The 57,671-nt window shown below is 42.3% G+C and carries 51 protein-coding genes (2 of these 51 only partly in view); 27 read left to right on the top strand and 24 right to left on the bottom strand.

Features of this window, described 5'->3' with window-relative positions; all coding sequences use genetic code 11:
- From BUB08_RS14045 to BUB08_RS14005, 9 genes are all read left to right on the top strand, one after another.
- Nucleotides 1–546 carry the 3' portion of an anthranilate synthase component II gene (locus tag BUB08_RS14045; RefSeq protein ID WP_073002629.1) on the top strand. Its footprint begins 51 nt before the window's first position, so the window shows 546 of its 597 coding nt (coding positions 52–597); the start codon falls outside the window, past its left edge; the stop codon is at nucleotides 544–546.
- Nucleotides 547–572: 26 nt separating this feature from the next.
- The gene (trpD, locus tag BUB08_RS14040; protein WP_073002509.1) at nucleotides 573–1,559 is read left to right on the top strand and encodes an anthranilate phosphoribosyltransferase; all 987 of its coding nucleotides are present in this window, start codon (nucleotides 573–575) and stop codon (nucleotides 1,557–1,559) included.
- 33 nt (nucleotides 1,560–1,592) lie between these two features.
- Entirely contained in the window at nucleotides 1,593–2,381 is a 789-nt protein-coding gene (trpC, locus tag BUB08_RS14035; protein WP_073002628.1) for an indole-3-glycerol phosphate synthase TrpC, read from the top strand.
- Nucleotides 2,382–2,439: 58 nt separating this feature from the next.
- The gene (locus tag BUB08_RS14030; RefSeq protein ID WP_217651623.1) at nucleotides 2,440–3,081 is read left to right on the top strand and encodes a phosphoribosylanthranilate isomerase; all 642 of its coding nucleotides are present in this window, start codon (nucleotides 2,440–2,442) and stop codon (nucleotides 3,079–3,081) included.
- Nucleotides 3,082–3,108: 27 nt separating this feature from the next.
- The gene (gene trpB, locus BUB08_RS14025; protein WP_073002508.1) at nucleotides 3,109–4,290 is read left to right on the top strand and encodes a tryptophan synthase subunit beta; all 1,182 of its coding nucleotides are present in this window, start codon (nucleotides 3,109–3,111) and stop codon (nucleotides 4,288–4,290) included.
- 88 nt (nucleotides 4,291–4,378) lie between these two features.
- On the top strand, nucleotides 4,379–5,155 hold the full coding sequence (gene trpA, locus BUB08_RS14020) for a tryptophan synthase subunit alpha (protein WP_073002626.1): 777 nt from the start codon (nucleotides 4,379–4,381) through the stop codon (nucleotides 5,153–5,155).
- Between the two features lie 211 nt (nucleotides 5,156–5,366).
- Nucleotides 5,367–5,558, top strand: a complete 192-nt coding sequence (locus tag BUB08_RS14015; RefSeq protein ID WP_073002507.1) for a hypothetical protein — start codon at nucleotides 5,367–5,369, stop codon at nucleotides 5,556–5,558.
- A gap of 457 nt (nucleotides 5,559–6,015) precedes the next feature.
- Nucleotides 6,016–9,114 carry a SusC/RagA family TonB-linked outer membrane protein gene (locus BUB08_RS14010; RefSeq protein WP_083570774.1) on the top strand — a complete coding sequence of 1,033 codons (3,099 nt, stop codon included), beginning with the start codon at nucleotides 6,016–6,018 and terminating at the stop codon, nucleotides 9,112–9,114.
- A 10-nt stretch (nucleotides 9,115–9,124) separates the two neighbouring features.
- On the top strand, nucleotides 9,125–10,564 hold the full coding sequence (locus tag BUB08_RS14005) for a RagB/SusD family nutrient uptake outer membrane protein (RefSeq protein WP_073002624.1): 1,440 nt from the start codon (nucleotides 9,125–9,127) through the stop codon (nucleotides 10,562–10,564).
- A gap of 40 nt (nucleotides 10,565–10,604) precedes the next feature.
- Here BUB08_RS14005 and BUB08_RS14000 read toward each other — a convergent pair whose 3' ends face one another.
- Complete coding sequence (locus BUB08_RS14000; protein ID WP_139249717.1) at nucleotides 10,605–11,198, bottom strand: peptidylprolyl isomerase; 594 nt, start codon at nucleotides 11,196–11,198, stop codon at nucleotides 10,605–10,607.
- Nucleotides 11,199–11,307: 109 nt separating this feature from the next.
- Between BUB08_RS14000 and BUB08_RS13995 the strand changes: the two genes are divergently transcribed.
- Nucleotides 11,308–12,165 (top strand): damage-control phosphatase ARMT1 family protein, encoded by an 858-nt coding sequence (locus BUB08_RS13995; RefSeq protein WP_073002506.1) that lies wholly within the window; start codon nucleotides 11,308–11,310, stop codon nucleotides 12,163–12,165.
- On the opposite strand, the gene porX is transcribed toward BUB08_RS13995, so the two are convergent.
- From porX to BUB08_RS13980, 3 genes are all read right to left on the bottom strand, one after another.
- The gene (porX, locus tag BUB08_RS13990; protein ID WP_073002622.1) at nucleotides 12,155–13,711 is read right to left on the bottom strand and encodes a T9SS response regulator signal transducer PorX; all 1,557 of its coding nucleotides are present in this window, start codon (nucleotides 13,709–13,711) and stop codon (nucleotides 12,155–12,157) included. The genes BUB08_RS13995 and porX overlap by 11 nt on opposite strands.
- 86 nt (nucleotides 13,712–13,797) lie before the next feature.
- Complete coding sequence (gene porW / locus BUB08_RS13985) at nucleotides 13,798–17,475, bottom strand: type IX secretion system periplasmic lipoprotein PorW/SprE (RefSeq protein ID WP_139249716.1); 3,678 nt, start codon at nucleotides 17,473–17,475, stop codon at nucleotides 13,798–13,800.
- 157 nt (nucleotides 17,476–17,632) lie between these two features.
- Nucleotides 17,633–18,748, bottom strand: coding sequence for an Mrp/NBP35 family ATP-binding protein (locus BUB08_RS13980; RefSeq protein ID WP_073002504.1), 1,116 nt, complete (start codon nucleotides 18,746–18,748; stop codon nucleotides 17,633–17,635).
- A gap of 176 nt (nucleotides 18,749–18,924) precedes the next feature.
- On the opposite strand from BUB08_RS13980, the gene BUB08_RS13975 reads away from it, so the two are divergent.
- The 3 genes from BUB08_RS13975 to BUB08_RS13965 all read left to right on the top strand — a co-directional run bounded on the left by BUB08_RS13975 (nucleotide 18,925) and on the right by BUB08_RS13965 (nucleotide 20,883).
- Nucleotides 18,925–19,308, top strand: a complete 384-nt coding sequence (locus tag BUB08_RS13975; protein WP_073002503.1) for a YkvA family protein — start codon at nucleotides 18,925–18,927, stop codon at nucleotides 19,306–19,308.
- A gap of 55 nt (nucleotides 19,309–19,363) precedes the next feature.
- The gene (locus BUB08_RS13970; protein ID WP_073002502.1) at nucleotides 19,364–20,104 is read left to right on the top strand and encodes a sulfite exporter TauE/SafE family protein; all 741 of its coding nucleotides are present in this window, start codon (nucleotides 19,364–19,366) and stop codon (nucleotides 20,102–20,104) included.
- A 74-nt stretch (nucleotides 20,105–20,178) separates the two neighbouring features.
- Complete coding sequence (locus tag BUB08_RS13965; protein WP_073002501.1) at nucleotides 20,179–20,883, top strand: class I SAM-dependent methyltransferase; 705 nt, start codon at nucleotides 20,179–20,181, stop codon at nucleotides 20,881–20,883.
- A 4-nt stretch (nucleotides 20,884–20,887) separates the two neighbouring features.
- Here BUB08_RS13965 and atpG read toward each other — a convergent pair whose 3' ends face one another.
- From atpG to BUB08_RS13905, 12 genes are all read right to left on the bottom strand, one after another.
- The gene (gene atpG, locus BUB08_RS13960; protein WP_073002500.1) at nucleotides 20,888–21,766 is read right to left on the bottom strand and encodes an ATP synthase F1 subunit gamma; all 879 of its coding nucleotides are present in this window, start codon (nucleotides 21,764–21,766) and stop codon (nucleotides 20,888–20,890) included.
- 6 nt (nucleotides 21,767–21,772) lie between these two features.
- The gene (gene atpA, locus BUB08_RS13955; RefSeq protein ID WP_073002499.1) at nucleotides 21,773–23,362 is read right to left on the bottom strand and encodes a F0F1 ATP synthase subunit alpha; all 1,590 of its coding nucleotides are present in this window, start codon (nucleotides 23,360–23,362) and stop codon (nucleotides 21,773–21,775) included.
- 21 nt (nucleotides 23,363–23,383) lie between these two features.
- Nucleotides 23,384–23,929: an ATP synthase F1 subunit delta gene (gene atpH, locus BUB08_RS13950; protein ID WP_073002498.1), complete on the bottom strand. Its 546-nt coding sequence runs from the start codon at nucleotides 23,927–23,929 to the stop codon at nucleotides 23,384–23,386.
- Nucleotides 23,930–23,933: 4 nt separating this feature from the next.
- Nucleotides 23,934–24,428, bottom strand: a complete 495-nt coding sequence (gene atpF / locus BUB08_RS13945) for a F0F1 ATP synthase subunit B (protein ID WP_073002621.1) — start codon at nucleotides 24,426–24,428, stop codon at nucleotides 23,934–23,936.
- A gap of 90 nt (nucleotides 24,429–24,518) precedes the next feature.
- On the bottom strand, nucleotides 24,519–24,791 hold the full coding sequence (gene atpE, locus BUB08_RS13940; RefSeq protein ID WP_245820206.1) for an ATP synthase F0 subunit C: 273 nt from the start codon (nucleotides 24,789–24,791) through the stop codon (nucleotides 24,519–24,521).
- Between the two features lie 24 nt (nucleotides 24,792–24,815).
- The gene (gene atpB, locus BUB08_RS13935) at nucleotides 24,816–25,940 is read right to left on the bottom strand and encodes a F0F1 ATP synthase subunit A (protein ID WP_073002496.1); all 1,125 of its coding nucleotides are present in this window, start codon (nucleotides 25,938–25,940) and stop codon (nucleotides 24,816–24,818) included.
- Between the two features lie 125 nt (nucleotides 25,941–26,065).
- Nucleotides 26,066–26,464 (bottom strand): hypothetical protein, encoded by a 399-nt coding sequence (locus BUB08_RS13930; protein WP_073002495.1) that lies wholly within the window; start codon nucleotides 26,462–26,464, stop codon nucleotides 26,066–26,068.
- Entirely contained in the window at nucleotides 26,461–26,682 is a 222-nt protein-coding gene (locus BUB08_RS13925) for an AtpZ/AtpI family protein (protein WP_073002494.1), read from the bottom strand. The genes BUB08_RS13930 and BUB08_RS13925 overlap by 4 nt, the downstream gene beginning before the upstream one ends.
- Nucleotides 26,651–27,046: a bactofilin family protein gene (locus BUB08_RS13920; RefSeq protein ID WP_083570781.1), complete on the bottom strand. Its 396-nt coding sequence runs from the start codon at nucleotides 27,044–27,046 to the stop codon at nucleotides 26,651–26,653. Before BUB08_RS13920 ends, BUB08_RS13925 begins: the two co-directional genes overlap by 32 nt.
- A 262-nt stretch (nucleotides 27,047–27,308) precedes the next feature.
- The gene (locus BUB08_RS13915; RefSeq protein ID WP_073002492.1) at nucleotides 27,309–28,310 is read right to left on the bottom strand and encodes a beta-ketoacyl-ACP synthase III; all 1,002 of its coding nucleotides are present in this window, start codon (nucleotides 28,308–28,310) and stop codon (nucleotides 27,309–27,311) included.
- A 185-nt stretch (nucleotides 28,311–28,495) separates the two neighbouring features.
- Nucleotides 28,496–28,681, bottom strand: coding sequence for a 50S ribosomal protein L32 (gene rpmF, locus BUB08_RS13910; protein ID WP_073002491.1), 186 nt, complete (start codon nucleotides 28,679–28,681; stop codon nucleotides 28,496–28,498).
- 12 nt (nucleotides 28,682–28,693) lie between these two features.
- Entirely contained in the window at nucleotides 28,694–29,239 is a 546-nt protein-coding gene (locus BUB08_RS13905; RefSeq protein ID WP_139249715.1) for a YceD family protein, read from the bottom strand.
- A 343-nt stretch (nucleotides 29,240–29,582) separates the two neighbouring features.
- Here BUB08_RS13905 and BUB08_RS13900 point away from each other — a divergent pair, with 343 nt between their 5' ends.
- Complete coding sequence (locus BUB08_RS13900) at nucleotides 29,583–30,770, top strand: glycine C-acetyltransferase (protein ID WP_073002489.1); 1,188 nt, start codon at nucleotides 29,583–29,585, stop codon at nucleotides 30,768–30,770.
- Between the two features lie 173 nt (nucleotides 30,771–30,943).
- On the opposite strand, the gene BUB08_RS13895 is transcribed toward BUB08_RS13900, so the two are convergent.
- Nucleotides 30,944–31,135, bottom strand: a complete 192-nt coding sequence (locus tag BUB08_RS13895) for a YgaP family membrane protein (RefSeq protein ID WP_073002488.1) — start codon at nucleotides 31,133–31,135, stop codon at nucleotides 30,944–30,946.
- Between the two features lie 189 nt (nucleotides 31,136–31,324).
- Complete coding sequence (locus BUB08_RS13890; protein WP_073002620.1) at nucleotides 31,325–32,518, bottom strand: phosphoglycerate kinase; 1,194 nt, start codon at nucleotides 32,516–32,518, stop codon at nucleotides 31,325–31,327.
- A gap of 159 nt (nucleotides 32,519–32,677) precedes the next feature.
- On the opposite strand from BUB08_RS13890, the gene BUB08_RS13885 reads away from it, so the two are divergent.
- The 5 genes from BUB08_RS13885 to BUB08_RS13865 all read left to right on the top strand — a co-directional run bounded on the left by BUB08_RS13885 (nucleotide 32,678) and on the right by BUB08_RS13865 (nucleotide 36,660).
- Nucleotides 32,678–33,802 carry a DNA polymerase III subunit gene (locus BUB08_RS13885; protein ID WP_073002487.1) on the top strand — a complete coding sequence of 375 codons (1,125 nt, stop codon included), beginning with the start codon at nucleotides 32,678–32,680 and terminating at the stop codon, nucleotides 33,800–33,802.
- A gap of 128 nt (nucleotides 33,803–33,930) precedes the next feature.
- Nucleotides 33,931–35,094, top strand: coding sequence for a PSP1 domain-containing protein (locus BUB08_RS13880; protein WP_073002619.1), 1,164 nt, complete (start codon nucleotides 33,931–33,933; stop codon nucleotides 35,092–35,094).
- Nucleotides 35,091–35,579, top strand: a complete 489-nt coding sequence (locus BUB08_RS13875) for a gliding motility lipoprotein GldH (protein WP_073002486.1) — start codon at nucleotides 35,091–35,093, stop codon at nucleotides 35,577–35,579. Before BUB08_RS13880 ends, BUB08_RS13875 begins: the two co-directional genes overlap by 4 nt.
- Before the next feature lie 19 nt (nucleotides 35,580–35,598).
- Complete coding sequence (trmB, locus tag BUB08_RS13870; protein ID WP_245820205.1) at nucleotides 35,599–36,306, top strand: tRNA (guanosine(46)-N7)-methyltransferase TrmB; 708 nt, start codon at nucleotides 35,599–35,601, stop codon at nucleotides 36,304–36,306.
- Between the two features lie 21 nt (nucleotides 36,307–36,327).
- On the top strand, nucleotides 36,328–36,660 hold the full coding sequence (locus tag BUB08_RS13865) for an MGMT family protein (RefSeq protein WP_073002484.1): 333 nt from the start codon (nucleotides 36,328–36,330) through the stop codon (nucleotides 36,658–36,660).
- 3 nt (nucleotides 36,661–36,663) lie between these two features.
- Here BUB08_RS13865 and rfbB read toward each other — a convergent pair whose 3' ends face one another.
- Together rfbB and galE are read right to left on the bottom strand one after the other, a co-directional pair.
- Nucleotides 36,664–37,713, bottom strand: a complete 1,050-nt coding sequence (gene rfbB / locus BUB08_RS13860; protein ID WP_073002483.1) for a dTDP-glucose 4,6-dehydratase — start codon at nucleotides 37,711–37,713, stop codon at nucleotides 36,664–36,666.
- A gap of 271 nt (nucleotides 37,714–37,984) precedes the next feature.
- Nucleotides 37,985–39,013, bottom strand: coding sequence for a UDP-glucose 4-epimerase GalE (galE, locus tag BUB08_RS13850; protein ID WP_073002618.1), 1,029 nt, complete (start codon nucleotides 39,011–39,013; stop codon nucleotides 37,985–37,987).
- Between the two features lie 139 nt (nucleotides 39,014–39,152).
- Between galE and BUB08_RS13845 the strand changes: the two genes are divergently transcribed.
- Together BUB08_RS13845 and BUB08_RS13840 are read left to right on the top strand one after the other, a co-directional pair.
- Nucleotides 39,153–40,163 carry an HU domain-containing protein gene (locus BUB08_RS13845; protein ID WP_073002481.1) on the top strand — a complete coding sequence of 337 codons (1,011 nt, stop codon included), beginning with the start codon at nucleotides 39,153–39,155 and terminating at the stop codon, nucleotides 40,161–40,163.
- A 34-nt stretch (nucleotides 40,164–40,197) separates the two neighbouring features.
- Nucleotides 40,198–41,115: a sugar phosphate isomerase/epimerase family protein gene (locus BUB08_RS13840; RefSeq protein WP_073002480.1), complete on the top strand. Its 918-nt coding sequence runs from the start codon at nucleotides 40,198–40,200 to the stop codon at nucleotides 41,113–41,115.
- 5 nt (nucleotides 41,116–41,120) lie between these two features.
- Here BUB08_RS13840 and BUB08_RS13835 read toward each other — a convergent pair whose 3' ends face one another.
- The 3 genes from BUB08_RS13835 to BUB08_RS13825 are packed head-to-tail and all read right to left on the bottom strand — an operon-like array spanning nucleotide 41,121 to nucleotide 43,523.
- The gene (locus BUB08_RS13835) at nucleotides 41,121–41,672 is read right to left on the bottom strand and encodes a nitroreductase family protein (RefSeq protein WP_073002479.1); all 552 of its coding nucleotides are present in this window, start codon (nucleotides 41,670–41,672) and stop codon (nucleotides 41,121–41,123) included.
- Nucleotide 41,673: 1 nt separating this feature from the next.
- The gene (gene radA / locus BUB08_RS13830; protein ID WP_073002478.1) at nucleotides 41,674–43,032 is read right to left on the bottom strand and encodes a DNA repair protein RadA; all 1,359 of its coding nucleotides are present in this window, start codon (nucleotides 43,030–43,032) and stop codon (nucleotides 41,674–41,676) included.
- Nucleotides 43,032–43,523, bottom strand: a complete 492-nt coding sequence (locus tag BUB08_RS13825; RefSeq protein ID WP_073002477.1) for an adenylyltransferase/cytidyltransferase family protein — start codon at nucleotides 43,521–43,523, stop codon at nucleotides 43,032–43,034. The genes radA and BUB08_RS13825 overlap by 1 nt, the downstream gene beginning before the upstream one ends.
- Nucleotides 43,524–43,627: 104 nt before the next feature.
- Here BUB08_RS13825 and BUB08_RS13820 point away from each other — a divergent pair, with 104 nt between their 5' ends.
- Entirely contained in the window at nucleotides 43,628–44,179 is a 552-nt protein-coding gene (locus BUB08_RS13820; RefSeq protein WP_073002476.1) for a CvpA family protein, read from the top strand.
- Between the two features lie 44 nt (nucleotides 44,180–44,223).
- On the opposite strand, the gene BUB08_RS13815 is transcribed toward BUB08_RS13820, so the two are convergent.
- Nucleotides 44,224–48,258, bottom strand: coding sequence for a hybrid sensor histidine kinase/response regulator transcription factor (locus tag BUB08_RS13815; protein ID WP_073002475.1), 4,035 nt, complete (start codon nucleotides 48,256–48,258; stop codon nucleotides 44,224–44,226).
- Nucleotides 48,259–48,541: 283 nt separating this feature from the next.
- Here BUB08_RS13815 and BUB08_RS13810 point away from each other — a divergent pair, with 283 nt between their 5' ends.
- From BUB08_RS13810 to BUB08_RS13790, 5 genes are all read left to right on the top strand, one after another.
- The gene (locus tag BUB08_RS13810) at nucleotides 48,542–50,158 is read left to right on the top strand and encodes a hypothetical protein (protein WP_073002474.1); all 1,617 of its coding nucleotides are present in this window, start codon (nucleotides 48,542–48,544) and stop codon (nucleotides 50,156–50,158) included.
- Between the two features lie 70 nt (nucleotides 50,159–50,228).
- Nucleotides 50,229–53,393 carry a SusC/RagA family TonB-linked outer membrane protein gene (locus tag BUB08_RS13805; RefSeq protein ID WP_073002473.1) on the top strand — a complete coding sequence of 1,055 codons (3,165 nt, stop codon included), beginning with the start codon at nucleotides 50,229–50,231 and terminating at the stop codon, nucleotides 53,391–53,393.
- Nucleotides 53,394–53,431: 38 nt separating this feature from the next.
- The gene (locus BUB08_RS13800) at nucleotides 53,432–55,156 is read left to right on the top strand and encodes a RagB/SusD family nutrient uptake outer membrane protein (RefSeq protein WP_073002472.1); all 1,725 of its coding nucleotides are present in this window, start codon (nucleotides 53,432–53,434) and stop codon (nucleotides 55,154–55,156) included.
- Between the two features lie 215 nt (nucleotides 55,157–55,371).
- A complete protein-coding gene (locus BUB08_RS13795; protein WP_083570772.1) occupies nucleotides 55,372–56,346 on the top strand; it encodes a T9SS type A sorting domain-containing protein in 975 nt (324 codons plus the stop codon).
- A gap of 126 nt (nucleotides 56,347–56,472) precedes the next feature.
- On the top strand, nucleotides 56,473–57,671 hold the 5' portion of the coding sequence (locus BUB08_RS13790; protein ID WP_073002470.1) for a heparinase II/III domain-containing protein. Its footprint extends 1,348 nt past the window's final position; 1,199 of the gene's 2,547 nt are visible here — the first part of the coding sequence; its start codon is at nucleotides 56,473–56,475; its stop codon lies off the right edge, out of view.

Raw genomic sequence — 57,671 nt, 5'->3', positions numbered from 1 at the left:
CATGCCATAAAAAAGGTTTCCGGGTTGCCGGTAGATGTTTTCAGAAACGATGAAATTGCCCTGGAAGAAATTGAAAAGTACGATAAAATTGTACTTTCTCCGGGGCCGGGTTTGCCCGAAGAGGCCGGACTTCTTCTGGATATTATAAAAGAATATGCACCGAAAAAAAGCATGCTGGGAGTTTGTCTGGGACACCAGGCCATTGGCGAAGCTTTTGGCGGATCTTTGCACAACATGAATCGTGTAATCCACGGCATGGCTACTCCGGTGAAACTTACGGAAAACCGGTCTGTGCTTTTTTGCGGATTGCCCGAAACCTTTGATGTGGGACGTTACCACTCATGGATTGTAGAAAAGGACAATCTTCCAGCATGCTTTGAAGTGACCAGCGTTGATGAAGACGGAATGATTATGTCGATGAAGCATAAAGAGTTTGATGTGGAAAGCGTGCAGTTTCATCCCGAATCGGTGCTGACTCCGCTGGGAGAGAAAATGATTGAAAACTGGCTGGGGTTGAAAGATGTCGTATCTCAGGGACCGGAATAAAAACAATTAATTTAAAGCAGTTAACAATGAAAACCATTTTAGAATATTTATTTGACGGAAATACCCTCTCCCGTACAGAAGCCAAACAAAGCCTGCTGGAGGTTGGAAAAGGAATGCACAGCGAAGTGGAGTTTGCCTCGTTTCTAACCGTTTTTAAAATGCGCCAGATTACTTCCGACGAGTTGGCCGGTTTCCGTGAGGCAATGACTGAATTGTGCCTGGTTACCGACCTGTCGGACTACGAAGCCATTGATGTGGTGGGTACCGGTGGCGACGGGAAAAACACCTTTAATATTTCTACACTGGCCTGTTTTATTATTGCCGGCGCCGGTGTAAATGTGGCCAAACACGGTAATTATGCTGTCTCTTCCACCAGCGGTTCTTCCAATTTGTTGGAACTGATGGGGTATAAATTCAGTAACGACCCGGCAAAGTTGAAAAACGATATGGACAAGGGAAATTTTTGTTTCATGCACGCGCCGCTTTTCCATCCGGCCATGAAACACATTGCTCCGGTGCGCCGGGCATTAAAAGTGCAAACGTTTTTCAATATGCTTGGCCCGATGATTAATCCTTCTTCGCCCAAATACCAGGTGCTCGGGGTAAACAACAACGAAAATTTCAACCACTATAAAAATGTGTACGAAACCCTGAACATAAATTATACGGTTATTAACAGCAACGATGGTTACGATGAGGTTTCCCTTACTGATTCGACCCGTTTTGCCGGTAAAGAAAAAGAAGGTTATTTTGCGCCTTCTGATTTTGGGTTCGAAAAAATACATCCCAAAAGCATTTACGGAGGAGATTCAATAGATGAAGCTGCAAAAATTTTTATGGATATTCTAAAAGGAAATGGTTCTGAAGAACAGAACAACGTGGTGGTTGCAAATGCAGCAGTCGGATTAAACCTGGTTTTTCCTGAAAAGAATTTGCTGGAATGTGTTTACATGGCCGGCGAATCGCTGAAAAGTGGCAAGGCGCTGCAAAAATTAAATGCAGTAATCGAATAGTTATTGAACCGGCTCGTAGTTAAAAAAGAAAACATGAACATTCTCGAAGAAATAGTTAAAACGAAGGAAGTTGAAGTTGCCCGGCGGAAGGAAGTCGTTTCGGTAATGCAGCTCGAAAAATATCCTGGTTTTCAGCGCACATGCAATTCTCTGAAAGCAGCGCTGCAAAAAGAAGGGTCTTCCGGAATTATTGCTGAGTTCAAACAAAAGTCGCCGTCAAAAGGCGAAATCAATTTTGAGGCAAAAGTGGAAGAGGTTACCAAAGATTACGCAAACGCCGGAGCAGCCGGACTGTCTGTACTAACCGACCACGATTATTTTGGCGGAGCACTGGCCAATCTTGCCAAAGCGCGTGCGGCAAATCCCGAAATTCCTATTCTCCGAAAAGATTTTATGATTGATGAATACCAGGTGGTGGAAGCGAAAGCATTTGGGACTGACGTAATTTTGCTCATTGCTGCCTGTCTGGGGAAAAAGCAGGCGAAAGTTCTGGCAAAAAAAGCCAAAACACTGGGGATGGAAGTGCTAATGGAAGTTCATAATGTAGAAGAGTTGGAGCTCGTAAATGAGTTTATCGATTTGGTAGGCGTGAATAATCGCAACCTGAAAACTTTTGAAGTGGATGTGGAAACATCGGTGCGGTTGGCCGGCCTTATTTCCGAGAGAGTGGTGAAAATTTCGGAAAGCGGTTTGTCCGGTGTAAAAGAAATTCAGTATTTGCGCCAGAACGGATTCCAGGGTTTTTTAATTGGCGAAACATTTATGAAAACAGAAAATCCGGGTAAAGCGTGCAGAACATTTATCGGAAATTTGAAAGGCTAAGTTCACTACCGGGTGTTTGCAGGTGCGCTAAAAAACAAGGAAGTAAAAAAGATAAGTAATGACAAAAGCATTGAAAATAAAAGTTTGCGGAATGAAAAATACTGCCAATCGCGAGGCGGTAGAAAAGTTGCCTGTAGATTTTTTGGGATTTATTTTTTATCCCAAATCGCAGCGGTTTGTGGGTGAAGTAACCGAGCCCAGGCTTTTTGATTCCTCGAAAAAAAAGGTCGCCGTTTTTGTGGATGAAAATGCTTTTGAGATTCTGGGTCTGGCCAAAAATCTGGGTTTCAATTATGTGCAGTTGCATGGAAAAGAAAATCCGAAAACGTGTAGCCTCTTGAGAAAGCAGGGGCTGAAAGTAATAAAGGCGTTTAATTTGGACGAGCGATTTAATTTTTCTGCGTTGAACAGCTACGAAAAAAGTGTCGACTATTTTTTATTCGATACAAAAACCGGGGTGCCCGGTGGTTCCGGGGAAAAATTTAATTGGGAAATCCTGAAAAATTATTCGGGAGAAACGCCTTTCTTTTTAAGTGGTGGTATAAAACCGGAAGATGCTGAAACTATAGTAAGTATTGATCTTCCGCAACTTTTCGGAGTCGATTTGAACAGTGGTTTTGAAGATGCTCCGGGATTAAAGAATATTGAAAATTTGAAGAATTTTATTTCGCAATTGCAAAGGAGGATTGACATCCGCTGAGGCGTTGCGTGTTATCGAAACAGAGTTATGAAATACGATGTAAACGAAAAAGGATATTACGGCGAATTTGGCGGAGCCTGGATTCCTGAAATGATGTATGCCAACATTGATGAGCTTCGTCGCCGTTACCTGGAGATTATTGAGTCTCCGGAATTCAAAAACGAATTTGAACAGTTACTGAAAAACTATGTGGGACGGCCATCGCCGTTGTATTTTGCCGGTCGTTTGTCTGAGCATTACGGAACCCGGATATTTTTGAAGCGTGAAGATCTAAATCATACCGGTTCACACAAATTAAACAACACGGTGGGGCAAATTTTGCTGGCTCAGAAATTGGGGAAAACCCGAATTATTGCCGAAACCGGAGCCGGCCAGCACGGAGTAGCCACAGCAACTGTTTGTGCGCTAAAAGGTTTAAAGTGCGTAGTTTACATGGGGGCGCTTGATGTAAAACGCCAGGCTCCCAACGTAAAAAAAATGAAAATGCTGGGTGCCGAGGTTGTTCCTGTTCACAGCGGCAACAAAACGCTGAAAGATGCGACCAACGAGGCCATGCGCGACTGGATCAATAATCCGGAAGACACGCACTACATTATTGGCTCAGTGGTTGGGCCGCATCCTTATCCCGACATGGTGGCGCGTTTTCAGTCGGTAATCAGTAAAGAGATGAAAAGCCAGCTTCTTGAGCAGACCGGAAGCGAATTTCCTACCCGAATTCTGGCGTGTGTGGGCGGAGGAAGCAATGCTGCTGGTGCATTTTACCATTATTTAGACGATGAGCAGGTTGAACTGATTGGAGTGGAAGCTGCCGGAAAAGGTGTTGAAACCAGCGAAACAGCCGCAACATTGCAGGTGGGCTTGCCGGGCGTTTTGCATTCCAGTAAAACGATGCTAATGCAGAACAGCGACGGGCAGATAACAGAACCATACTCCATTTCTGCAGGTCTCGATTATCCCGGAATAGGGCCGTTGCACTCGTATTTGTTTAAGTGCGGAAGGGCAAAATACCTGGCTGCAACCGACGAAGAAGTGTTAAAGGCAGCGTTGTTGCTTACCCAAAAAGAAGGGATTATTCCGGCTCTGGAATCTGCACACGCGTTGGCCGCGCTCGAGAAATTGAAATTGAAACCCGACGATGTGAATGTGATCAATCTTTCGGGAAGTGGTAACAAAGACATGGAAACGTATTTAGACTACTTTGGGTATTAAAAACAAAAATCCGGAAAGCGCGCATATCAAGGAGAATGACCAATTGAGAAGGAGTAATATTTGTGCTTTCGGGAAAAAGAACAACAAAATGAAAAACAGGATAAACCAACTCTTCGAATCAAAAAAGAAGAACATTTTTTCGGTCTATTTTACAGCCGGGTTTCCTCAGCTGAATAGTACCACAGACATTATTCATGAATTGGAAAAAAATGGGGCAGACCTTATTGAAATCGGGATTCCGTTTTCCGATCCTACTGCCGATGGCCCTACCATTCAGCGAAGCAGCGAAGCGGCATTAAAAAACGGCATGTCATTAAAATTGCTGTTCGAGCAATTAAAAGACATTCGAAAGACGGTTAAAATTCCGCTGATTTTAATGGGATATTTCAATCCGGTGATGCAATTTGGTGTAGCAGCGTTTTGCGAAAAATGCAGAGAAATCGGAATTGACGGCGCTATTTTGCCCGATTTGCCGCTGGAAGAATATGAATTGCATTTTAAAAAGGATTTCGAGCAAAATCAGTTGCATAATATTTTGCTGATTACACCGCAAACACCTGAAGAGCGCATTCGGAAGATTGATGCAGCGTCGGGTGGTTTTATTTATATGGTTTCGTCGGCCTCAACCACGGGAACGGGGAAAAAGGTGGAGGATTTCCGTCAGGATTACTTTGAGCGTGTTGAGCAAATGAACCTTAAAAATCCGCGTCTGATTGGCTTTGGAATTTCCGACCGTGCAACTTTTTCAAATGCATGTAAATTTGCAAGTGGGGCAATTATCGGAAGCGCTTTTGTGAAGGCTCTGGAACCGGATTCCGGCCTTAAAACATCTGTTGCTGATTTTGCAAAAAGCATTGTTTTGTAAGGTTATTTTCGGGCAAGTGTTAAAAGACCCGATTGATGTTATTAAACAGATTTCCTGAATTGTACGGGTAACCGGCAATGGCACAAACATATATAAAAAGACAAAAAGGTATGTTGTTGTTAATGATTGTTAAAGCATATTTTATAACATACCGAAACTCGATTTTAGCTGTTATATTAATGTCGATTTATAAAACTAAAACATTTTGGCCATGCTCGATTATGCTAAAGTTATTTTACCCAAAGTGAGTTTCAGTAAACAGCTGTTCAGAAAAGAACTGGCAAAGTGTATTCAGTGGGTTGAACCTTCCGAGGTTCAGGAACTGCACGATTGGTGTTATCAAAATTTTAAAGATAAGTATCCCGAAATACTGGAAGAATTATTTTCCAGTGTAGCGGCGTAAAAAACCACAGGGGTGTTTCGTAAGATTCACCCCTTTTTTCTGCCAAAAAATAGAATTGGTCAGCAAGCTGTTCCTTTTTAGTCACCAACAGCACAACTCTTTATTCGCTAACTGTTTTAACGCAATTCCTGCAGTTCGTTGTGTTTATCTTTCCCTTTATTGATTTTTTTCGCCCCGTATTTTTATAAAACATAAGTTTGGATTAGTTGCCAAATTTAGAACAAGTTAAAGATTGTATCACACTTGGTGTTTTTGAGATAAAATCGGGGAATTCAAAATAAAGGGACAAAAGATAAAGCACAGCAATTTATTCATAGAAATAGTTAAACAGCACCTAAATTGCCGAGTGTTTGATTACCGAAGGGTAAATGATAAAAGCTCCTGTTTCCCCGACAGGGGCTTTTTATTTGGGTTGAGGATTTATTCCTGAATAAAATAACACAAAAAAATCAAATTTATGAAGAAACTACTTTTACTCAGCTTGTTTTTGTGTACTTCCGTTTTTTTTGCGAATGCACAAACAAAGCAAATTACCGGGACGGTGACCTCCAAAAGCGATGGCTCGCCAATCCCCGGCGTTTCGGTAGTGGTAAGTGGTACTTCCACGGGTACTATTACTGATGTTGACGGGAACTTTTCGCTACGGGTTCCTGAAAATGAAACCCTTCTTTTTTCGTTTGTTGGCATGAAAACCGTTGAAGTGCCAATTACAGAATCAGCGCTCTACAATGTTGCTATGGAGCAGGATGTTATTGGAATGGATGAAGTGCTGGTTGTTGCTTACGGTACTTCAAAACGGTCTTCTTTCACCGGTTCTGCTCAGAAAGTGGGCGCGGAAGAACTGGTCGGCACATCTACGTCCGAATCTATCGACAAGATGCTGTCCGGAAAAGTTTCGGGGGTTCGGGTGAGTTCCACAACCGGAGCTCCCGGTGCATCCGGCGAAGTTCAGATCAGGGGCGTTGGCTCAATCAATGCTTCAACTACTCCGTTGTACGTCATCGACGGTGTTCCCATGGAAATTGGAATGTACGGATACACGGGCTTTTCAACAGATTTGCTTTCAACGCTTAATCCCGAAGACGTGGAAAGCATGACCATTCTGAAAGACGCTGCGGCTGCTTCACTTTATGGCTCCCGGGCGGCAAATGGTGTGGTGCTTATTACCACCAAAAAGGGGAAAAGTGGCAAAACCCAATTCAAGTTTAAAGCCACTTACGGCACCTCCGAAACAGCCATGAAAAATGTTTACCAGCCCATGAGTGCTGAACAGTACGTCGATTATGTAAACGATGCATTAATTGGCGCCTACCTTTTCTGGTACGAACCCGGCCTTTATCCCGACGACCCGGGGTATCAGGATGCCGAAGTACTGGAACGCGCCCTTCAGTATGTTCAGGAAGATCCCGATGAAGGAAAGTGGGGAATAACATCGCCTTCGGCAAATACCAACTGGCGCGATGTGGTTTATAAAAAAGGGAACACAATGGATTACCAGTTTTCTGCTTCCGGAGGTAACGACAAAACAACGTTTTATACCGGGGTGGGGTACAATAAAATTGAAGGTATTGTTATTGGAAGTGATTTCGAAAGATATTCTGGCCGGATAAACCTCGACCATAAAGCGACAGATTGGTTGAATTTCAGTTTAAAACAGATGCTGTCTCACACCAGCCAAAATGGGTATGGCGACCAAACTGACCAGGTGCAGGGGATAAATCATATGGCTCCGTTAGGTATGATTTTTTCGATGAACCCCACTCAGCCTGTTTATAACGAAGACGGAACGCCCAACCAAGATGCAGGAATGGGTAATGTGAAAAACCCGCTGACTGCTTTAATCGGAACCGGCGAAAGAACAGACCAGACATACATTCTTGAGCGTTACCGTAGTCTGACCAATGCAAGTGTGAGGATGCAGTTAATCCCCGAATTCGCAATTCGTTCCAACTTTGGAGTTGATTATTCCGATTCGAAGACCAGAGTCTGGTGGGCGCCGGAAAGTGTGGACGGAGAAGCATACAATGGTCTCGGCGACCATCTTACTTACACAACAGTTGTGAAAAATGCATCTTTCATTGGCGATTTCAATAAATCATTCGGCAAACACAATATTCAGGTTTTTGGCGGATACGAAGCAGAAGGGCTGACGTACAGAACCCTTCAGGCAAATGCGGAAAATTATTCCACCTACAAACTTCCCGAACTGGCTAACGGCCAGGCATTAGCCGTAGATAGTGAAGTTGCTTCATCAAATCTGATGTCGTTTATCGGGAATATGAATTACAATTTTGCCGATAAATATTATGCCTCTGCGAGCATTCGTTCCGACGGATCGTCGCGGCTTGGAGCAAATAACCGCTGGGGAAATTTCTGGTCGGCTTCTGCTGCCTGGAGAATCACGCAGGAGGAATTTATGGGAGAATCGAGCTGGTTGAACGATTTAAAAATCAGGGCTTCGTTTGGAACCAACGGTACCCTGCCAGTTGATTACTTTGCTCATTCAGGATTGTACACATTCAGTAGCGGATATGGTTCGGAAAGCGCCATTTACACCATTCAGCCCGACAACCCGGATTTGAGCTGGGAAAAATCAGACAACTTCAATGTGGGGCTGGATTTACGCGTGTTCGACAAGCTGACTGCTTCCGTTGAATACTACCACAAAAAAACCAGGGATCTGTTGATGTTAGTTCCGTTAACCTACCTTACCGGGTTTGAAACTTCGTGGCAAAACCTTGGAGAGCTGACAAACAAAGGCCTCGAGTTTGAGGTTCATTCCAACAATATTGTTACTTCGGATTTTAGGTGGACAACAGATTTTAACCTGACAACAATTAGTTCTGTTATCGACAAACTGCCCGCCGGAAAAGATGTGCTGAAAGGCGATGGCGGAATGTACCTGCTTCGCGAAGGTGAAGCAATAAACACATTTTATTTGCCTACTTACGCCGGTGTTGACCCGGATAACGGGATGCCTCTGTTTTATCTCGATCCGGAAAATTCCGATGAGTTGACCTATCTTCGCGAACTTGCAAAGCCGGAGATTCAGGGGAAACCAACGCCTGATTTAATTGGCGGCATGACCAACACTTTTGTTTGGAAAGGTCTTGAACTGTCGTTTTTGCTGACCTACCAGATGGGCGGAAGCCTGTTTGATTATCCCGGGTATTTTTTTCACCACGACGGGGTGCGGCTTGGAAGTATGAACCTGGCCAAAGACGTGGAAAACAACTGGTGGAAAAAGCCCGGCGATATCGTTGATAATCCGCGCCCTGTGGCATGGACATCTGACAGACCCGACCGCTGGTCTTCGCGGCACGTGCTTTCTACCGATCACATTAGGCTAAAAGATATTTATTTGGGGTACTCTTTGCCCAAAAGCGTTGTTTCCAAAATGCACATGAGCAACCTGAAAGTGTTTGTTAACGGCAACAACATCTGGACTCTGGCCAAGGAAGATACCATTGAGCCTGAAGTTACGCTTAACGGGTACCGCACAGTGGATACCCCGATTACCAAAAATTTCCTTTTCGGAATTAATGTTGAATTTTAAAACATACACCATGCTGAAAAAAACAATTTATTCGATAATAGTGGCAGGTGCCCTTCTTTTGCAGGGATGCGAAGGTTTTCTTGAAGAGACTCCTTCCGGCTCGCTGCCCGCAGACGAAGCTATTACAAGCGTAACTGATTTAAATAATGCTGTAAATGGCGTGTATACAGGGATGATCGATTTCGACCTGGGGTTGGGAGACTTCACCGAACCGTATTCATATTACGGAGGCGATTTTATTGCGTACGCCGATTTAAAGGGAGGCGATTTGGATTACACCTCGTCCAACAATCATATTTCTCCCATGGCGCGGTTTGAACACAGCCCGGAATCCAATTACTCTGAACAATTCTGGCAAATGCCATATACTTTGACAGGGAGGGTGAATGATATTTTTTCGGTTATCGATGGAATTGAAGTGGAAGACGATGAACAGGAGCAGTTTAATGACCTGAAAGGGCAGCTTTATGCTTTGCGTGCCCTGTTTCATTTTGATGCAGCCAGGCTGTTTGCAAAACTTCCGACGCTCGCCGACATGGATGCCGCCAATTCCGGTATTCCGCTTTCCAAAGAAAAATACCATGTGGATTTTGAACCTACCCGCTCAACGCTGAGAGAAACCTATGATTTTATAAAAGAAGATCTGAATGCCGCGCTGGGGCTGCTTTCCGAAGAGACAAACCTGGGGCATATCAATTACTGGGCAGCCAAAGGGTTGCTGGCCAGGGTGCATCTCTATCTCGGAGAAAACAATGAAGCGCTGGCAGCTGCGCAGGAGGTAATCGACGATTCGCCTTACTCGCTTTATGCGATTGATGAATACCTGAACGTTTGGGGAGTTGAAGGGGCTGCAGAATTAATGTTTGAAGTGCTGACCAACGCAGCGCACAATTCGCAGCGCAATTCCATCGGGTATTATACGCACTCCGGCGGTTACGGAGAATGCGCTTTTTCCACCCAGGGATACGAACTTTTAACTGCAGATGCAAACGACATTCGGAGCCAGTTGATAGAGTGGGAGGAGGATGAAACTGATACCAAAGGATATTACACTCAGAAATATCCCGGAAGAAACGGCAGTTTGTACCAGAACAATCCCGCCGTAATTCGCCTTTCGGAAGTGTACCTAATTGCTGCCGAAGCAAGTGTGAAGGGAGGAACCGCTTCCCAGGGCAAAAGTGCAGAATGGTACATCAACCAGTTGCGCCAAAACCGTATTTCGGGTTATTCTGATGTTGCTACGGTAACTTTGGATGATGTGCTGACCGAGCGCCGTAAAGAGTTGGTAGCCGAAGGGCACCGCTGCTGGGACGCGTGGCGAAACGGGAAAAGCATTTATTCGCCCCGCATGAACCGCGAAATTGATGGCAATTACGGAAGAGCCATTTTGCCGATTCCCAAACGCGAACGTGATATTTCTCCCGGACTGACACAGAATCCGGACTACTAATCAATTCAATATAAACAACAAGAAAGAGTGGCCTCAGAAGTCACTCTTTTTTTATGCTTGCAGTGAATTGAACCGGGTTGTCCAGATATTGATCTTTATTTGGAAGTTGTTGAATTTTTCGGACTACATCCATGCCCTGTATTACTTTCCCAAATGCAGCAAACCCATGCTCGTCGGGATTTCTTTTCCCGCTGTAATCAAGCTCCGGCTGATTTCCGATGCAAATAAAAAATTCAGTGGAAGCAGTGCCCGGTTCGTTTCTTGCCATTGAAATAACACCGTCCAAATGCTTCAATCCGGTTTCCTCAGTGGTTTCGTGCCTAATAACCGGGTGTTTATTGATTTCCTCATCCGAATAAAGTCCTCCCTGAATGACTTCGATTTTGACGCTGCTGCCTGGTTGGTTGTCAAGGCGAACGGTGCGGTAAAAAAATGATTTGTTGTAGCTTCCTTCAGTAACATGCTTTAGAAAGTTTGCGGCTGTTACCGGAGCATGCACTGTGTCAACTTCGATTAAAATTTTGCCCAAAGAAGTTTGAATTTCTACTTGCGGGAGCATTTGACTTTTTGCCGAAGTAAAAAACGAAAATAAGGGAAGAAGGATTAAAAGCAGGCGGACTATTTTTGCTGGCATGGCTGAAACTTTTTAGCTAATGTAAAGCTTTTTTTTCCTTTTCCTGTTTTTTGTAAAACGAACCATCGTTCTCTTCACGAAATGTTCTTTAGTTCGTATTTTTGCACCTATGAGTTACGAATGTTTGATTTGTCAGATTAAGTCGCTGCAGCAACGGCTCGACAAATATGAGATTCCTGAAGAAAAAAGGGACAGAATAGTAAGTGATGTACTGAAGAAAATTGCTGCTATTGATTTAGAAAAAAGTTATTCGCCGGAAAATACACGAAACATTCTGGCCAAGTTAAAAGAGCATTCAACGGTTGAAGATCCATACAGAGAAGAAAAAGAGAATGCCAATCATCAACTGCTAAGTCGTTATAACGAGTTTAGGGAGCTGGTTAATAAATCGTCCGACAGGTTTGACACGGCGTTGCGGTTGGCTGTTGCAGGCAATATAATAGACTTTGGGCCGGGTAATCATTTCGATTTGGAAGAAACCATTAAAAAAGCGTTGACATCTGACATCGCCGTTAATGACTCCAAAGAACTTCGCGAAGAAATAAAAAAGGCAAAAACAATATTGTACCTGGCAGACAATTGTGGCGAAGTGGTGCTCGATAAACTTTTTCTCGAAACCATTGCACATCCGAATGTTTGGTACGCCGTTCGCAATGAGCCGGTGCTGAATGATGTTACAGAAAAGGAAGCCCGCGCGGTTGGAATTGACCAGTTTGCCAAGATTATTCCAAACGGTTACGATGCTCCTTCTACGCTGCTTCATAAGGTAAGCAGTCAGTTTTTGGAATTGTATAATAATGCTGACCTGATTATCTCAAAAGGCATGGGCAATTTTGAAGGGCTGATGCATGAAAATAACCCCCGGCTGTTTTTTTTGTTTATGGTAAAATGCCCGGTAATCAGTCGAAAAGTAGGCGCTGCAAAAGGAGAGTTGGTTGTAAAACGAAGTAAAAAACTTACCCTTTAGGAACTAGTGTAATCAGCGGTACAATCATCTCTTCCAGCGAAATTCCTCCGTGCTGGAATGTGTCTTTGTAATAATTTGCGTAATAATTGTAATTGTTGGGGTACGCAAAAAAGTCGCTTCCATGCGTAAAAATATAGCTGGTACTTACATTGCGCGAAGGCAGATAAGCCAGTCGCGGGTCGCGCACTTCAAACACGTTTTTCGACTTGTAATTTAAGTTTTTGCCCAATTTGTACCGCAGGTTGGTATTGGTCTCGCGGTCGCCAATTACTTTCACCGGATTATCTACTCTGATGGTACCGTGGTCGGTAGTCACAACCAGGTTGATGTTGTTGCCGGCCAGGTTTTTAATAAGTTCGCGCAGCGAGGAGTGGTTGAACCAACTCAGCGTTAACGACCGATATGCTTTTTCATCTTTTGCCAACTCGCGAATCATTTCCATTTCGGTGCGCGCGTGGGAGATCATGTCCACAAAGTTGAAAACCATTACCGAAAGATCGTTCTCCGCAATGCTTTTCAGGCTTTCAGAAATTTGGCTGTCGCGGCGGATTCCCGAAACCTTTTCGAAGTAGAGTTTTTCTTTGCGCCGGTGTCTTTCCAGTTGTTTGCGCAGCAGTTCTTCTTCGTGGCGGTTTTTATTTCCTTCGTTGTCGTCGTCGTCCCATAAATCGGGGTACACTTTTTCTATTTCGGCGGGCATCAGTCCGGCAAAAATTGCATTTCGTGCGTACATGGTAGCGGTGGGGAGAATGCTCATATAAAGCTCGTCGGAATCAACCCTGAAATATTCTTCGAAAACCGGGCTGATGGTGCGCCACTGGTCAAACCGCAGGTTGTCGATAACCAGCACAAAAACCTTTTTGCCCGCATCCAGCAGCGGAAATATTTTGTGGTGAAAAATATCATACGAAAGCAACGGGCGCTCCCCGTAATCTTTGTTCAGCCATTCGAGGTAGTTCTCTTTAATGAACTTAAAAAATGCTTTGTTGGCGTCATTTTTTTGCATAGCCAACACCTCATCCATGGCGCCGTCTTCGGATGTGCTCAGTTCTATTTCCCAGAAAACCAGTTTTTTGTAAATGTCAAACCACTCCTGGTAATTAAGCCGGTCGTTAATACGCATTCCAATTTGGGAAAACTGGGTTTGGTAAGCCGAAGTTGTTTGTTGCGTCACCAATCGTTTCTGGTCGATATTTTTTTTGAGGGTAAGCAGAATTTGTTTTGGGTTTACCGGTTTGATGAGGTAATCGGCGATTTTCGAACCAATGGCCTCATCCATAATATTTTCCTCTTCGCTTTTGGTAATCATTACCACCGGAACATTTGGCGAAACGGTTTTTATTTCGTTCAGCGTTTCCAGGCCGGTCATCCCCGGCATATTTTCATCCAGAAAAATAATGTCGAAAAAGCTTTTTTTAACCATTTCAATGGCATCCAGGCCATTGTTGGCTGTTTCTACTTCGTAATCTTTACTTTCCAGGAAGATAATGTGAGCTCTCAGTACATCAATTTCGTCGTCAACCCAAAGTATTCTTGGTTTCCTCATAATCTGTTTCTTAATTGTTTTCGTTGGTTCTAAAGTTACAAACAAAAAAAGTGAAGGGAAAAATGCTTAACAAACTTTAACCCCGGTTAATTGGCCAGGTAAACGAGTTTGTAGAAATCCATGTAGTCGTTAATGTTTTTCTCCTTCAGGAAAATTTCGAAGTTTTCGGTTGAGATCAGGAAGTTGCGGTAGTTGGCCGAGCCCAGCGGAGTATACAAATCGCGGTTTTGCACCACTGTCCGTGAGTAGCGGGTGGCAGCCTCTTTGTCGGACAGACCCGAAATGACAATTGCAACACGATATTCGTCAATGGGAACTTCTTTAATGCCCATGGAAGGATTGTTTCCGGCTTTATTGAACTGTTCCAGTCCGTTTACAAATTGGGTTTTATCTACGCCCTGCGACGGGATGACGAAAACAAAATAGTGCGGCTTTTCAATTTCAGTACTGTAAGGTCCGGTATAAGTTTCCGGGGTTTCTTTCTGAACTTCCGGCTCGGTTTGTTTAACTTCCGGTTGTGCTGCCTGCTGGGTTTGTGTTGCAGGTTTTTGTTGTGTTGTACTTCGCTGAATATAGTTGCTTCGAAAGAAATCGATGTAGTCGTCTACTTTATTTTCGGCAATAAGCTTTTCAATATTTTCTTCGGTTATCAGGAAATTGCGGTAGGTTACCTGTCCGAGTGGTTCGAACAAACTTCTGGTAATTACCACTTTGCGGAAGTACGACATGGCTTCATTTAGCGACGGAATGTTTTGAACTGTTATCAACTGGTATTCCCCGGCCTGTTTTACCTGTGTCGACAGGTTCCAGGCTCTGAATTCGTCGCGGTTAAACTGGGTAAAACCACTTAAAGCTGGCCGTAGCGACATGCGGGTGTCTTTTACTGCCAGCACAAAAATTTGTGTCGTGTCAATGTTCTGGTTGAACATGTCGCTTGCTCCGGTTTCCACAACCCTGAACTCTCCGCGGTCGCGTAACATCTGCTCTTCTTCCCGTGCACGTGCCATCAACTCTTCCGGAGAAAATTCGGGCTCTTCGTCACTAAAGTCAGATTTGATGTAGCGGCTGTAATTTTTCACGAAAAACTTCAGGTAGTCGGCCAGCGATTGTTCTGAAAGTACCTGCCGGTAATTGGTTGATGAAATAACGAAGTTTACATAATCAAGCCCCGCAAGTGTTTGGAATACGGGGGCACTTCTAATAATTGCCCGGTGATAAATAACTCCGTCTTCTTTGTTGTTCAGTGCGCGCACCACAACCAGGTTTGTTTTTTCGTTCAATGCCTCGGTTTCAATATCGAAATCGATTTTGGTGTAATGGTCAATATTGTAATTGGCAATGTCGAACTTAAGCCGGTTTAAATCTATTTTTTCACCGAGTGGATATGCAATAACAAAGTAGTGAAGCAAATCTTCGTCGTAAGTATATTTTCCGCCAAACTCATCGTCTTCCATGCGTTGAGCCAGCAGCAATTCTTCATTCTGAATTTCTTCGTTAATATACCCCATGTCCACCAGCTTTTGATAATCGGCAAGTGTGCTGTCCTGAATCAGTGTCAGAATTTCGGTGGCAAGCGGAGTGGGTTCTGCTTTGGGCCATGTTTCAATATAGCTTTTCAGCAGGCTTTCAAAACCGTGAATATCGGTTTGTGTACCCTGCGCCACAGTTTGCATAAAATCAATTTTGGGGATAACAACGCTGTCCGGCTTCATTGTTTTCATTGAATTGGCCAGCGTGATTACGTTTCGGTAATTACCCGAGCGGTAGTTTTTAAATGTTTCCTCGTAAATGCGGTTCAAACTGTCTGTGCGGGCTTCCAGCTCAATAAAGAAGTTGGGATTCAGCAGGTACTGTGCATATTTGCTGTCGGGGAATTTTGAAATAATAAGATTTCTGTAGTAGTTCGATTTTTGTTTGTCTCCCATTAGTTCGTACAAATCGTATAAATCGTAGTAAGCCGACAGTTGGTAGATGTTGTTGGGATACCTTCTCTGTAATTCTTCAAGAGCTTCTGCTGAGCGCTGGTAATTTGAAAATTCTGACTTGTAAATTTTTCCGGCGTTGTATAATGCATCCCTTATTTTATCGTGCGAAACGGCCATTAACGAATCGGTCAACGGCAGGTCTTGTGTGTAAAACTCTTTTTGCATGGGGTCTTCCACGCGCTGAACAATCAGGGAAGAATCTACTCCAGCCAGCTCATCCATTTCGTCCATCGAAACGGTGTTTTTATTGGAACGCCTCCAGTTGTCTTCCAGCTTTCGTTCTCCCCAGCGTTGTTTAAAGGTAACTTGTCCGTAGGCCACTGTTTGCGGGTTATAAAAGTACCAGCCCGCGCCTTGCTGTCCACTTCCCATACCCATTCTGTAACGGTTTGAGCGGTAGTATCCCTGGTCGCGTTGTCCTTGCATTGCCAGATTTTCCAGGTTGCGCTGATGTTCCTGTTCTTCGCGCATCATACGGGCAATTAATGCTTCCCGTTCGGCGTCGGGCAGTAATGCAATACGTTGCAGGCTGTCTTCCCGCTCAACGGTAACTATGTTTTCCACCAGGTTTGACAAACTGCGGTACTGGTTAGAAAGCTTTGTATAGTTGGGATACGTTTCGTCGATAATAATCATTGCACTGTCGTAGTACGCCTGTGCTTCGCGGTATTTTTTGTCTTCGAAATAAAGGTCGGCCAGCGTAATTGCCGAGTGAGCGCGCTGAAACTGATTATTGTAACTGCTTGCTACCGAATTGCGGTAATTCTCGATGGCAGTTTCGCGTGCTCCTTCCCCAAAGAAAATATTTCCCAGCGCATAATATATCTGATCCCGGAATTCGACGTTCTTTTTGTCGCGCAGCATTTTTCGCAACTCTTTTTTCGTCTTTTCTGCATCGCCTTCTCCGGAGAAAACTCCAGCTGCATTTATTTTTGCATTGAAAGCCATGCGGTAATCCGGGTTTAGGCGGGTTACTTTCCGGTACGCCTCGGCAGCCAGCATTGGTTTGTCTGTTTCTTCGTACAACTGGGCTGCGATGTACTGTAGCCTGGCCTTTTGCTTTTTCCACAAAGTTTTGCTTATGGCGATATCAATAAACTTGATGGCCTCTGCGTATTCTTTTTGTTTGATATAATAGTCGGCAGTTGCCACTGCCAGGTCACGCTCCAGTTTTCGGGGAAAATCCCTGTTGTTCTGAACAGATTGAATTACTTCCGAAGCCTCGGCAAACCTTTGTAATTCAGAGTAACTGCGAATAAGCCATATTTGTGCCTCATACCTGGCATCTCCATCGGGATATTTCCGTTGAATAAAAGAAAGATTGTTGATGGCAGCCATAAAATTGTGCTGGAAGAAATAGGCTTTTCCTATTAAAAGGTAGCTGTCGTCAATCCACGGATTAAATTCTTCCTTGCTGGCAAACTCTTGGTAGCGGCGGGTTCTGCGCCTTTTTCGCTTTGGCTTTTGAGTAATTGAATGCAGCTCAATAAGTTTTGAAGCTTTCAACACTGCATTGTCCATGTCGGCTTTTGCCAGGTTGGCGGCAGATGGGTCGCTTTCTTTATAAATGGGGAGCAACCGTGTGAAATCATCTTCAATGCTGGTCTCAATTCGTTCTACCCCCGCTTTAAAACTTTCATTCCCGTTGAAATACACGTTGTATTGCGACGTCACATTATGGAATGTACGTGTGGCAAAGGTATTCTTTTCGGTTGAACACCTTTGATAAAGCGGCATCAGGAGTAATAGCCCTATGGTATGTAGTAAAAATCGCTTCAAATACAGTTATTAAGTGGCTTTAGGAATAAACTGAGATTTTGCCATATTATTGTAATTCTTTTTTCAAATTTATTCCGTTGCCAAAGGCACAAAAATAATAATTTTTACAGCCCTGCCGCTGCAAAAGAAGGTTATGTGACTGAAAAGGTTATTGCTGCTATTTTCGGGTAATTTTTACCTTTTTAGTAGGTGCCTTTGCAATGTTGCGGATATGCACCTGTTGTGCAATGCTTTTGGCAACATCTGCGAATGCAATACCGGTAATCGAGTCAGTTTCTGTGGCAACCGGAGTTCCGTGGTCACCTCCTTCTCTAATGCTTTGTACAATAGGTATTTGTCCTAGCAGTTTCAGCCCGATTTTTTCACACAGCTTTTTACCTCCGTCTTTTCCGAAAATGTAGTATTTATTGTCGGGAAGCTCGGCGGGAGTAAACCATGCCATGTTTTCAACAAGGCCAAGCACCGGAACATCGATTGATTTGCTCTGGAACATGCTGGTGCCGCGAACGACGTCGGCCAGGGCAACATCCTGCGGGGTGGTTACAATTACAGCTCCCGTAACCGGAATGGTTTGTACCAAAGTCAGGTGAATATCGCTGGTTCCGGGGGGAAGGTCGATAAGCATATAATCCAGTTCGCCCCAGTTCCCATCCATAATAAGTTGTTTCAGCGCATTCGAAGCCATGGGGCCACGCCAGATAATAGCACTTTCGGTATCAACAAAAAACCCGATGGACAAAAATTTTACGCCGTATTTTTCAACCGGATTAATCATGTCCCGTCCGTCAATTTTTTCGCCGGACGGACGAACATCTTCTGCCCCGAACATTTTGGGAATAGATGGCCCGAAAATATCAGCATCGATTAATCCGACTTTAGCTCCGGTGTTGGCAAGTGCAACTGCCAGGTTAACTGCAACCGTTGATTTTCCTACACCGCCTTTACCCGATGCCACGGCAATAATATTTTTTACTCCGGGTAAAACGGGACGTTCCATGTCGTGCAGAAACTTAACCGTAATGTTGTCCTCTATTTCAACCTGTTCGCCTAAATACTCTTTTATTGCTTTTTCACATGCCAGCACCAGCGGTTCAATATTTGGGTCGTCGCTTTTCTGAAATACCAGCGAAAAACTAACACGCTGACCGGCAATTCTTATTTCCTGAACCATGTCCAGCGAAACCACATCTTCGTTGCTCCCGGGGTATGTAACTGTCCGCAATGCATCGGTGACGTTTTTAGGCACAATTAATTTGCGAGGAATATCATTCATGATAGTGTTTTTAAAATTGGACTACAAAATTAAAAAATATCTTAAGGTATTTTAAGGGATTTGGAAAATCAATGCTTTGTTTGGAATTCAACGGTTTGCCGCAGAAACCGAAATGTAAATTATACTAACTTTGTTGGCAAAAGATTGAAATAACAGTTTTTGAGAGGAGTTTTATAATGAGTGACAACCAGTTTTCTACATATTTTTCAGAAAAATCATTTTGGGAGAAAATAAAAAATTATTCGAAATCGGCCGGAACGACAGTGGTTTACGGTGTTTTGTTGTTGTATTATGTAATGAATGACAAAAAAGTAGCAGTCAAAACCAAGCTTTCTATTGCGGCTGCTTTGGGCTACTTTATTTTGCCTACCGATGCCATTTTTGATTTTACTCCGCTAATTGGTTACTCCGATGATTTGGGCGTGTTGTTGTTTGCACTTACCCAGGTCTCTTCAAATATCACTCCCGAAATAAAAGAAAAGGCTCGTGCCAAATTGGGCGACTGGTTTGGCAAGATTGACGAGATCGAATTAAAAGAGCTGGAAAGCAAGATCTTTTAGAAAGCCGTTCGCGTGATTCGTTCAAATGAATTCTACTAACCTTAAATCCGGATAAATGATTGATTTTACACTTCTGCAATGGTTGTTGCTGTTTTGTTGTGCCATGTTAATAGGGATGTCAAAAGTAGGTGTTCCCGGTGTTTCTATGGCGGTTGTGCCGGTGCTGGCGCTAATTTTCGGAGGAAAAGCTTCAACCGGTATTTTGCTTCCGATTTTAATGATGGCCGATTGGTTCGGGGTAGGATACTACCATCGTCACGCTCAGTGGAAATACTTGTGGCGACTGCTGCCGTGGGCTTTTGGGGGAGTGGGTGTTGCTTTATGGGTAGGCGAAGTAGTTAACGACGAGTGGTTTAAAAACATTATTGCAATACTGGTATTTATTTGCATTGCCCTGATGTTGTGGAAAGACCGGCGAAAAGGCAATCGTTTTTTTCCGGATACCTGGTGGTTTGCCGCAGCAATGGGGATTTTGGGTGGTTTTGCTACAATGATTGGAAATGTTGCCGGGCCAATTTTCGCCATTTACCTGCTGGCAATGCGTTTGCCCAAGAACAGTTTTATCGGCACCGGAGCATGGTTTTTTCTAATTATCAATATCAGCAAGTTTCCGTTACACATTTTTGTGTGGAAAACCATTGATTGGCAAACCCTGAAGCTGGATTTGATTTTGCTTCCGGGAATTGCGCTCGGCGCTGTTTTGGGTGTGTGGCTGGTGAAAAAGATTCCCGACAAAACATACCGCACATTTGTAATTGTTGTTACCGCTTTATCTGCATTTTTATTGCTTATTTAATTCAGAAATCTCAGGATTTTTATATTTGTATTGAAGACAAAATGTAAAATCAATAAAAGGAGTTTCTGACAGATATGGAACCACTAATCAATTACTTTAAAGACATCGAAATACACCATGTGTTGGATGTTGGCACCGGAGGCGGAGGTTTTATTCATGTGCTGAAAAAAACATTTCCCGAAGCTGTAATTACCGGGGTAGATCCCAGTGAAGAAGCACTGGAAGCTGCCCGCAACCATTTTCAGGATGTAACGTTTCGGCAAATGGTTGCAGAAAAGCTCGATTTCGAAGATGATTCGTTTGATGTGGTGAGTATTTCGATGGCGTTGCACCATCTGTCAAAAGTACAAAAGGGGCTTAAAGAAATCAGACGGGTGGTAAAACCGGACGGATACATTGTTGTAAACGAAGTTATTAGCGACGGGCTGACTCCTGCCCAGGAAGTTCATAAATTGTATCATCATTTTCGCAGCCACATCGATCGGTTGATGGGGAGATATCACCGAAAAACATTCACCAAAGATGCCATTCTTCAAATGCTAAAAGTAGCAGAGTTGCCGGTTCAGTTCTTTTTTGAACAGCGCAGAAATGTGAATCTCGTGGAAGATGAAGCAGAACTCGATTTGCGAATCGAGAAAATGAAATCGATGCTGGAGCAGATCAAAGGAAGTGCAGAATACGATGTTCTTCAGCCTCAAATCGAAGAGTTCCGAAGTAAAGCGCTAAAATACGGTTTCCAGCCGGCAACCAATCTAATTCTCGTTTTGCGAAAGAAATAATTGTTTATCCGTTTAACGCTTCAGCCCCGCTCACAATTTCCAGAATTTCGCTGGTAATTGACGCCTGGCGTACTTTGTTGTATTGCAGAGTCAAATCTTTAAGCAGCTCAGATGCATTGTCGGTTGCCTGGTGCATGGCAGTCATCCTTGCGCCGTGCTCTGCCGCATGCGAATCGAGCATCGCTTTGTAAAATTGTATTTTTAAACTTCTGGGAATTAGTTCTTTAATCATGTATTCCTTCGAAGGTTCAAAAATATAATCGTACAGTTGGTGCCCTTGTTCTTCTGTTTCCATTTCCACCGGCAGAAATTGTTCTGTGGTGTTAATTTGTGTAGCTGCGTTTAAAAACTGATTGTAAACCAGTTCAACTGTGTCGTACTTCCCTTCGGCAAAGTCCTTCATTATTTCCTCAGCTAGTACGTAAACATGTTCAAAGTCGAGCGTGTCAAAAAGTTCGTGATGGCTTTCCACAACATTCATTCCCCGTAGTTTAACCTGTTTTTCGGCCTGCTTGCCAATGCACAGAAAATCTACGTTCCCCATTTGGAATTGAAGGCTGTATTTTGAATGAACCAGTTCTACCGATTTTTTTGCAATGTTCATGTTAAAACCGCCGCACAGTCCCCGGTTCGAAGAAATCAGCACGACGAGTATTTTTTCAGGCTCCCGCTGCTGCGTGTAAACCGATTCGTCTGCTTCGTTGAGGCTGGAGCCAATGGAAACCAGAATCTGATGCAGCTTATCTACATACGGACGAATTTGCAGAATGGCGTCCTGCGCTTTTTTTAGCTTGGCCGCCGAAACCATTTTCATTGCGCTGGTAACCTGCCTGGTTGTTGTTACCGACGATATGCGTGTTCGTATTTCTTTTAACCCTGCCATTTTAAATTATTCAACCCTTTGTGTGTATTTGGCGGCTGCTTCGGCAGCTACGTCTGTTAACACTTTCTCAATTTTTTCAGTCATGTTTCCTTCTTTTATGGAATCAAGCACATCGCGGTTTTCCGTTTCCATGAGCTGGAGGAAAGCATTTTCAAACTCTTTTACTTTATCTGTCGGAACTGTCCGCAGTAACTCTTTTACACCGCAGTATATTAATGCAACCTGGTGTTCTACCTTCATTGGAGAGTACTGGTGTTGTTTCAGAATTTCCATGTTTTTCCGGCCTTTATCGAGTATACGCATGGTAGCGGCATCGAGGTCTGAGCCAAACTTGGCAAAAGCTTCCAGCTCACGGTACTGAGCCTGGTCGAGTTTCAGTGTTCCCGCAATTTTTTTCATGGACTTAATTTGCGCATTTCCACCTACACGCGAAACGGAGATTCCCACATTAATTGCCGGTCTGAATCCGGAGTTGAACAGGTTCGATTCCAGGAATATTTGTCCGTCGGTAATGGAAATTACGTTTGTGGGAATGTATGCTGAAACGTCGCCTGCCTGAGTTTCGATAATGGGAAGTGCCGTAAGCGAGCCTCCTCCTTTTACTTTGTTTTTAAGCCCTTCGGGAAGGTCGTTCATTTGAGAGGCAATTTCATCTGAATCGATAACTTTTGCTGCGCGTTCCAACAGTCTGGAGTGCAGGTAGAAAACGTCTCCTGGATAAGCTTCGCGACCCGGTGGACGACGAAGCAGCAACGAAACTTCGCGGTAAGAAACGGCCTGTTTAGAAAGGTCGTCAAGCACAATCAACGCATCGCGTCCGGTATCGCGGAAATATTCGCCGATGGCCATTCCGCCGTACGGTGCATAAAACTGGAGTGCTGCCGGGTCTGATGCGGTGGACGATACAACAACTGTATAGTCCATGGCTCCGTATTTTTGAAGGGTGGAAACAATATTTGCAACAGTTGAGCCTTTTTGCCCGATTGCCACATAAATACAATATACCGGGGTCCCTTTTTCGTAATTTTCGCGTTGGTTAATAATGGTATCAATAGCCACAGCTGTTTTCCCGGTTTGGCGGTCGCCAATGATCAGCTCACGCTGCCCGCGTCCGATTGGAATCATGGCATCAATAGCTTTTAATCCGGTTTGAAGCGGCTGTTTTACCGGCTGACGGAAGATTACCCCGGGCGCTTTTCTTTCCAGTGGCAGCTCCATCAATTCTCCACCAATGGGGCCTTTGCCGTCGAGTGGTTCACCAATGGTATTGATAACTCGTCCCAGCAAGTTTTCGCCAACATTGATGGAGGCAATGCGTTGAAGCCGTTTTACGGTGTCGCCCTCTTTTACTTCTTCGGATGGGCCGAGAAGTACCGCTCCCACGTTGTCTTCTTCCAGGTTCAGCACAATTCCTTTTATGCCGCTTTCGAATTCAATCATTTCGTTGGATTCGACATTCGACAGACCGTAAATACGGGCAATTCCGTCGCCAACCTGCAAAACGGTGCCCACTTCTTCCAATTCTGCTTCCGACTTGAAGCTATCCAGTTGTTGCTTCAGTATTTCAGATATTTCAGCCGGTTTAATGTTTATCATTTTTAATACTTTCTTTTTATTTTACAATTGTGCTTTCAGCATTTCCTGCTTCAGTTTTCTGAGTTGCGTTAAAATGCTGGCATCGTATTGTTTGTCGTCAATTCGCAAAACCATTCCTCCAATGAGGTTCGGGTTTACTTTTGCTGCGAGTTCAACTTTTGTCCCCATTTCTTTTTCCAGAATTTTTGTTGCCTTGTCCAGAAACTCCTGATCAAAAGCCTGGGCTGTGGTAATTACTGCTGTTTTAATGCCCTTTTCTTTTCTAATGAGCGTTAAAACACTCCGGCACATCGAAGGAATAAGATGTTCTCGCCTGTTTTTAATAACCAGTTCAAGAAATTGAAGGGAGAGTTCTTTTATTTTCTCCTGAAAAATGAGTTGAATGATGTTTGTCTTTTCCGAAGTTTTTACCACCGGGCTTTTCAGTAACAGTATAAATTCTTCGGAGTGGCTGCAGGCATCTGAGATCAGCTCCATGTCTTCTTTCAACTGGTTAAGCTTGCCTTTTTCTTTTGCCAGCGAAAAAAGAGCTTTGGCATATCTTACCGTAATTGCGCTTTCACTCATTTTCTCAATTCAGTTTTATTCCTTCAACCAGCTTATTAACCATTTCCTGCTGCTGTTTGTTGTCGGCCATTTCTTTTCGAATGACTTTTTCTGCAATAAGCAACGAAAGTTCCGACATTTGTTGCTTCATTTCGTTAATGGCTTTTGCTTTTTCGTTTTCGATTTGCTGCCTGGCGTTTTCTATGTTTTTTTGAGTTTCGGCAGCAGCCTTGTCTTTTGCTTCGGCAATAATGCCATCCTTTAAATTCATGGCTTCCCTGAGGATGCTTTCTTTTTCCTTCCGGGCTTCGGCCAAAAGCTGTTCGTTTCCTGCTTTCAGCTTCGCCATTTCTTTCCGGGCTCTTTCGGCTTCGTGCAATGCGTTTTCAATGGACTCTTCCCGCTCGGTTAAAGCATTAAGAATGGGTCTCCATGCGAATTTTTTCAACACAAATGCCACCACTCCAAAGATGATGACCATCCAAAAAATTGTTCCTAAATTCGGAGTAACCAGTTCCATATCTTTCTGATTTATATTTTTTAATTTCTGAGTTCTGTAAAAGGGCAACAATCTTTGGCAATCCCAAAAATTGTTGCCGAAATAAGGTCGCTACACAAACAGAATAAGCGCACAAACGATAACTGCGAAGAAACAAACTCCTTCGATTAACGCCGCTGAAACAATCATGTTAGAGCGGATGTCGCCGCTTGCTTCAGGTTGCCGGGCAATTGCTTCCATAGCACTTGAACCAATACGGCTGATTCCGTAGGCCGCACCGAAAGCAATAATTCCTGCACCAAAAGCAGCGCCAAGTTCACTAAAGTTAGCTTTAGCTGCCGCTTCTGAAACTTGTAGCAAAATGCTCAAAACCATTGATAACATAGCATCTAATTTTAAAAATTAATATTAATGATGTTCTGCCGTGGCCATTCCAAAATAGATGGCTGAAAGCAGAGTAAAAACATAAGCTTGTATGAACGAAACTAAAACGTCGAGCAGCATAATAAACACTGCAAATAATACTGAAACCGGACTTACGCCGTATCCGGCAATTGGCCCCATCAGGCTGCTAAAAATAAAGATCAGGCTAAGAAAAACCGTAACAATGAGGTGGCCTGCCAGCATGTTGGCAAACAAACGAACCATCAATACAAATGGTTTTGTTATCATTCCCGATATTTCCAGCAATGGCATTAACGGAATCGGGATTTTTAGCCACATGGGTACATCCGGATTGAATATTTCTTTCCAGTAATGCTTGTTGCCCCTGAGGTTGGTAACAAAAAAAGTAAACAGCGCCAAAACCATTGTTATGGCAATATTCCCGGTAACGTTGGCTCCAAAAGGGAAAATGGGAATCAATCCCAGTAAATTATTTAGCAGTATAAAAAAGAAGAGCGTAAGGAGCGGGGGCATAAACTTTTTGTACTTCTTTTCACCAATTGAAGGTTTTGCAATTTCATCGCGGATAAAAACAATAACCGGCTCAATAAGGTTTTGGACTCCAGACGGCGCTTTTCCCCGGTTGTGTTTGGCGGTTCGAACGGCCGCAAACAAAAGGGAAAACAATACCACAACAGAAACCAGAACTCCGGTAATTGTTTTGGTAATGGAAAGATCCAGCGGCTTTCCGAGTTCCTGCCCCTGGTTGTCGAGTTCTACAATTTTGCCTTTGTTTTTTTCGCTTGCTGAAATTCGAAACCCCATGTAGTCATCGTGTCCATGATGAAATTTGGAAGACATAAAAACATGCAGCTTTTTGCCTTCGTGTAGTTCGGGATGCCGGCTGAAGAGAATTACAGGAAGTGGCACGGTTATGTGCGTTTCGCCAACAGAGGCAATGTGCCATTCGTACGCATCTAAAACATGCTCAATTACAAAATGTCCTGCGTCAAATTTCTCTTCTGCGTGTTCTTTTTCTCCTGAATAACTGCCATGAGCTTCTTCTCCCCGGGCAATTAATGGATCTACCCAAAATACCGTTAGTATAAAGGTTAATAATAACCCCCACCTCTTGTCTAAAATAAACATAGCTTTCTTGTTATTTGAGCTACGCAAAAATACAGTATTTTTCCACGTGGGGTGATTTATTTGGGTATTAATCCATTATTAAAAGATTTTTTTATATTTTTTTAAAGATCGGGGCTAATTTCTGTCTACTTTTCCCGGGTTTTTGACTTCCGTGAAACTCGCGAAAGATCCGAAACTTCAATAAATGTAAATACCAGATAGGTAATTGCAAGGCAAACTACAAAAACAGCTGCTTTTTCCGGTCTTTTGGCCAGGTATCCGAAGGCAAAGGCAGAATAAACTACCAGTCGTAAAAATGAAACCAGCATGGTTGTTCTGGGAAAGCGGGCCGGGTCGTTTTGTGCCACACGAACCTGAGAGTAATACGAAACGAGTGTCACCACTAAAAAGAAAATAAGCATCCAAGGTAAAACAGGCAGGTACTGCCCGGTAAAAATAAAGTTGAATGCAACCCATCCGAGAAATGCCAGAATTGCGGCTGCTGTAATTGCTTTTGTGAAGAATTTAGGGAACGTTTTTTTCATTTTTTTAAGAGGTTTCGAATGGCGTATGCTACCGAGCCGATTACCGACAGTATCATAAGGCCTAGTGTAAATCCTTTAAATTCGTTGTTCATCCATTGGTCGATTTTAAACCCCAGAAATGTTCCAAGGGCAATTATCGCCATCATTTCAAAAGCCAGGCTGGAGTAACGAATGAAGGAATCGAATTTATTTTTGTTCTTTTTGAGTTGTTTTTTCATCTTTCCCTTTGGAATCTCCCATGGTACAGGTTCCGGTGAAAAGCGAACCCGGTTCTACCGACAGTTTTCCGGCAACTACATCTCCGTAAATGCGTGCAGATGATTTCATGGTAAGCAATTCAGACACGGTAACTTTCCCCTTAATATACCCTGAAACTTCGATGTTACTGCAATTTATCTCTCCTTCAACTTTCCCTTTCGGGCCAATCACAAGCCTCCCTTTGGCGTTGATGTTCCCATTCAGTTCCCCGTCAATCCGAATGTCTCCATTGGCTGAAATGTCACCTTTTATAAGTGTCCCTTCGTCAATGATGTTTATGGATTGGTTGAGGTTGTCGTTGTAGTTTGATGTTTGCTTTGCCATTTTAAATTTCATTTTTAAAAGATGTTCTTAGCGTCCGAATCGTATTTGCTGTTCTTATTTCTTCAGAATAAATAGCTTAAAACGATTTATACTGATTTGTATTCCCCCAAGAAAACAGATTTTTGCGGAAAATATTTTTCAGTTTTTTTAAAATCCGGCTGAAATTACAAATAATTCTGTGTACAACAATAGTTGTATGCAATTTTAATGTGTTTGAACAAAAGGCAGGTTGGCTACAATGAGTTCTAAAAAACTTACAGGTTTATTGAGGTGTGTCGTACGCCCATTTCAGGTAAACGCTTCCCCAGGTAAATCCGGCTCCAAAAGCAGCAAGAATTATTTTGTCTCCTTTTTTTAGCTGTTTTTCGTAGTCCCACAAGCAAAGAGGAATTGTTGCAGCAGTTGTATTGCCGTATTTCGTGATGTTGATCATTACCTTGTCTTTGTTGAGCCCCATTCTTCTGGCGGTGGCATCAATTATTCGCATGTTGGCCTGGTGGGGGACGAGCCAGGAAACATCGTCTGAATGTAGCTGGTGGCGTTCCATTATTTCAGCGGCTACATCTGCCATTCCCGTAACTGCATATTTAAAAACGGTTTGGCCATCCTGGTAGATGTAGTGCTCTCCGTTTTCTACTGTCTCGCACGAGGCCGGTCGCATAGAACCGCCGGCTTTCATGTGCAGGTGGTGGCGCCCAAGCCCGTTTACCCGATGGATGTAGTCGACTATGCCAACATCTTCGTGGGTTGGTTCCAGCATTACCGCAGTTCCGGCATCACCAAAAAGTGGACAGGTTGTGCGGTCAGTGTAATTGGTAATTGCCGACATTTTATCTGCACCTACTACAATTACTTTGCGGTACCGGCCCGATTCAATAAACTGGGTGGCCGTTGCCAGAGCAAAAATGAATCCTGAACAGGCAGCATTAAGATCGAAACTCCAGGCATTGCGAATGCCCGCTTTATGAGCTATGATATTGGCAGTTGCCGGAAATGGCATGTCGGGAGTAATGGTGGCGCAAATAAGTACATCCACATCGTCTGGCGAAGTGTTTGTTTTTTTTAGCAGTTCTTTTACTGCTTCTTCTCCCATAAAACTGGTAGCTTTTCCTTCGTCCTTCAGAATACGGCGTTCTTTAATCCCAATGCGCTGCATAATCCATTCGTCTGAGGTATCGACCATGGTACTCAGCTCGTCATTGGTTAATCTGTATTCTGGTAAGTAAGCGCCTACGCCGGTAATTGCTGCCCTGATTTTTGCCATTGAAATGAAAGTTTGTAATTAAGGCTGCGAAGATATAATGAATATAAGACGAGAATGTATTTTGCCGGCAAGAAAGGGGGCGGATATTAAATAATACTTAAGTTTTTGTTGAACAATTAATTGTGGGGTTCGAAAAGTCTGCTTATAAGACAAAAAAAACTGGCCAGATTATCTGACCAGTTTCTTTAAACTGCAATGTCTTTTTCAATTACCTGTTTGCCTCTGTAGTATCCGCATTCAGGACAAATGTGATGATATTTTACCGTTGCTCCGCAGTTTGAACAAGTAGCAAGGGTAGGAAGGGTGGCTTTGTAATGTGTACGTCTTTTATCCCTTCTCGTTTTCGATGTTTTGCTCTTTGGATGTGCCATGATATTTCAAATTTAATTATTATTCCAGTTTTTCAGGGCCGCCCATCGCGGATCGGTATCCTGTTTTTCTTCTTCTTTATGTTCGTATTTTTTTAATTTCTCCAGCATTTCAGCATCGCATCCGCTAACTCCTTTTTTTTCGGGATGAACATGCCTGATTGGAATGCTGAGTATAATGTATTCGTAAATCAGCTGAGCCAGGTTAATCTGGTTCTTTTCGGGCGAAACCCATACGATTTCATCATCTTCGTAATCGCTTTCGCCAAACTTTACAAAAAGTTCACTCTTATGCTTTATCTTCTGTCTGTAATTTTCGAGGCAACGGTCGCAGGTGAGTTCTACCCATCCTTTCAGTTTAAAGTGCAGCTTTAAAAACGAACTCCGTTTTTCGAGCTTCACTTTTACGTCAACGTTGCCAACGCTAATCAGCCCTTGTTCAAAGTGTTCAAAGAACTCGTCTCGAATTTCAAATTCGAACTCGTGCAGGCCTTCTTTCAGACCTTTAAATTCCACATCGTATTTTGATCTCCAGCCCATGGTTCGAAAAAAGTGTTGCAAAAGTATAAATTTTTTGGAAATGGGGGAAAGGTATTCTTATAAATCATGTGTTAATTTCATGTATTTATCTTTTTAAGGGAGAATTGATTACCTGAAACCTTCCTCTGAAAAATCAATTCTGCCTTTTATCACGCTTTATCTGAAATATGTTTTTTTATTTTGTGGATCTTATTTTTCGAATAGAAAAGAATTGTTAAAATTTGCAGGAATGCTAAAAAGCTCGGGAGAAACTTGCCTGGGATGACATAGAACTCAGCCGGTAGTTTGTTTGAAAATAGGAGCTTGCCACACAGCGTTTAATCAGACTTTTGCAAAGAGATAATAACACTAAAATACAATATTTATGTACGGCCAAATGAAAGAAGACCTGCTGAAAACATTAGAAGAATTAAAGGAGCAGGGATTGTACAAAGCGGAACGAATAATTTCCTCGGCACAAGATTCAGAGATTCGTGTTACATCAGGGGAAACCGTGTTGAACTTCTGTGCCAACAACTACCTTGGGTTGGCAAAGCATGCGGAAGTGGTAAAAGCAGCTCAGGAAATAATGAATTATTGGGGATTCGGACTGTCCTCAGTCAGGTTTATTTGCGGTACTCAGGAAATTCACAAAGAACTGGAATTAAAGGTTTCGGAATTTCTGGGAACGGAAGATACCATTTTATACTGTGCATGTTTTGATGCAAACGGAGGTGTTTTCGAACCACTCCTCGGTGACGATTCGGCAATTATTTCTGACGAGCTGAACCACGCATCCATTATCGACGGCGTGCGGCTTTGTAAAGCGCAACGTTATCGGTATAAGCATTCTAACATGCAGGAGCTGGAAAACTGCCTGAAAGAAGCTGCCGGGGCAAAATACAGATTGATTGTTACCGACGGTGTTTTTTCAATGGACGGTGATATGGCAAAACTGCCAGAAATAGTGGAACTGGCCGATAAATACGATGCGTTGGTGATGGTTGATGATTCGCACGCCACCGGCTATGTGGGGAAAAACGGTCGTGGAACAGCAGAGCACTTCGGGTTGCTTGGGAAAATTGATATTATTACCACAACATTCGGAAAAGCGCTGGGAGGAGGAAACGGAGGATGTACTTCGGGACGGAAAGAAATTATTGAAATGTTGAGGCAGCGCTCACGTCCGTACTTGTTTTCCAACACGCTGGCGCCGGCAACAGTTGGTGCAACGTTAAAAGTGTTGGAAATACTTGGCGAATCGGATAAACTGCCTGCCAAAACCATGGAGAATGCCAAATATTTCAGGGATAAAATGGAAAAAGCAGGATTCGACCTGGTGAAAGGAAATACTGCAATTGTTCCGGTAATGATATACGACGAGCCGCTGGCTATAAAGTTTGCCGATGAATTACTAAAAGAGGGTGTTTACGTAATCGGATTCTGTTATCCGGTAGTTCCGCGCGGTAAAGCCCGTATTCGGGTTCAGCTTTCGGCTGCCCACAGTTTTGAAGAAATTGATACGGCTGTAGATGCTTTTATAAAGGTCGGGAAAGAGTTGAAAATTATTTAATTTCGAAAAGAAGGGGTGCTTCAAGTGGACACCCCTTTTTTTTGGCTATTGAAATAGTTCGTTTGTTTATTCTTTTGCAGACAATATTCACAACCAAACCCACTTAAAACACATTTGTTTAGGCGATAACTTTTTTCAGAAAAAAACTATTTGCCAGGCAAAAAAAGGCAGATTTACTTTTTCTTGTTTTCTGAAGTGTTGATTTTAAGTGGAATGTAAAGCGGACAGAACTTGAACAGCCCGGTAGATAGCGGAATCAAACCAACAAGTCCCCACCAACTATCAAAAATTACACCTACAATGGCAACTACCAAACCAACAATAATTCTCAACAACCTGTCAACAGAACCTACATTGCATTCCATAATACTGCTTTTTAGAATTTAAATACTTGAACGGTTTTTATCAAAATAGGTTTAAACTTGCTTGCCAAAATTACATCGGTGTTTTTTCGGCTACGTTATTTTTGCTGTTTTACACTAAAAAACCCGAAGTTTTCACTCCGGGTTTCCGTATCATTTTCAGTTGAACCTGTTTCGATTCAAATGTATATTTTATTCTCCTCTAACCGCTGCAACTCCCGGGAGTACTCTTCCTTCGAGGTATTCGAGCAAAGCACCTCCGGCTGTTGAAATGTAGGACATTCCATCAGCAAGATTAAATTTATTTACACAAGCAACTGAATCGCCGCCGCCAACCAATGAGAAAGCGCCTTTTTTAGTCGCTTCTACAATAGCGTCACCAATGGCTTTTGAGCCTGTAGCAAATTTATCCATTTCGAAAACGCCTACGGGGCCATTCCATAAAATGGTAGCAGAATTTTCAATTACTTCTTTGAATTTTGCGATACTTTCCGGGCCGGCGTCAAGGCCTTCCCAGCCTTCGGGAATTTCACCTGCAGCAACAACTTTGGTGTTGGCTTTTTCGCTGAAATCGTCAGCAGCAACAACGTCAGTTGCCATAATCAGGTTCACTCCTTTTTCTTTAGCAAGTTTTTCAATGTTGCGGGCTGTATCCAAAAAGTCAGGTTCGCAAATAGAACCGCCTACTTCGCCGCCATTGGCTTTTACGAAAGTGTAGGTCATTCCACCACCTAAAATCAGGTTGTCTACCTTGCTCAGCAGGTTTTCGATAATGGTAATTTTAGTAGAAACTTTAGCACCACCCATAATTGCAGTAAGCGGGCGTTTCGGATTTTTTACCACTTTGTCGAGACTTTCTACTTCGCTTTCAATCAGGTACCCGAACATTTTGTCATTCGGGAAAAATTTTGCGATGATGGCTGTTGACGCGTGCGCACGGTGTGCTGTTCCAAAAGCATCATTAATCCAGCAATCTCCGTTTTCGGCCAGTTGTTTGGCAAACTCTTCATCACCTTTTTGTTCTCCTTCGTGGAAACGCAAATTTTCCAGCATTAAAACTTCACCCGGTTTTAAAGCAGCAGCCATTTCTTTTACCTTGTCGCCAATGCAATCGGGAGCAAGTTTTACTTCAACGCCCAGCAGTTCGCTCAGATGACCTACCAAATGACGCATGGAAAATTTATCTTCAGGACCGTTTTTTGGCCTGCCAAAATGCGACATAATAATAGGAGAACCACCTTCTTCTATCACTTTTTTAATGGTAGGGAGAGCAGCCCTCATGCGGGTATCATCGGTAATTTCAAAATTTTCATTTAAAGGCACGTTAAAGTCCACGCGGATAAGCGCCTTTTTTCCTGAAAAATTGTAGTTGTGAATTGTTTGCATTTTATTCGTTTTTAATGAATTCGTGAAAATTTTATCAAAGATAAAAAATATATCTGGCTGAAAACGGTGGGGGTAACGAGAAATCTCCGAATTAAAAAATGTTTCACAAATGGGCAAATTGCATGCCCGAATGAGTGTTAAAACCACTATTTTTGGACTATGTTTTTTAAAGATATAATTGGTCAGGAAAAGATTAAAGAGCGACTTATCCGCTCTGTTAAAGAGGAGCGAATAAGCCATGCGCTAATGTTTACGGGGCCTGAAGGAACCGGAAAGCTGGCGCTGGCGCTGGCATTTGCGCAGTATGTTTCGTGCCGAAATCGAAAAGAAAACGACTCATGCGGGGAGTGTCCTTCGTGCCGAAAGTATCAGAAACTGGCTCATCCCGATCTGCACTTTGTATTTCCGGTTTTTCCCACAAAAGAGTTTAAAAAGCCAATTTCGGACGACTTCCTTCCAAAATGGCGGGAGATGGTTCATAAATCGCCTTACTTTACGTTAAGCCAGTGGCTCGGGTTTATTGAGAACGGAAATGCCCAGGGGCTGATTTACGAGCGGGAAAGCGATTCCATTATCCGGAAGCTGAATCTGAAATCGTTTGAATCGGAGTACAAAGTGATGATAATCTGGCTGCCCGAAAAAATGCACCAGTCGTGCGCCAACAAATTGCTCAAACTGATTGAAGAGCCGCCGAGCAAAACACTTTTCCTGTTGATTACAGAAGATGAGGAAGCGGTGATTACAACCATCCGCTCCCGAACCCAACTCATAAAGGTTCCTTTTATCGATAAAGAATCTATACGCTTGGCGTTGAAAGAAAATAGCTCAATCCCGGCAGAACAAATCGACGATGTAGTGGGGCTTTCCAACGGGAATTACATTACTGCACTGGAGTACTTAAATCCGGATGAAAGCACTGCCTTCTTTTTTGCCAAATTTCAGGAGATGATGCGATTTGCATATTTACGCAGGGTTTTTGAACTTACCCAGTGGGCCGAAGAAATGGCGGCACAGGGGCGCGACCGGCAAAAAGCTTTTTTTGCTTTTGCGCTGCGGCTTAGTCGCGAATATTTTGTGATGAACATGAATCGCCCTGGGCTAAATTACATGAAAAAGGAGGAGAGAGTCTGGGGAGAAAGTTTTGCGCCCTACATTAACGAAAGAAACATAATTCCTTTTGCCAAAGAGTTTGAACTGGGAATAAAACATATTTCCATGAACGGGAACGCAAAAATCATTTTTCTGGATACGGCACTCAGAATGGTAAGGCTGATAAAACGCTAGAATTATTTTAAAGTCTCATTTTTCAGCCAGGTTCGCCGCCAAATTCCTATTTATCATTATTTTTGTCCATTGTAGTGCGAAAAAATTAACGTATTTTCAAGTCTTCGCCTTATTCTGAAATGCAGTTTATGGAAAATCTGGATGCTATTGAACGGGGAATTTGCTCACACACCACCTGCGGTTGCGATAAACTGCATGTTACCGACTGGATGAAAGACATTCCGGAAGGGATGAATGAATCGAACATTGTTGAGGTGCGGTTTAAAAACACCCGGAAAGACTATTACAGGAATGTAAACCAGCTAAAACTGCAATCTGGTGACCTGGTGGCTGTTGAGGCTAGCCCGGGACATGACATCGGAATTGTTTCGCTAACGGGGGAACTGGTAGCCCACCAGTTGCGGAAATACCGGGCAACCATGGTAAATGGCGAATTGCGAAAAGTTTACCGCCACGCGCGTTCCATGGACATTGAAAAATGGAAAGAGGCAATTTCGCTCGAATATGAGACCATGTTACAATCGAGGCAAATTGCTGCCAGCCTTAATCTCGACATGAAAATAGGGGATGTGGAATACCAGGGCGACCGCACCAAAGCAATTTTTTACTACATCGCAGACGGGCGGGTAGATTTTCGTCAGCTAATAAAAGTGCTTGCCGATACTTTTCGCATTCGGGTAGAGATGAAACAGATTGGCGCGCGCCAGGAAGCAGGCCGGATAGGAGGAATTGGCCCCTGCGGCCGCGAACTCTGCTGCTCAACGTGGATTTGCAGTTTTGTTTCGGTAACAACCAATGCTGCCCGTTATCAGGAAATTTCGCTCAATCCTCAGAAACTGGCCGGGCAGTGTGGCAAGCTAAAATGTTGCCTCAATTTTGAAGTGGATTCCTACCTTGATGCACAACAGAATTTTCCTCCGCATAACATTCCTCTCGAAACCGAATTTGGCACCTATCAGTTTCTTAAATCTGACATTTTTAAAGGAATTTACTGGTACTCTAAAATAGACGATGCACCATCTGCATTGGTGGCACTGCCGGTTGAAACGGTGAAAAAAATACAGCGGATGAACCGTTCAGGCAAAAAACCCGAGAAGCTGATTTCTGAAGGGAAGGAGAATTCCCAAAATGCAGGAGATACTTTTCTCAATGTTGTGGGGCAGGAAGACATTAACCGTTTCAATAAGCCCCAAAATAAACAACGCAAGAAAAAACGACGCAAACCCAATCGGAATCCCAACGCCAACCAGGCTCAGGGCCGAAGCCGCAATAGAAATCCGAGAAAGCAATGAAAAAGATTATCAGAGTAGCCATTTTTCTGTTTGCACTGGCTGTTATTTTATACTCGTGCGATTCTTCGCGGGTTTTCGATCAATACCTCGAAATCCCCGATTCTGAATGGAACAAAGACTCGCTTAAAGTATTCCGCGTGCAGATAACCGACACGCTGGCAAACCACAATCTGTTGATTCAGGTTCGGAACGAAACCGAATACAACTACTCCAACTTGTGGCTATTCGTTGAAATAGCCCAACCCGGGAATAAAATATTAAAAGATACCTTCGAAATCGTAATGGCTGATCCTTCGGGACGTTGGATGGGCGAAGGTTTTGGCGGATTAAAAACGTTGCAGTCCGTGTACCGGCGAAATGTTTACTTCCCGGTTTCCGGAGAATACACCATCAGCTTGCAGCAGGGCATGCGCGACGAGGTTTTATCCGGCATTCATGACATTGGTATTAGAGTTGAAAAAGTGACTGGAAGTGGGCAAAAATAAACTGGCAAAATTCGAAGAAATGAAGGGCTTTGAACATGTGGTTCAGGCTCCTTACAACCAAGTAAAAAATAGCGATTCTCCTTTCAAAGGCAAATGGGGAAAGGAATTTTTTGGAAACGATAATCCGATTATTCTGGAATTGGGCTGTGGAAAAGGAGAGTACTCCGTAGAACTGGCGGAAAAAAATCCGGACAAAAACTTTTTGGGAGTTGACATCAAAGGGGCCCGGTTGTGGAAAGGTGCTAAAATAGCCGCAGAAAAGGAGTTGAAGAATGTGGGCTTTTTGCGTACCAACATTGAAATTATCGGCCAGTTTTTTGCACCGGAAGAGGTGGACGAGATCTGGCTTACTTTTCCCGATCCACAAATGAAGAAAACGCGGAAACGACTTACATCCACTTTTTTTCTGAAACGCTACCAACCGTTCCTGAAAAAGACTGGCGTCATCCACCTGAAAACCGACAGCAAATTTCAGTACTCGTACACCCGTGCGCTGGTTCATTTAAATGCATTTAACGTAGTTGCAGAGACCGATAATCTTTACGAATCTGAAATTCTGAACGACACGCTCCGCATTAAAACATTTTACGAAAAACAGTGGCTAAGCCGTGGAATTACAATAAAATACCTGGCTTTTCAGTTGAACGAAAAAGAATGGACGGAACCGGAAACGGGATTTGAAAAAGATGAGTACCGGAGCTTTGGCCGAAGTGCGCGAGACCTTTAATTAATAAATCAATCGGTTTTTATGAGTGATTTTTTTACCCGGGTTTACGAAGTGGTGAAATTAATTCCTTCGGGAAGAGTGACCTCTTACGGTGCAATTGCCAAATACCTAGGCACGGCCGGTTCGGCACGCATGGTGGGCTGGGCAATGAATGCCTCGCACACCCACTCCGGTTTTGTGCCGGCGCACCGGGTGGTAAACCGCAACGGAATGCTCACCGGTAAACATCATTTTGACACGCCAAATGCCATGAAAGAGCTTTTGGAAAACGAAGGAATTGAAGTGAAAGATGATCAGATCGTTCACTTCAAAAAATATTTTTGGGATCCGGTAACCGAGTTGGAAATGGAATAATTTCTAGCGCTTTACGTACTGTTCTTCGTAGTATTTTTGGTAGTCTCCCGACGTTACATTGTTTAGCCAATCTTCATTTTCGAGATACCAGCCGATGGTTTTTTCAATGCCTTCCTCAAACTGCAACGACGGTTGCCAGCCCAGTTCTTTCCTTAGTTTTGTGGCGTCAATAGCGTAGCGCAAATCGTGCCCGGCACGGTCTTTTACAAAGGTGATAAGCTTTTCAGATTCTCCTTCGGGGCGACCAAGTTTTTTGTCCATCACCCGGCAAATTATCCGAATGAGATCGATGTTTTTCCATTCGTTAAATCCGCCAATATTGTATGTTTCTCCTGCCACTCCTTTGTGATAAATAACATCGATGGCACGCGCATGGTCGTCAACCCACAGCCAGTCGCGTATATTTTCTCCTTTTCCGTAAACCGGCAATGGTTTGTTGTTTTTAATGTTGTGAATGAACAGGGGAATCAATTTTTCGGGAAACTGATAAGACCCGTAATTGTTGGAACAATTGGAAATAACAACCGGAATTCCAAACGTATCGTGATATGCCCGCACGAAATGATCGGAACTGGCTTTGGATGCAGAATACGGACTATGCGGGTCGTAGCGGGTTTCTTCGGTAAACATCCCCTCTTCGCCCAGCGACCCGTAAACCTCGTCGGTTGAGATATGATAAAACCTTTTCCCTTCTTTTTCTTTCCAGATGCTGCGGGCCGCATTCAGCAAATTAACCGTGCCGATTACATTGGTGTAAACAAATTCGGTGGGGTTAGAAATGGAACGATCCACATGCGACTCGGCCGCCAGGTGTATTACGCCATCGAATTGTCGCTCTTCAAAAAGTTTAAGAATAAAATCGCCATCAACAATATCTCCTTTTACAAATTCGTAGTTGGGGCTGTTCTCAATATCTTTCAGGTTGGCCAGGTTGCCAGCGTAAGTCAGCTTATCGAGATTAACAATTTTATATTCCGGATACTTGTTTACAAAAAGACGGACAACGTGCGAGCCAATAAATCCGGCTCCGCCAGTGATGAGGATGTTTTTCATATCTTCTGCAATTATTTTATTAATACACGAGGAATTAGAACGTTAGAATTTCGTTTTTCGCCTGTTCCTGTTCCATTTTTTTGTGAAGTTAAAAAATCATTCCAAATATTGGAAATAACAAACTTTAATAGCCGCACTTTGTCCATCGTTTTAAGCAGCCTTCGGTTCAAACGATTTCTTCTGGTAAATGAAAAGCTGACCAAATAAGCCAGCTTTTTCAATCCCGGATTACAAAACAGAACTATTGATCCGGCTATTTATTAGTACTTTTTTACTTAATTCCTCTGACGTGTTTTTCCCACTTCCAGGCTGAGCTCAATGTTTCTTCGAGGTTTTTTTCGGCTTTCCAGCCCAGTTCTTGGTTTGCAAAAGTGGTGTCTGCCCATATTTTTTCGATGTCGCCGGCACGACGGCCAACAATTTTGTAGTTCAGTTTTACTCCGGTAGCTTTTTCAAAACCTTTTACCATTTCTAACACCGACACTCCGTTGCCTGTGCCTAGGTTGAAAACTTCGTAGTTTTTCTTATTGTCTCCGTTTAGCAACCGTTTGATGGCAACCACATGCGCTTTTGCCAAATCCACAACATGAATATAATCGCGAATTGCAGACCCGTCGGGCGTATCGTAATCATCTCCAAATACTTTTAGCTCCTCGCGAATTCCTGCTGCGGTTTGTGTAATAAACGGCACAAGGTTTTGTGGTACACCCAATGGCAGCTCGCCAATTAAGGCAGAAGGATGCGCTCCTACCGGGTTAAAATAACGAAGGGCAATTCCGCAAAGCTGTGGGTTTGCAAAAATGGTATCGTGCAAAATATCTTCGTTTACCCTTTTTGTATTTCCGTAAGGCGATTCGGCGTCTTTTCGCGGAGTTTCTTCGGTTACAGGAAGTTTGTTGGGTTGCCCGTAAACAGTGCACGACGATGAAAATACAATGTTCCGAACGCCATATTTTATTTGGCATTCCAGCAAATTCATCATCGTAACCAGGTTGTTCCTGTAGTACAGCAATGGTTTTTCTACTGATTCGCCCACGGCTTTAGAAGCAGCAAAATGTATGATGGCTTCAATCCCGGAATTCCGTTGGAAAAAATCATCGGTTTTCTTTTGGTCGGCTAAATCAAACTGTTCGAAATATGGCTTTATCCCTGTAATTTTCTCGATGCTGTCGAGAACTTCAATGCTCGAGTTGGAAAGGTTATCTACCACGAGCACTTCGTAGCCCGACTCCTGCAACTCTACTACTGTATGCGAACCAATGTATCCGGTTCCGCCTGTCACCAATATTTTTTTACTCATTTTTTCGATTTTACCGGTAAATTTAAACATTTTACATGCAGCCGAAAAACAGAATTTTGTTGTTCCCCATTTTTTTGATAAAACTTAACCTTTGCCCCAACAGCTATTTTCTTAATTTTACACCTGCAAATCAATCAACATGAAATTAGGCAAATACATCCAACATCTTCTGCTTGAAAACGAAACAGTTATTGTGCCCGGCTTCGGTGCATTCATTTCTGAGTATAAACCGGCCCGGATAGATAAAAAATCGGGGGAAATGACACCGCCTTCCAAGGCAATTTATTTCGATTCTAAAATCAAAAATAACGACGGGCTGCTGGCAGATGAAATTGCCGCAGACGAACAAATTTCGGAATCAGAAGCGCTACAGAAAATTGGCGAAGAGCTGGAAGAAATTTATTACCATCTGGATAAAGGCGATAAAGTTACCATCGAAAATACAGGAACCATTTTTTATAATGAAAATCGTGAAATTCAGTTTACCTCCTCTGAAAAAGAAAACCTGCTGCTGGATGCATTTGGATTGGATGTGACTTCAACAAAGGAGGAACCGGAAGAAGTTGACGAAGAAGTTAGCGCTCCGGTTATTACTGCTGAAAATGACGAAGAAGCGGAGCCGGATGAGAATCCGATGGCGGCATTCAGGCAGGCTGAACCGCAGCCTGAAGAACCAACACAAAAGAAGAAAAGAGGCTGGTTGTGGTTTTTGCTTATTCTTATTCCGGTTGCTGCGGCTGGTTTTTTTATCCTGAAAAAAGAGAGACAGGAGCCTCCGAAACTCGTTGAAATAATTGTTGAATCTCCTGCCCAGCAGGAAGAACCACCTGTTTTGGCTACAGATTCTGTTGCCACGCCGGCAATTGACTCGGTAAAGACCGAGCCCGGAACAATGGATTCATTGAACTTTGTTAAGATCGATTCTTCGAAATTTTACCTTGTAGGCGGTAGTTTTGTGGAAGCAAAAAATGCCGAAGAATATTTTCAACACATGAAAGCGAAAGGATTTGAACCGTTCTTTTTGGGCAAACGTGGGAACTTTTTTCTGGTAGGGCTGGAAACCTACAACAACGAAACAGAAGCATACGGCGCACAATATAATTTTTTGGATAAACACCCGGGTTCGGGAGTGTGGGTGCTGGCACCTTAGTAAGTAGCCAAAAACAATTTCAAACCATAATACTATGTTAGACTTAGGATTTGTGAGCGCCATTCTGGCCGAGAAAAATTTTGAAGAGGTGATAGAATTCGCCTCGAAAAACCAGTTTAAGTGTGTGGAAATTATGTGTTGGCCGGTGGGTAAGGCAGAACGCCGGTATGCAGGAGTAACCCACATTAATGTTGATGAAACCGGCGATGAAGATGTGGCAAGTATCCGAAATATACTCGGGCTGAACAATGTGTACATCTCCGGACTGGGTTATTATCCTAATCCGCTTGATCCCGACGAAAAACAGGCGGAAGTTTACATTGAGCACATCAAAAAAATTATTCGTACCGCCGCCCGGCTGGGGGTTGGAGTAGTAAATACTTTTGTAGGACGCGACCCGGCAAAAAGCGTTGAAGACAACCTGAAAAAGTTTGCAGAAGTCTGGCCGGGAATCATAAAAGTGGCTGAAGAAAACAACATAAAAGTAGGGATTGAAAACTGCCCGATGTTGTTTACCCGCGACGAGTGGCCCGGCGGTAAAAACCTGGCTACTACTCCCGCCATCTGGGAAAAAATGTTCGAGATTATTCCAAGTCCGGCATTTGGGCTAAACTACGATCCTTCGCACCTGGTTTGGATGCAAATGGACGAGGTAAAACCCATTTACGATTTTCATGAAAAGCTGTTCCACATTCACCTGAAAGATGTTAAAGTTTATCCGGAGAAATTAAATGAAGTAGGAATTATGGGCTATCCGCTGGATTACCATTCCCCGAAAATTCCCGGGTTGGGCGATGTTAACTGGAGAGGATTTTTCTCTGCACTTACTTCGGTTAAATACCGCGGCCCCGTTTGCATTGAAGTAGAAGACAAAGCTTACGAAGGCTCGGAAAAAGATATTGAATCGGCCATTTTAACCAGCCGGAATTACATTAAACAATTCCTGGCATAAAATTATTATGAGTACGAATTGAATCCGCAGATCTCCTGAACAGGTTTGCGGATTTTTTTGCGCTGTTTGTAATCATCCGGCGGATAGCCTAAAGTTATTACCAACCCTATTTTTTTGCTTTTGGGAACATTCAGCAGTTTCTTTATCTTCTTCCCGTTAAACCACCCGATGATGCAGGTTCCCAATTGCAGCTCGGCTGCCTGCAAACAGAAATGAGCTGCTGCAATTCCGATATCATACTGAACGTATTCCTGATTTTTTACCAGCCCGCCTATTTGTGCAATCAGTTTTGCTTTTTCAATTATCAAGACAGCTATTACCGGGGCTTCCTGCGCAAATTTATTGAATGATATTGTTTTACTGAAAGTCGCCTGAGCCACTTCGTTTTTCAGTTCAGGGTTATCAACAACTATTAATTTCCAGGGTTGTGAGTTGCAGGCCGATGGCGCCAGATGCACTGCTTCGATGAGTTTTTCGATCTTTTCGCGCTCAACCGGTTTGTTCTGGTATTTTCGAACACTCTGGCGGCTGTGGATTAATGCTTCAAACGATATCATTTTACCCGAATATTTTTCTGAAAACTTCTTCTACGCGAGATACTCTTTCTATTTCGATGGAGAACTTGGATCCGTCAAAACCTTTATTCAGCGCAGGAATAAAAATTCGTTGAAATCCCAGTTTTGCAGCTTCGGCAATGCGTTGTTCGATGCGGCTCACTCCGCGAATTTCACCGGTAAGCCCAACTTCTCCGGTAAAGCAAAGCTGGTGGTCAATGGCAATATCGATGTTCGACGAAAGAATGGAACAGATTACGGCCAGGTCGGTGGCCGGGTCATTTATTCGCAACCCGCCGGCGATATTCAGAAAGACATCTTTTGCAAGCAGTTTAAAACCGGCCCTTTTTTCGAGTACCGCCAGCAACATGTTCAGCCGGCGTAAATCGAACCCGGTGGAAGAGCGTTGTGGCGTTCCATAGGCAGCCGAACTAACCAGCGCCTGAATTTCTATAAGAAACGGGCGGATTCCTTCGATGGTGGCAGCCACTGCAGTGCCACTTACATCGTCGCTTATTTTGGAAATAAGCTGTTCAGACGGATTCAGGATTTCCCGCAATCCATCGCCCCGCATTTCAAAAATGCCCAGCTCGTTGGTAGAGCCAAAGCGGTTTTTGCTGGCACGAAGTATTCGATATAAATAGTTGGTATCGCCTTCAAACTGCAACACTGAATCCACAATGTGTTCCAACACTTTTGGCCCTGCAAGGCTTCCTTCTTTATTAATATGGCCGATTAAAATTACAGCAACATGATTTTGTTTGGCGTACTTCAGAATAGCCGAAGTGCACTCGCGCACCTGTGTTACCGAACCCGGCGAAGATTCTAAATTTTCTGAAGCGAGAGTCTGGATGGAATCGATAATGAGCAGTTCCGGTTTTACCTGCCCAGATTGCGCAAGCACATTCCCAAGCGAAGTTTCGCTTAAAAACAGGCAATTGCTGCCGTACATTCCCAGTCGGCCTGCCCGCAATTTAATCTGTTGCAAGCTCTCTTCTCCGGAAACATACAGAATTTTTTTGTGGGTCATTCCCAACGCCATTTGCAGTACCAACGTAGATTTTCCGATGCCCGGCTCACCTCCCAGCAGCACAATGGAGCCGGGAACAATTCCGCCCCCCAGCACGCGGTCGAACTCGGTAATTCCGACCTTAATGCGTTCCATTTTTTCGGTGGTTACCTGCTCCAGGGTGAGCGGCTGACTGCCAATTGCAGCATTTACTGCGGCTGCCCCCGGTTTCTTTTTCTCAACAATTTCTTCGACAAACGTATTCCATCCACCACACGAAGGGCATTTTCCCATCCATTTTGGCGACTGGGCGCCGCAGTCCTGGCAAATGTAAACCGTTTTTGTCTGAGCCATTAATCGAGGTTTTTAATTCGTGCAATCAATTCTGAGGTGGAAATTCCGGAAACCAGATCCAACCGTTCTACTTTCCCGTTATTCTGCAAAACCGTTTCGTGACCGGCAATTTCGTGCAACTCGTATTCTTTTCCTTTTACCAGAACGTCCGGCACAATTTGCTTTATTAGCCGGGCAGGGGTTTCTTCAGGAAAAATAATTACTGCATCCACAAACACAAAAGCCGCCAACAGACTGGCGCGCGCATCAACATTCAAAACCGGTCTGCCGCGTCCTTTCAGCAGTGTTACCGACTCATCTGAATTCAGCCCTACAATTAAATGGGTTCCCAGTGCAGAAGATTTTAGTAACGAATCTACATGCCCGTGATGGATAATATCAAAACATCCGTTTGTAAAAACAACGGAGTCTCCCTGCGCTCTCCATTTTTTCAGGGTTGGTTCAAACGACTCAAAATCAGTGAATATTTTTGTCTGGATATCAAACTTCATAGTCCTTTTGCAACTTTGCCCCAAAAGTAATAAACCTGAGTGGTTTCAAAATGCAATTTTAGAAATTATTCCTACTTTTACCTGTTCCAAAAGAAAACTGAAAAATGAATTACATCGATATTATTCTGGGTATAGTACTGCTGGTTGCTGCCATTGGCGGATTCAGAAAGGGGCTGGTTTCAGAGCTGGCATCGCTGGCGGCATTAATTCTGGGCATTTGGGGAGCCATTGAATTTTCGTACATAACTTCTGATTTTCTGACTGAACATTTCAACCTCGAAACCGACTATTTAAACATCATTTCTTTTGTGGTAACGTTTGTTGTCATTGTAATTCTGGTACACGTTGTGGGGAGTTCAGTAAACAAGCTTATTGAAGTTGCCATGCTTGGCGTGTTGAATAAGTTGGCAGGACTGGTATTCGGCATTCTCAGATCGGCACTTGTGCTAAGTATAGTTTTGCTGGTTTTCGACAAAATTGATGAAGATGTAAAAATTATTTCAAATGAAGCGAAAGCTGAATCAAAGCTTTATGAACCCGTTCGGAAACTGGCTCCGGCTATTTTCCCATTCATCAGAAACTGGGACAATTCCGAAAACGGGAAGGATGAAAACGAAAACGTTATTGACCAGATAAAAGACGCGTTTAAAGCGTGAGGTGGATACCGGAAATAACTATTGGTTAAAGAATTCGCCAGACATCAGACTGCTATTACACTGTTCTTTTTCCCGTATTTAGTAGGAGAAACGCCAAAATGTGATTTGAAACTTTTGCTAAAATACCGAGGATCAGTGTACCCAACCTTATAGGCGACGTCAGCTACAGTAAAATCATTAGCAGGCTCTGTAAGCAGCTCCGCAGCTTTTTTTAAACGCATAGAAAGAATTAGATCGTTTGGAGTTTGTCCGGTTAACCCTTTGATTTTCTGGTAGAGTTTTGACCGGCTAAGGTTCATTTCCTCGGCAAAATCCTGAACATTAAATTCCGGGTCATCAATATGGTTTGTAATAATGCTTTCAACCTTGGTTAGCAGTTTCTGGTCGATTACAGAGGATGTTACTTCGCTGATTTTTAAATGAGAACCAAATTTGTACTTCTGCTGAATAAGCATTCTGTTATGAATAATACTTTTAATACGAGTTTTCAGAATTTTTCCGTTGTAGGGTTTAGAAATATAGTCATCGGCTCCGGTCTCTAACCCTTTTATGTGATATTTGGGAGCAGCTTTCGCTGTCAGCAAAACGATGGGTATGTGTGAAGTGTCAATGTTTCGCTTTAAAATACTACACATTTCTGTCCCCGACATCACCGGCATCATTACATCCGAAATAATTAAGTCAGGTTGTTTTTCGATGGCTATGTCCAGACCTTCTTTTCCATTGTCGGCTGTAATAATTTTATAATCAGGGCAGAACATGTAATACAAAAGATCCTGAACATCTTTATTGTCCTCTACAATAAGAATAGTATGTGCATTTTCTGGTGCCTGAGTTAATTTTGCTTTGTGCTTCGGAATAGAAGAAATTTGATTTCCGGTTTTACTAAAAACAATGTTTTCGGGGTTCTCCACAAGTACATTCTCGCTAAAGTGAGAATTGCCTTTTAGAATGCTTATTTTTACTGTTGTTCCTTCTCCTAATAAGCTTGTTACTGAAATTCTACCTTTGTGTTCGTCAATAATGCTTTTCGAGAATGCTAAGCCAATTCCGCTTCCAATTCTGTTTTTTTGAGGATTGGAATATTTGCCCTGAAAATAAGGGTCAAATATGTTGTCAATCTCTTCAGAAGAAATACCAGTTCCGTTATCACTAACTAATATGTCAACGTGTTTTTTATGTTCGACTGCTTCTATTTTTATTTTGCCTGATTTGTCGGTTACAAATTTAAAAGCGTTGGATATGATATTGAAAAATACCTTCTCCATCTGCCTGGAATCTATCCATATAGAACTGTTGCTCGATAGTGGATTCAGTTGATACGATATATTTCTGAACTGAGCATTGTCTTTAAATACCTTGAATATTTCTTCGAGAAATCCGTTAATCTCAACCTGAGATACTTTCAGAACACTTTTCCCGTATTCCAACTTTCTGAAATCAAGCAGTTCATCAATTAAATTATTGAGGCGCTTCGTGTTAATCAGGGTCTTGTTAACAAGTTCTAGGTTTTGCGGAGAGGTGTTTTTGTTTTCCTGAATGGCTTCCAACGTGCCGTTTATCAAGGTTAAAGGAGTTCTGAACTCGTGCGATATATTCGTAAAAAAATTGAGTTTCGCTTTATTCATTTTTTTTATTTGTTCCTTTTCCTGCAGCTCAGATTTTAGTTGGCTGGTTATTTTTAACCGTGCCCTGTACAATTTGTTTAATCCCCAGGCTAATCCAGCAGAAACACTTATATATAGAAGAAAAGCATACCAGGTTAAATATATTGGGGGTTCTACAATTATCTTCAGATTATCGTCATCGATAATAGTGGTTTCATCATTATCAATCGATTGTACTCTTAAATTATATTCTCCCGGCGGTAGTTTTGAAAAAGAAAGGGTTGTGTTGTTTCCGGCATTAATCCAATTGTCATGAAGATTTTCAAGTTTATATCTGTAATTACTTTTACTGGTACTTATGTAGTTACAGGCAGAGTATTGTATTGTAAAAGAGTTTTGACTTGATTTTAGTCTGATACTTTTTGTATATGGTAAATCTTCTTTTAAGATATCCGAACTGTCATTGGGCGAGATTCTTTCTCCGTTTACTTTGAGCGAGGAAAAAATTGTATTGAAATGATTTGATTGTTTGAGTAGTGCTTCTTCTTTAAAGGAGACAAGCCCATTAATGCCACCGGCAAATACCTCTCCGTCGTTTGTTAAATAGAGTGCTCTATGATTAAGTTCACCTAAAGGGAATCCATTTTGTGTTGAGTAGTTAATAAAATGGCGGTTGTCTACTTCCAATATGGAAAGCCCTTTAGTGGTTGCAACCCAGATGTTTCCTTGCTTTGACTTTTTAATTCCCTGAATAAAGTCGCTGGGAATATTTGAGTTGCTCACGTTTAAAGCGCTAAACGAATCCTGCTCTTTATTGTACAAATTAAGGCCTCCTCCATGCGTTCCAAACCATAATCTGAAATAGTGATCTTCATAAACGCACGATATGTTGTTTGAGCTGATAGTTGATAAATCGGTAGACGATGATTTGTAGGCTTTTAGCTTCTTTTTTTCTTTGTGGTAGGCATACAATCCCTGTTCTAATGTTCCGATCCATAGCACACCATAACTGTCTTCATACAGGCAAGTAATTCGTTTGGTAAAAGGTTGGCTGGTCGCAGCGTCAATAATCAGGTGGCTGAATTTTTCCGTTTTGGGGTCAAAAGTTTCAACGCCTTTATTGGTGCCTAAAAGAAACACATCTCCGAAAGGGATAATATCTTCAATGATATTTCCGGAAATGGAGTACTCGTTTTCATTATCGGGTAGGTATGTCTTAAACGATCCGGTTTTAGTATTTAGAACAATCAATCCACCCAGGTGTGTTCCTATCATCAGATGAGTCTTGTCCAAAAACGTCAGTGCTTTAACATTTGTGGGTATTTGTGCCAGCGGTTTTATGCTCAAAGGGTAGTGAGTGAATGTTTTATGCTCTCTGCTGTAGCAATCAACACCGTTGCCTTCCGACGCAATCCAAAGGTTGTTATCGTCGTCTTCGAGCATTTCTCCGATGATGTTAAATCCAATATTTGACTCAGAATTTATGTTTAATTTGCTTGTGTACTTATTGTATATAGCGAAGCTCGGGTTGTAGTAGTTTATCCCTCCAAAATAGGTCCCCAGCCACATACTTCCCTGGTTGTCGCGGAGAATACATAAAATACTATTGTGTGACAAAGATGAAGGGTCGTTGTTTTTGTGGCTGTAGTTAGTGACGCTGTAGTTACCCCCGTCGATAATGCTTAGCCCTTCGAGAGTTCCTACCCATATATTTCCATTAGTGTCTTCGTTTATGTCGCGAATTATATTGTTTATAATTGACGAAGGTTCTTCTTTTTTATGGGTGAAGTGTTTAATGATTTGTTGTTTGTTATCAAGTAAATAGATACCGTCGTTATAAGTGCCAGCCCAGGTGCGTTTTTGTGAATCACTAAATAAGTATTTTGTGTTTTTGCCTAAAACTCTGGTGGCTTTATTTTGATGCGGAGAGTACAGGTATGCGCCCTGAACAGTTCCTATCCATAAAAGTCCGGATTGGTCTGTATACAGATGCTGTAAATTAAACTTCCCATTCAATATTTGGGAATACGGACTTAATTGTTTTGTACACGTATTTAACTTGTATAACCCGCTTTTTGTGCCAACTAAAATTTCTCCCCGGTACGGGAGCACAGTTTCGCAATCAGTTATTGGGTACTGCGTGAATTTTAATGTTTTTATATTGAGGTGAGACAGTCCGTTTTTTGTGACAACCCACAAGGAAGCCCCATCTTTAACTATATCTGTTACAAAATGCCCCAATAATGAGGTTGAGTCGCCACGTATAGGTCTCAAACTTTCAACAGTTGTGCCGTCAAATATATTTAGCCCATCTCTCGTACCAATCCACAAACGTCCCAGGCTGTCTTGCACAATTGACGAAACAGAGTTTTGAGATAATCCTTCATTGATCCCCAAGTGTTGAAAAGAGATGTTTTGTGCGTAAATAGCAGCACTTAAAAACAGAAATACAATATGTGGCAACCACTTCATTGGATTAACATTTGTTTACAAAAAAACTCTCAATCCGTATTAAAAGGCTTCAAAAATAAGAAAAGATTGTGCGAAGTGGGTGTATTAACGTTTTAATAATGGGTAATATCGTTTGGGTATTTATTGAATGATAATAAATTTTGTGTTCATTATCAGGTATATATGGCGTCTGAACAATAGTCTACATATTTGGGAGAATTTTGCATTTTCTGTTGGAAGATATGCTTCTATATTTGTTTCAGGATGTGAATAAATCAGTCAACCAATTAAAATGATTATGTAAATGAAACCTACTCTAAAGTTACTACTCTTTATATCCCTCCTTGCTTTGTATTCATGTATAGAAAATACATTTATGGATGATGTGCCGTTAGATTCATTTGGCAATCCAACAGGGTTAAAGTATATGGATATTAAAAATGCCCGTGAAGGGAAAGCTATATCGTCCGGAGTTCCTTCGATTAACACCGGAGGATTAACCCCCATGTACGAAATTGTGGCCGGAAGAAAAGATGATGGCACACTGCTCGATGAGTCATACATGCAATATGTAAGTATTGCCCAATTTGATACTATTGTTATGAGATTGGATAATTCATACAACAATAAAGTAGATGAAAATGGAGATACTCTTCGGTCTGTTTCTGCATTAAATACATCAAACAACGGCGTTATTTCCATTGCAGATGGTAACAGCTTCACCGTCGGTGATTACTATTTTTCGGTTAAGGCAACTACCCAACATGAAGGAAAGGTCTTCTCTACAACTTTTGATGATGTTTTTCATTTAAACATTGAGCCTTTGCTGGCCAGCTATCTCATTTACTCTCCCAAAAATCAAAACCTGGTATATGGAAATACAGAGAGTAAAACAAGTGTACCTCTACTGCCTTCTGCCAATGCAGATGTAACTTTTGAGTTGGCAGCTAATAAAGAGGAACTGGTAATTAACCCTTCAACCGGAGTCGTTTCATTATCGCCTGATTATGTTTACTCAGGATACGACACTTTGTTCCCGGTTATTAATGTTGTAAATAATATAAGTGGAGAGTTGGTTAGCTTTAGTAATAGTTTAATCGCTATTGTAACCAACCAGGCAGAACAAATGCCGGTAGATACTATAAATTTTTTCTACCCGACATTAAAGACTTCGGGCTCGAAACCCTCCGGGGGAGATGGTTTTTCGGTGCAAGTAGACATCCCCGGTAATGGCGATGATATTTGGGGAGAGGTTGATAACAGCAATGGCAGATACCTGGAAACACCCTCGCAACGACCGGAAAAAAACACCGCTCAAACGGTTTTGGAAACGCAGACATTCAATAGTGCTGGTGTTACGAAGCCAACACAGTCGTGGTGTGTAACCAGTACACAAGACCTGTCAGCTTTTCAATATGGGTACGATCTATCCTTTAATTACTATTATAATGCTTCTTTTTTAAGATATATGGAAGATGGCAGGGCTCCGAATGATCTGGAAGTATATATATCAACCGATTATACAGGAGGAGACATTCAGGACGGGAATGGGAATTGGATAAACGGAACATGGAAGAAACTTAACGAGCAGATAGCTTGCCAGATTGGAGCGGGGGTTTCCAGCAATGGAAAACCTGCAGGAGCTCCCTGGGGTGAGCCATTTATTGGCACTCCATATCCGGGTGATAATACCGGGCCTGACCCTGAAGGAAGAAAAGTTGCAGGAAGAAATGTATATGGAAAATGGGTAAAATGTACTTATAACATTTCAGAATATAAAACTTGTAAAACCTTTACCGTTGCCTTTAAGGTAGCCTCTTATTTCGAGGGTGAGTTATTAAATAATTCAACTATCCCTGGCAGAGGCGGTGTTTTCTTTTTATCTGATTTCTATTACAGAGCAGCAGAAATAGCTGATTAATAACATTTGCAAACAACTATTAAAAACTATCACAAGGGCTATTTATAGCTCTTGTGGAAAAAATATCTCCATGAAACGAATTCAAATAGTATTCATACTAATTATATTATCCACATCAGCTGTTTTTGCACAGAAAACAGTTACCGGAGTTGTAAAAGATGTCAACGGGTTACCTATTCCCGGAACCAACATTGTTATTAAAGGCAGTACTGTTGGTACTATAACTGATGTTGAGGGAAGCTATAAGCTCAACAATATTAAATCATCAGATATCTTACAATTTAGTTTTATCGGGTTCGAGAACGTAGAAATCAAGGTAGGCAATCAGAGCTCAATAGATGTTGTTCTTAAAACATCAGAAATTATGCTTGAGGATGTAGTAGCAGTTGGATATGATGTTGTAAGGAAAAGAGATTTAACAGGCGCTGTTGCAAAAGTGAATACCGATGATATTGCAAAAACTGCAACAACTAACTTCGACCAGGCTCTGGCAGGTCGTGTGTCCGGAGTGCAGGTTACGTCAACGGATGGAACCCCGGGCGAAGGGCTTAACATTGTAATTCGTGGGGGAAATTCAATAACCGGAGATAATTCTCCTTTATATGTTGTGGATGGATTTCCTATGGAAGATTTTGACCCGGCGAGCATTAGCACGAGAGATATTAAAAATTTCGACATTCTGAAAGATGCATCGGCAACCGCCATTTATGGAGCACGAGGAGCAAATGGTGTTATTGTAATTACTACCCATGGTGGGCGTTCAGATGGTAGTGTTGAAGTAAAAATGCACAGCTCGCTAGGTGTACAATACATACCTAACAGAATGGAAGTGATGTCTCCTTACGAATATGTAAAATATCAAAAAAATATAGCCTACGCCAATGATAATTATTCCCCGGGAGAGTATATTAGGATATTCGAAACCAACTGGCTGGACCCGAAAAACTATGAAAATGTTAAAGGAACCAATTGGCAGGACGAAATATTCCGTGCTGCAGTAGTTCAGGATTACAACTTTTCTATTGGAGGAGGTAGCCAGAACAGCTCAATATATTATAGTGGAAGCTACTTAAAACAAGACGGGACATTAATTACTACCGGTTTTGAAAAGTTTAATAACCGGTTGAAATTCAATCAGAAGATAGCCGATAATCTGCAATTTACCGGGCAGATTAGTTATGACCATTACATTAGATCGGGATTGCAAGTGTCAGGAAATACTGCCTCTAGCGTTATTCGCGATGCAGTAACTTTCAGACCGGTGGATCCGATTAACTGGAGCGGAGATGATGAAGAATATGCTATCGATCAGGATCCTTATTTATATAATCCGGTAAAAACGCTTAATAACACAGACCGCAAAAGAGCTGATGATGTAATTGGCGGATACTTAGCTTTAAACTATAGTTTCTGGGAAAAATTTACTTTGGATGTGAAAGGCAGCTATTGGAGAAACATACGGGAAGAGAGTATTTTTTATCGGGCTGACACACAGCAAGCTTCAAGGACTGACAAAGGGATACATGGCAATATTGCTAACCGGCGATATACAACATTAGCAACATCGAATACTTTGAGGTACAAAGATAAAATTGGGAAAAGTTCTTTTGGGGCATTAATTGGTGTTGAGGCACAGCACCGAACTTTCAAAATTTCATCTTTAGAAAATACAAACTTACCAACAGATGTTTTTGGAATTGATAACATCGGGATTGCAACTGGTTCTACAATAGCCATATCCGGAAAGTCAGGGAGTACTTTGCTATCTTATTTTGGTCGTGTTAATTACAATTACAACGAACGCTACTTATTAACATTAAACCTGAGGACTGATGGTTCTTCTAAATTCCAAAAGGCAAATCGTTGGGGGTATTTCCCTTCGTTCTCTGCTGCATGGAGAATTAAAGAAGAAGCATTTTTAAAGTCGGTTGATGTCATCTCTAATTTAAAAATTCGCGCAGGTTACGGGTTAACAGGTAATAACAGGATAGGAGATTTTGATGCATATAATCTACTGGCCGTTGGAACAACTAGCGGATATGTTTTGGGGCCAAATCAGGATTATTCGCCCGGAGCTTATCAACGCAATATGGCTGTTCCTGATTTAAGATGGGAAACCACAGCGCAAACAAACCTGGGAGTTGATTTTGGTTTCTTTGATCAGTTGGTGAATGGAACTGTAGACCTCTATCATAAGCGTACAAAGGATTTATTGCTGGATGCGGAAATGGCTCCCAGCTCAGGCTTTAACAGGGTGCAGCAAAACGTGGGCGAAGTAGAAAATAAAGGGATCGAAATATCATTGAACAATACCATTATAAAAAGATCAAAATTCAAATGGTCAACAGATTTCAATATATCGTTCAACAGAACCAAAACAGTTAAATTAAACAGTGGTCAGCAGGAAATTCTTATTGACCCCAGGTGGGATACTCAGTTTATGCAATCGGAGTATCAGTACGTAACCAGAGTGGGACACACTGTGGGAATGATGTACGGGTTAGAATTTGATGGTTTATATCAGTTAGAAGACTTTATTGTGACTAGTGGTAGCGGCTATCAATTAAAAGATGGGGTGCCAACATACCGTTCTCAAATGCAGCCAGGCATGGCGAAATTCAAAGATCAGCTGACCGTTGATACCAACGGAGACGGTATTGCAGATGCAGGCGATGGCGTTATCGATGAAAAAGACCGCGTGATTATCGGAAACCCACACCCCAAACATTTTGGCGGATTCACCAATAACATAAGTTATAAAGGATTTGATTTACAAGTATTGTTTCAATGGGCTTACGATTTTGATATACTTAATGGAAACAAGGCTGAGTTCGGTGGTTTTTATAAGAACACAAGAAATGGCCTGTCTGAATTAGCAAACATCTGGACTCCCACCAATACAGATACAGATGTTTCCGGAATACGTTATAATGGTGTTAACCTTACTACTCCATACGGGTATAAACTTGATGATCGTTTCATAGATGACGGCTCTTACCTGAAACTGAAAACAGTGGTTTTGGGGTATAATTTATCAAGAAAGGTATTAAAGAAGTTCAATGTTGATAGATGCAGACTTTCTGTTTCAGCTCAGAATCTTTATACATGGACAAAGTACAAAGGATATAACCCTGACGTATCGGTTGGAAGATATGGCGCTTTAACTCCCGGACTGGATTACTCTGCATATCCGCAAAGCATAGCTATAACAGGTGGCATTGATATCGTTTTCTAAAATCAATCTGAAGTGTAATAGTTTTAAAATAGAATAAAATGAAAAACAATAATATTATTATCGCTGCTATATCACTTCTGTTGCTTATAACAAGCAATAGTTGTCAGGAAAAATTTTTGGATGTTAAACCTTCCTCCAACTGGAAAGCAGAAGATTTTTATGCAAACGAGGCCGAAGCATACATGGCTCTGTCAGGCATCTATGGAGTGTTGGCACACGACGACCTTTATGGATGGAATTTTAATGTGTTAATGGAAGGAGGCACCGATGAAAGTTATACCAACGACGGAAATAACACCTGGGGGGCGTCAAAATATGAACACACATCATCTAATGATGAAATAAAGAATGCCTGGTTGAAATTTTATACTTGTATTCAATTGGTAAATCTTTTTGAAGTTAACCTGGAGCCTTCAATGTTCAGCACTGCCGAGTATAACCGTTTGTTAGCAAAAGCCCGGTTCTATAGAGGTTTCTGCTATTTCAATCTGGCTAACTGGTTCGGCCCGGTTCCCCTCCGCTTGACGCCTAGCTATTCTCAGGAAGATAATAATATTGCTCCGTCTCCTGTAAAAAAGGTTTATGAGCAGGTAGAAACCGATCTTTTATTTGCAGCAGAACATCTTTATCATTCCAAGGATGCTTCATATGTGCCCGGAGAGCCTAATAAGATGGCAGCCCATGGCTTGTTGGCAAGATTATATCTTCGCATGGGGGGGTATCAGCCTTATTTAGAGGCCGATGATGCGAGTTGCTATTTCGAAAATAATCAACAATATTTTGAACAGGCAAAACAACAATGCAATATTGTAATAACAGACGGATGGCATGATCTCACGCCTGCATCTGTCGATTCTGATAGTTACAGAAACCATTTTATGTCTTATCTGCAGGATTATTACGATTTAAAAGAATCACTCTTTGAAATATCTTTCGGTAATCTGGAAGATATAGGAATACATGTGAGTGGACGCCTGGGGAATATAAATGGGGTAGAGTTTGTTGGTACCTTAGATATTCCCAGAGGATTTTGTAAAATAAATGCTGCGCTTCCACTTTATTATAAATATTCAGCTGAAGATAAGCGTAGAGAATGGAATATTGCAGGTTACCGAAATAAATATTCTACTTCTGCGCAAGGGTTCATTATGGGATATATTTTCGATATGCCACTTCATCAGGAGTATGCTCCCGGAAAATTTCGCAGATGGGAGCCGGTAGACATGGATGCTCTTAAAGCAGCAGGAAGCATCCCTGGGGCTGAATATGTTATTCTTAACAATACTCCGGGCTCGGCCACTGACGCAAACTATACCAGCATCAATTTTCCGATATTACGATACTCCGACATTTTATTAATGTATGCAGAGGCTTCTATTGGTGGACGATTCGGAAGCCAAAGTGCAGCTTCTGACGCAGTAGAGTGCCTCAATAAAGTAAGAGAGCGTGCCGGATTAGAACCCTATCTTGGCAGCACTGCCCATGACGATTTTTTTAATGAAATAGTAGATGAGCGCTTGAGAGAATTATGCTTCGAAGGCTTGAGAAAACAGGATTTAATCAGATGGGATCTTCTGGAAGACAAACTGAAAGAAACGAATAATATCATCAGAACAGATCCCAGCTATGTAAGTAATAACCAATACCATCAAACATTTCTTACAGCAGGCAATAGTTTTAACAGAAGTAAACACCTGTTATTACCATACCCGCTGCAGGAGGTTCAAATAAACCAACAGCTAGACCAACGTACAGGATGGTAAAAAAAGATGAGCCTTCGGCAACAATAAAAAGAATACAGACCAAATTAAGGGCGAGTGTATACTCTTTTTTAACTGGTCACAATTTTAGCTGAATAACCGCATCCCGACGGAACCGGAAACAGCGCAACCATCATAAAAGGCAGTATCCGGGGCTGAGGGATTGGTTAAACAGTGTAAATACAAATAATTCAAATTTTTAATTAAAACAGTTACCTATGAAAAATTTTACTTCTAGATTTTTGGCATTAGTATTTGCAACTAGTGCATGTATGGCTCTTAATGCTCAGGACAATGTAATCACTCTAAAAGCTGCAGGTACCGGCTCCGAAGGCAATACGTTTTATAGTGACAAATCGCCGATAAGCATTGATGGCGAAGGAGTCGTAACCAACAGTACTGATGATGCTTATGATGATTGGACTGTAACCGGGACTGTAACACTGCCCAATGCGCTCAATACTACCTTCAACATCGACTTTGGGGCTTTTGAAGTAACTAACCTAGACGGAACTTCTTTTGCCGAGATGATTGAACAGCGAGGAATCGATCGTGCAGGCACAGGACAATTAGGCGTACGCGGCGGTGCAGGTAATGGTATCGATGAAATGGAAGGTTTTTATTTTGGACTAGACCTCGCTGATATCCCCAGTACTGTCAGCGTTCGGTTAACAGGAATAAGATTTCAGTACATGGGCGGTGGAGAGATTGCAACTGTAACCAGTTTGTTGAACAAGGAAAATACAATAACCGCAAGTGACGCAAATGATGATGGAGAAGTAAAACTTCCCAATGGTGATGGCACGGTAGATATATCTTCTTTCGACCTCACGGTTAAGGGGGGAACCTCAACCCCTCATCTGGTGATGGCATATAACAGCGGAGGTATTGGTAATTTTAGAATTCTGGGTATCAGACTGGAAGTGATCGATAATCGAACTACGGGCATTAACGATATGGGATTAAATGAATTTACTATTTACCCGAACCCTTTTAATAGTGTTCTAACAATAGAAGGTAAAAATAGCTTATCCGCAGAACTTTATAACATAAACGGTCAGTTGGTAAAAAAGGAATATAAAACAGCAGGATCCCGTTTGACGCTCAACGCGAGCGATTTGCCATCAGGCATATATTTCTGCAAGATAAATAATGGTACCACTACAATTACTAAAAAGGTTGTTAAAAAGTAATAGTAACATATTGTTTATTGAATTTATGTTTTCCTAGCGTTTTGACAGATAGATATTGCTACTGCTGCTTATAACGGCAGTAGCAATTTGCTAATAAGGATGATCCATTTAAATTTTACTACTAATATGAAAGTTTATCGCATAAATCAACGAAGTATACTAATTTGTTTGGCTTTGCTTTTAGCATTTACTATAAAAAGCAAAGGTCAGGAAGAGTATTCCTACAATTATTCAGAGATAGCCGATCATCCTCGTTTACTGCTGAATCGTAGTGGAGAACAAACCGTAAAAACGGTTGTGAAATCAACCCCGGAGTTTAAAAAAATTAACGATTACATTATTGAACAGAGCGATGTGATTTTATCCCAGAAGCCTGTTCATTTCGAGAAGCGAGGCAAACGTTTATTGTGGGTTTCGCGCATTGCGCTTACCCGCCTCTACTACCTTTCGTACAGCTACCGTATTACCGGAGAAACTAAATACCTCGAAAGAGCAGAGCTCGAGCTGAATACTATTGCTGACTTTGAAAGCTGGAATCCTTCACACTTTCTGGATATTGGAGAAATGACGATGGCGGTTGCAATTGCTTACGACTGGTTGTTCGATGGGTTAAAGGAAGAAACCAAGAAAAATGTTCGCGAAGCGATTGTTGAGAAAGCCTTTAAACCTTCATATATTGAAAAATACAGTTGGTTTTTGAATAAACATAGCAACTGGAATTCGGTGTGCAACGCCGGGTTGGTATTTGGTGCCCTGGCTATTATGGAAGATGAACCCGAACAGAGTATCGCTATTATCGAAAGAGCCCTGGTGTCCAATCGTCTTCCGTTAGAAGTTTTTGCTCCGGATGGAAACTATCCCGAAGGTCCAGGCTACTGGAATTATGGAACTTCTTTTCAGGTGATGTTAATCGCTGCGTTGGAAAGCGCATTAGGGTCTGATAATGGTTTGTCTCAGGCTCCTGGGTTTATGAGAACAGCTGAATATATTGTGTTTGCAAGCGGTCCGTCGGGAGAATACTTCAACTATTACGACTGCGGACGAGAGCAAACGGCAAGGTCTTCCATTTTTTGGTTTGCTGATAAATTGAATAATCCGTCACTTGTCTATCAGGAATTAGCCATGATTAGAGATGGTGGTTACACAAAGAAGGTATCTTCCGATATAGAACGGATTTTGCCCAATGCCATTGTTTTCGGGAGGAATATAAACCTTGAAAACATTCCGAAACCCAATGTTAAAACTTTTACCGGGCATGGAATAACCCCTGTTACTATTGTAAGAACCAACTGGGAGGGAACCAAGGGAAAATACATGGGAATTAA

Origin of the sequence: Mariniphaga anaerophila, from assembly GCF_900129025.1 — a bacterium.
Classification (GTDB): domain Bacteria; phylum Bacteroidota; class Bacteroidia; order Bacteroidales; family Prolixibacteraceae; genus Mariniphaga; species Mariniphaga anaerophila.
The sequence above is the reverse complement of the archived record's forward strand: the minus strand, read 5'-3'. Positions and strand labels throughout refer to the sequence as shown.

Coding starts and splice junctions, on each gene's coding strand:
- atpB (WP_073002496.1), bottom strand. CDS start 25,940: ATGTTTATTTTAGACAAGAGGTGGGGGTTATTATTAACCTTTATACTA.
- porX (WP_073002622.1), bottom strand. CDS start 13,711: ATGAGGAAACCAAGAATACTTTGGGTTGACGACGAAATTGATGTACTG.
- atpG (WP_073002500.1), bottom strand. CDS start 21,766: ATGGCAGGGTTAAAAGAAATACGAACACGCATATCGTCGGTAACAACA.
- trpA (WP_073002626.1), top strand. CDS start 4,379: ATGAAAAACAGGATAAACCAACTCTTCGAATCAAAAAAGAAGAACATT.
- BUB08_RS13800 (WP_073002472.1), top strand. CDS start 53,432: ATGAAAAACAATAATATTATTATCGCTGCTATATCACTTCTGTTGCTT.
- atpA (WP_073002499.1), bottom strand. CDS start 23,362: ATGATAAACATTAAACCGGCTGAAATATCTGAAATACTGAAGCAACAA.
- BUB08_RS13970 (WP_073002502.1), top strand. CDS start 19,364: ATGATTGATTTTACACTTCTGCAATGGTTGTTGCTGTTTTGTTGTGCC.
- BUB08_RS13875 (WP_073002486.1), top strand. CDS start 35,091: ATGAAAAAGATTATCAGAGTAGCCATTTTTCTGTTTGCACTGGCTGTT.
- BUB08_RS13890 (WP_073002620.1), bottom strand. CDS start 32,518: ATGCAAACAATTCACAACTACAATTTTTCAGGAAAAAAGGCGCTTATC.
- BUB08_RS13880 (WP_073002619.1), top strand. CDS start 33,931: ATGGAAAATCTGGATGCTATTGAACGGGGAATTTGCTCACACACCACC.
- BUB08_RS14005 (WP_073002624.1), top strand. CDS start 9,125: ATGCTGAAAAAAACAATTTATTCGATAATAGTGGCAGGTGCCCTTCTT.
- BUB08_RS13895 (WP_073002488.1), bottom strand. CDS start 31,135: ATGGAATGCAATGTAGGTTCTGTTGACAGGTTGTTGAGAATTATTGTT.
- BUB08_RS13795 (WP_083570772.1), top strand. CDS start 55,372: ATGAAAAATTTTACTTCTAGATTTTTGGCATTAGTATTTGCAACTAGT.
- BUB08_RS13885 (WP_073002487.1), top strand. CDS start 32,678: ATGTTTTTTAAAGATATAATTGGTCAGGAAAAGATTAAAGAGCGACTT.
- BUB08_RS14015 (WP_073002507.1), top strand. CDS start 5,367: ATGCTCGATTATGCTAAAGTTATTTTACCCAAAGTGAGTTTCAGTAAA.
- BUB08_RS13900 (WP_073002489.1), top strand. CDS start 29,583: ATGTACGGCCAAATGAAAGAAGACCTGCTGAAAACATTAGAAGAATTA.
- BUB08_RS13980 (WP_073002504.1), bottom strand. CDS start 18,748: ATGAATGATATTCCTCGCAAATTAATTGTGCCTAAAAACGTCACCGAT.
- radA (WP_073002478.1), bottom strand. CDS start 43,032: ATGGCTCAGACAAAAACGGTTTACATTTGCCAGGACTGCGGCGCCCAG.
- atpF (WP_073002621.1), bottom strand. CDS start 24,428: ATGGAACTGGTTACTCCGAATTTAGGAACAATTTTTTGGATGGTCATC.
- BUB08_RS13845 (WP_073002481.1), top strand. CDS start 39,153: ATGAAATTAGGCAAATACATCCAACATCTTCTGCTTGAAAACGAAACA.
- BUB08_RS13930 (WP_073002495.1), bottom strand. CDS start 26,464: ATGAAAAAAACGTTCCCTAAATTCTTCACAAAAGCAATTACAGCAGCC.
- trmB (WP_245820205.1), top strand. CDS start 35,599: ATGAAGGGCTTTGAACATGTGGTTCAGGCTCCTTACAACCAAGTAAAA.
- BUB08_RS13820 (WP_073002476.1), top strand. CDS start 43,628: ATGAATTACATCGATATTATTCTGGGTATAGTACTGCTGGTTGCTGCC.
- BUB08_RS13840 (WP_073002480.1), top strand. CDS start 40,198: ATGTTAGACTTAGGATTTGTGAGCGCCATTCTGGCCGAGAAAAATTTT.
- BUB08_RS14000 (WP_139249717.1), bottom strand. CDS start 11,198: ATGCCAGCAAAAATAGTCCGCCTGCTTTTAATCCTTCTTCCCTTATTT.
- atpH (WP_073002498.1), bottom strand. CDS start 23,929: ATGAGTGAAAGCGCAATTACGGTAAGATATGCCAAAGCTCTTTTTTCG.
- BUB08_RS14010 (WP_083570774.1), top strand. CDS start 6,016: ATGAAGAAACTACTTTTACTCAGCTTGTTTTTGTGTACTTCCGTTTTT.
- rpmF (WP_073002491.1), bottom strand. CDS start 28,681: ATGGCACATCCAAAGAGCAAAACATCGAAAACGAGAAGGGATAAAAGA.
- trpB (WP_073002508.1), top strand. CDS start 3,109: ATGAAATACGATGTAAACGAAAAAGGATATTACGGCGAATTTGGCGGA.
- trpD (WP_073002509.1), top strand. CDS start 573: ATGAAAACCATTTTAGAATATTTATTTGACGGAAATACCCTCTCCCGT.
- BUB08_RS13835 (WP_073002479.1), bottom strand. CDS start 41,672: ATGATATCGTTTGAAGCATTAATCCACAGCCGCCAGAGTGTTCGAAAA.
- BUB08_RS13920 (WP_083570781.1), bottom strand. CDS start 27,046: ATGGCAAAGCAAACATCAAACTACAACGACAACCTCAACCAATCCATA.
- galE (WP_073002618.1), bottom strand. CDS start 39,013: ATGAGTAAAAAAATATTGGTGACAGGCGGAACCGGATACATTGGTTCG.
- atpE (WP_245820206.1), bottom strand. CDS start 24,791: ATGTTATCAATGGTTTTGAGCATTTTGCTACAAGTTTCAGAAGCGGCA.
- BUB08_RS13915 (WP_073002492.1), bottom strand. CDS start 28,310: ATGGCAAAAATCAGGGCAGCAATTACCGGCGTAGGCGCTTACTTACCA.
- BUB08_RS14030 (WP_217651623.1), top strand. CDS start 2,440: ATGACAAAAGCATTGAAAATAAAAGTTTGCGGAATGAAAAATACTGCC.
- rfbB (WP_073002483.1), bottom strand. CDS start 37,713: ATGAAAAACATCCTCATCACTGGCGGAGCCGGATTTATTGGCTCGCAC.
- BUB08_RS13975 (WP_073002503.1), top strand. CDS start 18,925: ATGAGTGACAACCAGTTTTCTACATATTTTTCAGAAAAATCATTTTGG.
- BUB08_RS13995 (WP_073002506.1), top strand. CDS start 11,308: ATGAGTTACGAATGTTTGATTTGTCAGATTAAGTCGCTGCAGCAACGG.
- BUB08_RS13810 (WP_073002474.1), top strand. CDS start 48,542: ATGAAACCTACTCTAAAGTTACTACTCTTTATATCCCTCCTTGCTTTG.
- BUB08_RS13815 (WP_073002475.1), bottom strand. CDS start 48,258: ATGAAGTGGTTGCCACATATTGTATTTCTGTTTTTAAGTGCTGCTATT.
- BUB08_RS13805 (WP_073002473.1), top strand. CDS start 50,229: ATGAAACGAATTCAAATAGTATTCATACTAATTATATTATCCACATCA.
- BUB08_RS13865 (WP_073002484.1), top strand. CDS start 36,328: ATGAGTGATTTTTTTACCCGGGTTTACGAAGTGGTGAAATTAATTCCT.
- trpC (WP_073002628.1), top strand. CDS start 1,593: ATGAACATTCTCGAAGAAATAGTTAAAACGAAGGAAGTTGAAGTTGCC.
- BUB08_RS13925 (WP_073002494.1), bottom strand. CDS start 26,682: ATGAAAAAACAACTCAAAAAGAACAAAAATAAATTCGATTCCTTCATT.
- BUB08_RS13965 (WP_073002501.1), top strand. CDS start 20,179: ATGGAACCACTAATCAATTACTTTAAAGACATCGAAATACACCATGTG.
- BUB08_RS13825 (WP_073002477.1), bottom strand. CDS start 43,523: ATGAAGTTTGATATCCAGACAAAAATATTCACTGATTTTGAGTCGTTT.